Source organism: Cupriavidus sp. P-10, from assembly GCF_003402535.2.
Taxonomy (GTDB): Bacteria; Pseudomonadota; Gammaproteobacteria; order Burkholderiales; family Burkholderiaceae; genus Cupriavidus.
Genome location: NZ_AP025171.1, coordinates 2,791,786 through 2,848,846 on the forward strand (window position 1 = coordinate 2,791,786; position 57,061 = coordinate 2,848,846).

47 protein-coding genes and 2 pseudogenes (2 of these 49 running past the window's edge) are annotated in these 57,061 nt (G+C 67.2%); 20 read left to right on the forward strand and 29 right to left on the reverse strand.

Annotation, left to right across the window (positions count from 1 at the left end; translation table 11 throughout):
* The 4 genes from CTP10_RS29480 to czcI form a co-directional block, all read right to left on the reverse strand.
* Positions 1-2,999: the 5' portion of a CusA/CzcA family heavy metal efflux RND transporter gene (locus CTP10_RS29480; RefSeq protein WP_116319064.1), read on the reverse strand. Its footprint begins 184 nt before the window's first position; only the first 2,999 of its 3,183 coding nucleotides appear in the window; the start codon lies at positions 2,997-2,999; the stop codon falls past the left edge of the window.
* A gap of 12 nt (positions 3,000-3,011) precedes the next feature.
* On the reverse strand, positions 3,012-4,322 hold the full coding sequence (locus CTP10_RS29485; protein ID WP_116319065.1) for an efflux RND transporter periplasmic adaptor subunit: 1,311 nt from the start codon (positions 4,320-4,322) through the stop codon (positions 3,012-3,014).
* Positions 4,323-4,339: 17 nt separating this feature from the next.
* Positions 4,340-5,611 carry a TolC family protein gene (locus tag CTP10_RS29490; RefSeq protein ID WP_116319066.1) on the reverse strand — a complete coding sequence of 424 codons (1,272 nt, stop codon included), beginning with the start codon at positions 5,609-5,611 and terminating at the stop codon, positions 4,340-4,342.
* A 97-nt stretch (positions 5,612-5,708) separates the two neighbouring features.
* On the reverse strand, positions 5,709-6,140 hold the full coding sequence (gene czcI, locus CTP10_RS29495; protein WP_376790659.1) for a cation efflux protein, CzcI family: 432 nt from the start codon (positions 6,138-6,140) through the stop codon (positions 5,709-5,711).
* Between the two features lie 195 nt (positions 6,141-6,335).
* Between czcI and CTP10_RS29500 the strand changes: the two genes are divergently transcribed.
* Positions 6,336-6,641 (forward strand): hypothetical protein, encoded by a 306-nt coding sequence (locus CTP10_RS29500; protein WP_116319068.1) that lies wholly within the window; start codon positions 6,336-6,338, stop codon positions 6,639-6,641.
* A 134-nt stretch (positions 6,642-6,775) separates the two neighbouring features.
* On the opposite strand, the gene CTP10_RS29505 is transcribed toward CTP10_RS29500, so the two are convergent.
* From CTP10_RS29505 to CTP10_RS29520, 4 genes are all read right to left on the reverse strand, one after another.
* The gene (locus CTP10_RS29505; protein ID WP_116319069.1) at positions 6,776-6,979 is read right to left on the reverse strand and encodes a zf-HC2 domain-containing protein; all 204 of its coding nucleotides are present in this window, start codon (positions 6,977-6,979) and stop codon (positions 6,776-6,778) included.
* Positions 6,980-7,027: 48 nt separating this feature from the next.
* Positions 7,028-7,618: a sigma-70 family RNA polymerase sigma factor gene (locus CTP10_RS29510; protein ID WP_116319070.1), complete on the reverse strand. Its 591-nt coding sequence runs from the start codon at positions 7,616-7,618 to the stop codon at positions 7,028-7,030.
* A 65-nt stretch (positions 7,619-7,683) separates the two neighbouring features.
* On the reverse strand, positions 7,684-9,306 hold the full coding sequence (locus tag CTP10_RS29515) for an ATP-binding protein (protein WP_116319071.1): 1,623 nt from the start codon (positions 9,304-9,306) through the stop codon (positions 7,684-7,686).
* A 47-nt stretch (positions 9,307-9,353) separates the two neighbouring features.
* Complete coding sequence (locus tag CTP10_RS29520) at positions 9,354-10,058, reverse strand: alpha/beta hydrolase (protein WP_116319072.1); 705 nt, start codon at positions 10,056-10,058, stop codon at positions 9,354-9,356.
* A gap of 200 nt (positions 10,059-10,258) precedes the next feature.
* Here CTP10_RS29520 and CTP10_RS29525 point away from each other — a divergent pair, with 200 nt between their 5' ends.
* The 4 genes and pseudogenes from CTP10_RS29525 to CTP10_RS29540 form a co-directional block, all read left to right on the forward strand.
* Positions 10,259-11,485 (forward strand): acyl-CoA dehydrogenase family protein, encoded by a 1,227-nt coding sequence (locus CTP10_RS29525; RefSeq protein ID WP_116319073.1) that lies wholly within the window; start codon positions 10,259-10,261, stop codon positions 11,483-11,485.
* Between the two features lie 23 nt (positions 11,486-11,508).
* On the forward strand, positions 11,509-12,849 hold the full coding sequence (locus tag CTP10_RS29530; protein ID WP_116319074.1) for an LLM class flavin-dependent oxidoreductase: 1,341 nt from the start codon (positions 11,509-11,511) through the stop codon (positions 12,847-12,849).
* Between the two features lie 36 nt (positions 12,850-12,885).
* A pseudogene (locus tag CTP10_RS29535) lies at positions 12,886-13,231 on the forward strand (ATP-binding cassette domain-containing protein); the annotation flags it as partial.
* Positions 13,232-13,330: pseudogene (locus CTP10_RS29540) on the forward strand (ABC transporter permease); the annotation flags it as partial.
* Positions 13,331-13,494: 164 nt separating this feature from the next.
* On the opposite strand, the gene CTP10_RS29545 reads toward CTP10_RS29540, so the two are convergent.
* The 5 genes from CTP10_RS29545 to CTP10_RS29565 are packed head-to-tail and all read right to left on the reverse strand — an operon-like array spanning position 13,495 to position 19,419.
* Positions 13,495-15,198: an ABC transporter ATP-binding protein gene (locus tag CTP10_RS29545; RefSeq protein WP_116319322.1), complete on the reverse strand. Its 1,704-nt coding sequence runs from the start codon at positions 15,196-15,198 to the stop codon at positions 13,495-13,497.
* Positions 15,199-15,211: 13 nt separating this feature from the next.
* On the reverse strand, positions 15,212-15,763 hold the full coding sequence (locus CTP10_RS29550; RefSeq protein WP_116319075.1) for a carboxymuconolactone decarboxylase family protein: 552 nt from the start codon (positions 15,761-15,763) through the stop codon (positions 15,212-15,214).
* Positions 15,764-15,818: 55 nt separating this feature from the next.
* A complete protein-coding gene (locus CTP10_RS29555; protein ID WP_116319324.1) occupies positions 15,819-16,694 on the reverse strand; it encodes an ABC transporter permease in 876 nt (291 codons plus the stop codon).
* A gap of 43 nt (positions 16,695-16,737) precedes the next feature.
* The gene (locus tag CTP10_RS29560; protein WP_116319076.1) at positions 16,738-17,724 is read right to left on the reverse strand and encodes an ABC transporter permease; all 987 of its coding nucleotides are present in this window, start codon (positions 17,722-17,724) and stop codon (positions 16,738-16,740) included.
* Positions 17,725-17,727: 3 nt separating this feature from the next.
* Positions 17,728-19,419: an ABC transporter substrate-binding protein gene (locus CTP10_RS29565; protein ID WP_233528097.1), complete on the reverse strand. Its 1,692-nt coding sequence runs from the start codon at positions 19,417-19,419 to the stop codon at positions 17,728-17,730.
* Between the two features lie 279 nt (positions 19,420-19,698).
* Here CTP10_RS29565 and CTP10_RS29570 point away from each other — a divergent pair, with 279 nt between their 5' ends.
* The gene (locus CTP10_RS29570; protein ID WP_116319077.1) at positions 19,699-20,271 is read left to right on the forward strand and encodes a DUF2889 domain-containing protein; all 573 of its coding nucleotides are present in this window, start codon (positions 19,699-19,701) and stop codon (positions 20,269-20,271) included.
* A gap of 27 nt (positions 20,272-20,298) precedes the next feature.
* Here CTP10_RS29570 and CTP10_RS29575 read toward each other — a convergent pair whose 3' ends face one another.
* From CTP10_RS29575 to CTP10_RS29595, 5 genes are all read right to left on the reverse strand, one after another.
* Entirely contained in the window at positions 20,299-21,267 is a 969-nt protein-coding gene (locus CTP10_RS29575) for a Bug family tripartite tricarboxylate transporter substrate binding protein (RefSeq protein WP_116319078.1), read from the reverse strand.
* An 81-nt stretch (positions 21,268-21,348) separates the two neighbouring features.
* Positions 21,349-22,689, reverse strand: a complete 1,341-nt coding sequence (locus CTP10_RS29580; RefSeq protein ID WP_116319079.1) for an NAD(P)H-dependent oxidoreductase — start codon at positions 22,687-22,689, stop codon at positions 21,349-21,351.
* Positions 22,690-22,721: 32 nt separating this feature from the next.
* Complete coding sequence (locus tag CTP10_RS29585) at positions 22,722-24,416, reverse strand: IlvD/Edd family dehydratase (RefSeq protein WP_116319080.1); 1,695 nt, start codon at positions 24,414-24,416, stop codon at positions 22,722-22,724.
* Position 24,417: 1 nt separating this feature from the next.
* The gene (locus CTP10_RS29590; protein ID WP_116319081.1) at positions 24,418-25,344 is read right to left on the reverse strand and encodes an NAD(P)-dependent oxidoreductase; all 927 of its coding nucleotides are present in this window, start codon (positions 25,342-25,344) and stop codon (positions 24,418-24,420) included.
* Entirely contained in the window at positions 25,341-25,724 is a 384-nt protein-coding gene (locus tag CTP10_RS29595) for a VOC family protein (protein WP_116319082.1), read from the reverse strand. Before CTP10_RS29595 ends, CTP10_RS29590 begins: the two co-directional genes overlap by 4 nt.
* Positions 25,725-25,860: 136 nt before the next feature.
* Between CTP10_RS29595 and CTP10_RS29600 the strand changes: the two genes are divergently transcribed.
* Entirely contained in the window at positions 25,861-26,775 is a 915-nt protein-coding gene (locus CTP10_RS29600) for a LysR family transcriptional regulator (protein WP_116319083.1), read from the forward strand.
* A 10-nt stretch (positions 26,776-26,785) separates the two neighbouring features.
* On the opposite strand, the gene CTP10_RS29605 is transcribed toward CTP10_RS29600, so the two are convergent.
* Complete coding sequence (locus CTP10_RS29605) at positions 26,786-27,187, reverse strand: GNAT family N-acetyltransferase (RefSeq protein WP_233528099.1); 402 nt, start codon at positions 27,185-27,187, stop codon at positions 26,786-26,788.
* Positions 27,188-27,420: 233 nt separating this feature from the next.
* Entirely contained in the window at positions 27,421-31,965 is a 4,545-nt protein-coding gene (locus CTP10_RS29610; protein WP_116319085.1) for an AAA domain-containing protein, read from the reverse strand.
* 367 nt (positions 31,966-32,332) lie between these two features.
* Here CTP10_RS29610 and CTP10_RS29615 point away from each other — a divergent pair, with 367 nt between their 5' ends.
* Both CTP10_RS29615 and CTP10_RS29620 read left to right on the forward strand, forming a co-directional pair.
* Positions 32,333-33,022 (forward strand): ArsR/SmtB family transcription factor, encoded by a 690-nt coding sequence (locus CTP10_RS29615; protein WP_116319086.1) that lies wholly within the window; start codon positions 32,333-32,335, stop codon positions 33,020-33,022.
* A gap of 55 nt (positions 33,023-33,077) precedes the next feature.
* Positions 33,078-33,584, forward strand: coding sequence for a DUF6630 family protein (locus CTP10_RS29620; protein WP_116319087.1), 507 nt, complete (start codon positions 33,078-33,080; stop codon positions 33,582-33,584).
* 22 nt (positions 33,585-33,606) lie between these two features.
* On the opposite strand, the gene CTP10_RS29625 is transcribed toward CTP10_RS29620, so the two are convergent.
* Positions 33,607-34,545, reverse strand: coding sequence for a LysR family transcriptional regulator (locus tag CTP10_RS29625; RefSeq protein ID WP_116319088.1), 939 nt, complete (start codon positions 34,543-34,545; stop codon positions 33,607-33,609).
* A gap of 226 nt (positions 34,546-34,771) precedes the next feature.
* Here CTP10_RS29625 and CTP10_RS29630 point away from each other — a divergent pair, with 226 nt between their 5' ends.
* Entirely contained in the window at positions 34,772-36,175 is a 1,404-nt protein-coding gene (locus tag CTP10_RS29630) for a carotenoid oxygenase family protein (RefSeq protein ID WP_116319089.1), read from the forward strand.
* Between the two features lie 57 nt (positions 36,176-36,232).
* Here CTP10_RS29630 and CTP10_RS29635 read toward each other — a convergent pair whose 3' ends face one another.
* Together CTP10_RS29635 and CTP10_RS29640 are read right to left on the reverse strand one after the other, a co-directional pair.
* Positions 36,233-37,318: a Zn-dependent alcohol dehydrogenase gene (locus CTP10_RS29635; protein WP_116319090.1), complete on the reverse strand. Its 1,086-nt coding sequence runs from the start codon at positions 37,316-37,318 to the stop codon at positions 36,233-36,235.
* 108 nt (positions 37,319-37,426) lie between these two features.
* Positions 37,427-39,079: a phospholipase D family protein gene (locus CTP10_RS29640; RefSeq protein WP_116319091.1), complete on the reverse strand. Its 1,653-nt coding sequence runs from the start codon at positions 39,077-39,079 to the stop codon at positions 37,427-37,429.
* 484 nt (positions 39,080-39,563) lie between these two features.
* Between CTP10_RS29640 and CTP10_RS29645 the strand changes: the two genes are divergently transcribed.
* A complete protein-coding gene (locus CTP10_RS29645) occupies positions 39,564-41,090 on the forward strand; it encodes an amino acid permease (RefSeq protein ID WP_116319326.1) in 1,527 nt (508 codons plus the stop codon).
* A 241-nt stretch (positions 41,091-41,331) separates the two neighbouring features.
* Complete coding sequence (locus tag CTP10_RS29650) at positions 41,332-41,676, forward strand: lysozyme inhibitor LprI family protein (protein ID WP_116319092.1); 345 nt, start codon at positions 41,332-41,334, stop codon at positions 41,674-41,676.
* 20 nt (positions 41,677-41,696) lie between these two features.
* Here the strand turns inward: CTP10_RS29650 and CTP10_RS29655 are convergent, their stop codons facing one another.
* Together CTP10_RS29655 and CTP10_RS29660 are read right to left on the reverse strand one after the other, a co-directional pair.
* Complete coding sequence (locus CTP10_RS29655) at positions 41,697-41,987, reverse strand: type II toxin-antitoxin system YafQ family toxin (RefSeq protein WP_116319093.1); 291 nt, start codon at positions 41,985-41,987, stop codon at positions 41,697-41,699.
* Positions 41,974-42,240: a type II toxin-antitoxin system RelB/DinJ family antitoxin gene (locus CTP10_RS29660; RefSeq protein ID WP_116319094.1), complete on the reverse strand. Its 267-nt coding sequence runs from the start codon at positions 42,238-42,240 to the stop codon at positions 41,974-41,976. Before CTP10_RS29660 ends, CTP10_RS29655 begins: the two co-directional genes overlap by 14 nt.
* Positions 42,241-42,569: 329 nt before the next feature.
* On the opposite strand from CTP10_RS29660, the gene CTP10_RS29665 reads away from it, so the two are divergent.
* From CTP10_RS29665 to CTP10_RS29690, 6 genes are all read left to right on the forward strand, one after another.
* A complete protein-coding gene (locus CTP10_RS29665; protein WP_116319095.1) occupies positions 42,570-44,732 on the forward strand; it encodes a TonB-dependent siderophore receptor in 2,163 nt (720 codons plus the stop codon).
* A gap of 350 nt (positions 44,733-45,082) precedes the next feature.
* The gene (locus CTP10_RS29670; RefSeq protein WP_116319096.1) at positions 45,083-46,618 is read left to right on the forward strand and encodes an NCS1 family nucleobase:cation symporter-1; all 1,536 of its coding nucleotides are present in this window, start codon (positions 45,083-45,085) and stop codon (positions 46,616-46,618) included.
* Between the two features lie 43 nt (positions 46,619-46,661).
* Positions 46,662-47,396, forward strand: a complete 735-nt coding sequence (locus CTP10_RS29675; RefSeq protein WP_116319097.1) for an aspartate/glutamate racemase family protein — start codon at positions 46,662-46,664, stop codon at positions 47,394-47,396.
* 45 nt (positions 47,397-47,441) lie between these two features.
* Positions 47,442-48,440 (forward strand): allantoinase PuuE, encoded by a 999-nt coding sequence (gene puuE, locus CTP10_RS29680; protein ID WP_116319098.1) that lies wholly within the window; start codon positions 47,442-47,444, stop codon positions 48,438-48,440.
* An 89-nt stretch (positions 48,441-48,529) separates the two neighbouring features.
* Positions 48,530-49,336, forward strand: coding sequence for a GntR family transcriptional regulator (locus CTP10_RS29685; RefSeq protein ID WP_116319099.1), 807 nt, complete (start codon positions 48,530-48,532; stop codon positions 49,334-49,336).
* Between the two features lie 58 nt (positions 49,337-49,394).
* Positions 49,395-49,748, forward strand: coding sequence for a hypothetical protein (locus tag CTP10_RS29690; RefSeq protein ID WP_116319100.1), 354 nt, complete (start codon positions 49,395-49,397; stop codon positions 49,746-49,748).
* 14 nt (positions 49,749-49,762) lie between these two features.
* Here CTP10_RS29690 and CTP10_RS29695 read toward each other — a convergent pair whose 3' ends face one another.
* The gene (locus tag CTP10_RS29695) at positions 49,763-50,149 is read right to left on the reverse strand and encodes a DUF427 domain-containing protein (RefSeq protein ID WP_116319101.1); all 387 of its coding nucleotides are present in this window, start codon (positions 50,147-50,149) and stop codon (positions 49,763-49,765) included.
* Positions 50,150-50,401: 252 nt separating this feature from the next.
* Here CTP10_RS29695 and CTP10_RS29700 point away from each other — a divergent pair, with 252 nt between their 5' ends.
* Entirely contained in the window at positions 50,402-51,094 is a 693-nt protein-coding gene (locus tag CTP10_RS29700) for an SDR family NAD(P)-dependent oxidoreductase (protein ID WP_116319102.1), read from the forward strand.
* Between the two features lie 143 nt (positions 51,095-51,237).
* The gene (locus CTP10_RS29705; RefSeq protein ID WP_116319103.1) at positions 51,238-51,915 is read left to right on the forward strand and encodes a type 1 glutamine amidotransferase domain-containing protein; all 678 of its coding nucleotides are present in this window, start codon (positions 51,238-51,240) and stop codon (positions 51,913-51,915) included.
* Between the two features lie 124 nt (positions 51,916-52,039).
* Here the strand turns inward: CTP10_RS29705 and CTP10_RS29710 are convergent, their stop codons facing one another.
* The 3 genes from CTP10_RS29710 to CTP10_RS29720 form a co-directional block, all read right to left on the reverse strand.
* Entirely contained in the window at positions 52,040-54,478 is a 2,439-nt protein-coding gene (locus tag CTP10_RS29710) for a penicillin acylase family protein (RefSeq protein WP_116319104.1), read from the reverse strand.
* A gap of 126 nt (positions 54,479-54,604) precedes the next feature.
* Positions 54,605-56,203: a sulfite reductase subunit alpha gene (locus CTP10_RS29715; protein ID WP_199414567.1), complete on the reverse strand. Its 1,599-nt coding sequence runs from the start codon at positions 56,201-56,203 to the stop codon at positions 54,605-54,607.
* Positions 56,200-57,061, reverse strand: partial view of an FAD:protein FMN transferase gene (locus tag CTP10_RS29720; protein WP_116319105.1) — the 3' portion only. 158 nt of this gene lie beyond the right edge of the window; 862 of the gene's 1,020 nt are visible here — the last part of the coding sequence; its start codon lies beyond the right edge, outside the window; the stop codon is at positions 56,200-56,202. The genes CTP10_RS29715 and CTP10_RS29720 overlap by 4 nt, the downstream gene beginning before the upstream one ends.

The window sequence follows — 57,061 nt, forward strand, 5'->3', positions numbered from 1 at the left end:
AGCGCCATCGGAACGAAGCCAAGCGACGCCACCAGCGCGGTCATCAGCACGGGCCGCAGCCGCGTCAGCGCGCCGTCCCGGATCGCCTGGTCGAGCCCCACGCCCTCTTCGCGCAGCGAGCGGATGAACGACAGCATCACCAGCCCGTTCAGCACCGCCACGCCGCACAGCGCGATAAAGCCCACCGCGGCCGAGATCGACAGCGGGATGCCGCGCAGCCACAGCGCCAGGATGCCGCCAGTCAGCGCGAACGGGATGCCGGTGAAGACCAGCAGCCCGTCCTTGACGTTGCCGAACATCGCGAACAGCAGCACGAACACCAGCCCCAGTGCCAGCGGCACCACCACGCGCAGCCTTGCTGTTGCCGACTGCAGCTGCTCGAAGGTGCCGCCCCAGCTGGTCCAGTAGCCGGCGGGGATGCGCACGCGCTCGCGGATCGCAGCCTCCGCCTCGGGCACGAAGCTGCCGATATCGCGCCCGCGCACGTTGGCGCTGACCACGATGCGGCGCTTGCCGTTCTCGCGCGAGACCTGGTTGGGGCCGGGCGCGATCTCCACGGTGGCGACTTCGCTGAGCGGGATATAGCTGGTGCGCGCGCCGGCCGCGGTGTCCTTTGGCAGCGCCACCGGCAGGCGCCGCAGCGCGTCCACGTCTTCGCGCACGGCATCGGGCAGGCGCACGACGATGTCGAAGCGCCGGTCGCCGCTGAAGAACGTGCCCGACACCTTGCCGCCGATGCCGATCGCCACCGCCTCCTGGATATCGCTCAGGTTGAGCCCGTAGCGCGCGGCCTTGTCACGGTCGATATTGACGCTGAGCATGGGCAGCCCGGTGGTCTGCTCGACCTTGACCTCGGCCGCGCCCGGAATGCCCTGCAGCACCGCGGCAATACGGTTGGCGGTGTCTTCCAGCACGGTGTTGTCGTCACCGAACACCTTGACCGCTACGTCGGAGCGCACACCCGAGATCAGCTCGTTGAAGCGCAGCTGGATCGGCTGCGAGAACTCGTAGTTGTTGCCGGGCAGCTTGCCGACCTCTTCGCGGATCGCGGCGATCAGCTCGTCGCGGGTGCGGCGCGGCGCGGGCCATTCGGACTGCGGCCTGAGCATGATGTAGCCGTCCGAGATGTTCGGCGGCATCGGGTCGGAGGCAATCTCGGCGGTGCCGGTGCGCGCGAACACGCGTTCGATCTCCGGGAATTTCTTCTTCAGCGTGGTCTCGACCTGCTGCTGCATTGCCACCGATTGCGTCAGGCTGGTGCCGGGAATGCGCAGGGCCTGGATGGCGAGGTCGCCCTCATTGAGATTGGGCACGAACTCGCTGCCCAGGCGCGTGGCGATCGCCAGGGACAGCGCCACCGCCACGCCGGCCAGCGCCAGCACCACCGGCGTTGCCGACAGCGAGCGGTCCAGCAGCACCGCATAGCGGCGCCGCGCCCAGGCCATCAGCCGGTTCTCGCGCTCGGCCACGCGATTGCCGATGGCCAGCGCCACCGCCGCGGGCACGAAGGTCACCGACAGCACCATCGCGCCCAGCAGCGCCAGCACCACCGTGATCGCCATCGGGTGGAACATCTTGCCCTCGACGCCTGTCAGCGCAAAGATCGGCAGGTACACCACCATGATGATGAGCTGCCCGTACAGCAGCGGCCGGCGAGCCTCGCGCGCGGCGGCAAAGACTTCATGCAGGCGTTCGGTGCGCGTCAGCGCGCGGCCATGCCGTTGCTGCGCATGCGCCAGGCGCCGCACGCAGTTCTCGACGATCACCACCGCGCCGTCGACGATGATGCCGAAATCCAGCGCGCCCAGGCTCATCAGGTTGGCGCTGGTGCGGGTGTGGACCATGCCGGTGAAGGTGAACAGCATCGACAGCGGGATCACCAGCGCGGTGATCAGCGCCGCGCGCAGGTTGCCGAGGAACAGGAACAGGATGGCGATCACCAGCACCGCGCCTTCCAGCAGGTTCTTCTTCACCGTGGCGATGGCCTTGTCGACCAGCGTGGTGCGGTCGTACACCGTGATCGCCTTCACGCCGGCCGGCAGCGTGCGGTTGATCTCCGCCATCTTGCGGTCGACCGCCTGCGACACCGTGCGGCTGTTCTCGCCGATCAGCATGAACACCGTGCCCAGCACCACCTCGCGGCCGTCCTCGGTGGCGGCGCCGGTGCGCAGCTCGCCGCCGGTCTGCACGCTGGCCAGGTCGCGCACGCGGATCGGCTGGCCCTGCGCGGTACCGACGATGACGTCGCGGATGTCGTCGAGCGAGCGCACCTGGCCCGGCACGCGCACCAGGTATTGTTCGCCACGGCGCTCGATATAGCCGGCGCCGACGTTGTCGTTGTTCTTCTCCAGCGCGGTCACCACGTCGGCGAGCGACAAACCGTACGAAGCCATCCGCTCCAGGCTGGGCGCGACCACGTAGGCGCGCGCATGGCCGCCGATGGCATTGATCTCGGTCACGCCCGGCACGTTGCGCAGCTGCGGGCGGATCACCCAGTCCTGGATCTCGCGCAGGTCGGACAGCGTGTACGGCGTGCCGTCGGGCTTGCGCGCATTGGGCTCGGCTTCCACGGTCCACAGGTAGATCTCGCCGAGGCCGGTCGAGATCGGGCCCATCGCCGGCGTGATGCCGGAAGGCAGCCGGTCGCGCGCTTCCTGGATGCGCTGGTTGACCAGCTGGCGCGCGAAATGGATATCGGTGCCTTCGCGGAAGATCACCGTGACCTGCGACAGCCCGTAGCGCGACAGCGAGCGGGTCTGCTCCAGCCCCGGCAGCCCCGCCATCACCGTCTCGACCGGATAGGTGATGCGCTGCTCGGTTTCCAGCGGCGAATAGCCGGGCGCGCCGGTGTTGATCTGCACCTGCACGTTGGTAATGTCAGGCACGGCGTCGATCGGCAGCCGGCTGTAGTTGTACAGCCCCAGCGCGGCCATGCCGGCCACGGCCAGCAGCACCAGCCAGCGCTGCTCGATGGCAAAGCGGATCAGGCGTTCAAACATGGCGCCCCCCGCTCAGTGCTCATGCCCGGCGCTGGCCTTGCCCAGCTCGGACTTGAGGATGAAGCTGTTGGCCGCGGCGTAGCGCGCGCCGGCCTGCAGGCCTTCGGTGATCTCGACCAGCTTGCCGCCGCTGCGGCCGGTCTTGACCGGCTGCACCGCAAACCCGCCCGGCACCGCGACGAACACGGCGCTGTGGCCATCGACCTGCTGCACGGCATCGGCTTCCACCGTCACCGGCACCTGCGTCGCGGCGCCGAGCACGCTGACCGTGACGAACAGCCCGGGCCGCCACGCCATGCCTGGATTGGACAGCGTGACACGGGCCTTGGCGGTGCGGGTCTGCTCGCCGAGCAGCGCGCCGACGTAGGAGACCTTGCCCTCGGCCTGCGTCTGCGAGGCGGTGGAGCGGATCCTGACGGTCTCGCCCACGCGCACCTGGTCGAGGTCGCGCGCCGAGACCACGAATTCGGCCCAGACCGAACTCAGGTCCGAGATGGTGAAGACGCTGGCGTCTTCCTTGACGGCCTCGCCCAGCGACAGGTGCTTCTCGACGATGATGCCGTCGAATGGGGCACGCAGCGCGAACTGGTTCAGGCTGCCGCCCTTGCCGTCTTTGACGTCCTTGCCGGCGCTCTCCGATGCGCCGATCGCGACCAGCTTCTGCCTTGCGTTCTGCACGGCGATCTGCGCTTCTTCCAGCGCTGTGCGGGCCTGCTGGTAGTCCTGTTCGGCGGAAATCTTTTCCTGCCACAGCGTCTTTTCACGCGCGTAGGTGGCGCGCGCCAGCGCCTCGCGCCGCTGCGCCGCGAGCAGTTCGCTGCGCTGCTCTGCCAGTGCCGTGCTGGCAAGCACGGCCAGCACCTGGCCCTTGGCGACCTGCTCGCCCAGGTTGGCCGGCACCGCCTGCGCCACGCCGGCGACGCGGGGCACCACGTGCGCGGTGCGGTCGTCGTTGAAGCGGATCTCGCCGGGGAAATCGACGCTGCCGCGCAGCGGCGCGGGGCCTGCCGTGGCCATGCCGATACCGGCCTGCTGCACCTGCTCCGGCGTCAGCTTGATGACGTGGGGCTGGTCGGCGGCCTGCGCCGGCGCAGCGGCGGCAGCGGGAGCGCTGGCCGAGGTACTTGCCGGCTTGCCGTGCGCGTGGCCATCGTCATGGTCGGCATGGTCGGCATGCCCGCCTTTTTCGGCGTGTTCGCCATGCTCGTGCCCGGCCTCGCCTGAGCCGCCGCCCTTGCCCGTGAACAGGATCGCCGCGCCGCCCAGCAGCCCCGCGACCAGGATGGCCACCACCGCGGCCCGTTGTTGCTTGCTCATTGCCATGCTTGGAGCCTTCCGTATCAGTGTCCGAGGATGCGGTCGATGCTGGCCGCCGCGTCATAGGTGCGGGCCAGCACGTCCAGGTAGCGGATGCGCGCCTGGAACAGGGTGCGCTGGGCATCCAGCACATCGAGGAAATTGAACTTGCCGGCCTCGAACCCGCGCGAAGCGGCGGCATACGCCTGTTCCGCCGCCGGCAGCACCGAGCCCTGCAGCGTCTGTGCGGCTGCGCGCGACACCGACAGCTGCGTCGACGCCAGCTGCAGTTCATTGGCCAGGCGGATGCGGTTGGCGGCATGCACATCCTGCGCGCGGTCGGCCCGGCGCAGCGTCGCGTACAGGTTGCCCTGGTTGCGGTCGAACAGCGGCAGCGGGATCGCTACGCCCAGCACGGCCATGTTGCGGTTGGCCTCGTTGTCGCGCTTGGCGCCGAGGCTGACGGTGACGTCGGGGTACTGGCGGCTGCGCGCCACCGCCACTTCAGCGCGGCTGCGTTCGGCGGAGAGCCGGCTGGCGGCCAGCAGCGGCGAGTCTTCCAGCGCGGTCTCCAGCGCCGCGGGCGCGGGGCGCGACGGCAGCGCGTCGAGGTCGCCTTGCGCCTGCGCGAAGCGCGGCGCGGCGTTGCCCCACAGGGCGGCCAGCGATTGGCGCGCCGACTGCAGCGCGCCGGTGGCCTCGGCCAGTTCCAATTCGGCGTTGGCCTGCTCGACCTGCGCACGGGTCGCTTCCAGCGGCGCAACCTTGCCGGCGGCGACACGGCGCGAGGCGGCCTGCGCCGCGCGGCTGGCGATGCCGACCGAGCCCTCGGCCAGCTTGATGCGCTCCTGCGCGACCAGCACGCCGAAAAAGCGCGCGATCACCGCCGCGCGCAGCCCGGCGCGTACGCCGCCCAGCTCGGCCTGCGCCAGCTCGCGGCCGCGCTCGGCCACGCCGATGCGGGCAGCGCGCTTGCCGCCCAGTTCGATCGGCACGTTGAACTGGCCAGTGGTCGAGCGCGTGGCGCGGCGCGTGTCTTCCATCGACACCGCGAGCTCGGGATTGGGAATCACACGCGCCTGCGTCAGGTCGCCCTCGGTGGCGTCCAGCTCCTTGCCGGCGGCGGACAGCGCAAAGCTGCCGGCTTCGGCCAGCGCCAGTGCGGCGTCCAGCGTCAGGGAGCCGGGTGGCTCTGACACGCCCACACCGGCGGCGTAAGGCGAGGGTGTGATGGCGGATGGTGGCGTCTGGGCGACGCCGGCAAGCGGGCTGGTCAGGATGGCCGCCAGCCCCAGCGGCAGCAAAAGTCTTCGCATCGAATTGCACCAGGAAAGAAACCGGGGAATTCGGCGAGACGCCTGAGTTCAGGAAATCATCGAGAAGTCAGGAAAGCGGGTAGCGTCGTCTCGCCGGCTAGGCGAGACGGGGCCACTGCGGGCGGTCGGGGGCCCTGGCGCTGTGGGAGGAGAAGCCCGGTTGCGGTGGGGCCTGCGCCTGTTCGACGTGCTGGCCGGCCTGCATGTGCGGCGCGTCGGCGCGTGCGAACGGCAGCGAGGCGATATGGCAGACGCCGCAGTCGGGATCGGCGATGCCCAGCGTGTCGCCATCGGCGTCGGCCTTGGCCGCATGCTGGCCGGCATCGGCTTTCTGCTGGGGATGGTGCTGGTGCTCGTGATGCCCCAGATGCGCCTTGGCCGCCGCTGCCACCTCATGCCGGCAATACGCTGCCGCCCCCGCCCAGGCAAACTGGAGCGGCAGGATCAGCGCGAGGAGGATGAGGAGCAGGCGTTGCATGTCGGGAATGGCGGCGAGCCGCAAGTTTAACCGAGGCTGGCCGGTGATCACGCGACGAGCCGATTACATTTGCGTCATGACGTAACAGGGGCACGTCGGCCAAAGCAATGTCAATTTATTTGAATGACTTATCCATACAGATCCCTCTTTGCGCTCGATCAAGACTTCTATAGTTCGTTACATGAACGGCACGCACACGACGCAGAACGTTCTGCCAAATTCAACGAACAATACTGGAGAAATCTCATGACCAAGACCGCCCGCTTTGCTTCCGCCCTGTTCCTGTCGCTGGCCGCCCTCGGCGCCGCGCAAGCCGCCACCGCTTCCGAACGGCTCCCAGGCGACAAGTATGGTTATGAGTTCCGCTCGCACGATGCCTTCACCGATGGCGCCCGCACCGGAAAGCCCGATCCGTATGTGGACGGTGCCCGCACCGTGGCAGGACTAGACCGCAGCGGCGTGTCGGCGGCACCGGCGCGCAGCTTCGACCCGTACAGCGAAGGCAGCCGCGTGGGTGGTTTCGATCCTTACGGCGAAGGTGCGCGGGCGTAATTGCCGTCGGTTTGCTCCCCTCTCCCGCTTGCGACGCTTGCGGGAGAGGGGACGGGGGAGAGGGGAGCCTTTGCCAAGGGTGTCAGCTGGCGTTCGGCGCAATGATGTGCGAACACTGACTACTGACAAAGGTGTTAATCCTCCCGCCCCATTCGCCGCATCGCCTCCCTCATGGTCCGCATCTGCGCGCTGAATACGGTGCAGGCTTCGCAGATCGCCAAATGGCTGCGCACGCGCAGCCGCTCCATCCACGACAACGGCTGGTCCAGACCCTTCATGGTCAGGTGGTGAACCTCTTCGCAGTCCGGCAGCAGGCGGCGGGCGGGGCGGTCGGGCATGGTGGTGGTTGCCGAGGGTTAGGTGGAGGAAGTCGCTGACAAGGCCGTTCAGCCCTTGCCGGCAGCGCCACGCTGCCCGAACCAGTGCAGTTCCAGGCATGCGCGCAGCCGCATGCGGGCCCGGTACAGCATGGCCCATGCATTGGTCGCGCTGATCTGCAAGACCTGACAGATTTCTTCGGTATCCAGCTCCAGCCACTCGCGCATCATGAACAGCCGGCCCAGCCGCGGCGGCAGCCGGTCGACGCATAGCTGCAGGATTTCGAAGAATTCGCGGCGCTCGAAGGCGCGCTCGGGATCGCCCCAGTCGGAAGGCGGATCCTGGTAGTGGCCGTTGCGCGTGAACAGCGCATCCAGCGCCTCCTGCTCCGATGGCGCCTCGCCGTCCTCCGGCGCCACCAGCGCCAGCCGCACCTCGCGCCGCCCGCTGCGCAGGCTGTCGATCAGCTTGTGCTTGAGGATGCCGACCAGGTAGGTGCGCAGCGACGACTGGCCGGCAAAGCGTTCCGGGTGCTCCAGCACGGCCAGCAGCGTCTCCGACACCGCGTCTTCCGCCAGCACTTCATCGCGCAGCTGCAGGCGCGCAAAGCGCAGCAGGTAGGGCCGTAGGGCCTGCAGTTCGGCAGGATCGAGGCTCATGGGGGCGCGTCCGCGGCGTGAGGGATGCGCCATCATACCGCCGGGCCCGCTTCCGGGCACGCGCTTCAGTTCAGCCCGCGGAACTGCCCGCACAAGCGGAACACATCCTCGTTCAGCGGCACCTCCCGCGCGAGGGCATAGCGCGTGGCCAGCTTGAGCAGCTCCTTGATATCGCGCCCGCTGGCCTTGGGGTAGGCCCGCAGCAGCGCCTCGACCAGCCCGTCGCCCAGCTCGGCGCCGAATTGCGCCGCCTGCAGCCGCCACAGGCGCCGCGCATCGTCCTTGCCCGGCGTTTCGTAGTGGATGGTGGCGATGCAGCGCGACAGGATGGCATCGTCGACATCGCCGATGCGGTTGGTGGTCATGAACAGCAGGCCGTTGAAGTACTCCAGCGTGCGCAGGAACTCGGCGACGATGGCGTTGTGCTCGAGGTCGTTGTCGCGGCAGCGGATATAGACGTCGGCTTCATCGAGCAGCAGGATCGCGTTCCAGCGCATGGCGCGCTGCAGGATGCCGCTCAGGCTGGCGCCAACCGACGCCGCCGTGGTGCCGAGCTGTCCCGAATGAACCCGGTACAGCGGCTTGCCGACGACCTCGGCATAGATCTCCGCGGTCAGCGTCTTGCCCAGCCCCGGCGCGCCCTGGCACAGGATGGTGGTGCCGCCCGACTTGCCGGGTACGAAGTCAGGCACCAGCACGTCCATGTGCGAGGTCAGGATATCGATCAGGTCGCGGTGGTGGTCCGGCAGCACCAGCTTGTCGCGCAACCCGGGCTGGTAGCGGTATTCGGACAGGTGCTGTACATGCACCCAGAGATTGCGGTGCCACTCCAGGTGGAAGAGATGCACGTAGCCGTGCAGCGGCACCGCCTCGAAGCCCGCTTCCACCCCGGCCTCGCGCCAGAACGATGCATCGCAGCTCATCTCGAAACGGCGCGCGAGCCGCTCCTCGTCATTGACGCAGCGGGCCGCCACGCCGTCGGGAACGCGCGTCAGCTCGGCCGCGCCCTTGGCATCCAGCGACCACGCCGGCCCGCTGGCGACAAACTGCGCGCCGAAGCGCTGCTGGTAACGCACGAAGCGCCGCGCGTGGCGCTCGTACTCCTGCCGGAACTCGGCGCACTCCTTGTAGAAGCCGAACTCCGCCAGCAGATCGGGAATGGAGCGGTTGGCGATGTCGTCGCGCGTGATCACCATCGACGTGGTCATGCCGGCGCGGCGCTTGTGGTGGTCGGTCAGCTCGGAGTTGGCTGACTGCATGGTGTTGGCCAGCAGGTCCACCACCACATAGGGCATGCCCTGGTCGGGCGCCACGTAGCGCATGCGCCGTACCAGCCAGGGCAGCAGCACGCCGTCACGGTTGCGCTGGTAGAGCCAGCCGTCGATGGCATCGCGCGACAGGTAGGCCACCAGCCCGCCGATCAGCTGGTCCAGCGCCGGGATGACGCGCGCCTGTGGCGCATTGTGGATATTGTCGAGCGCCAGCATCTGGAACATCAGCGCGCGCTGGTTCTGGCTCTTGCTCAGCGTGTAGAGCGAGTTCAGCGCCTGCGCGTCGAACAGCTTGCTCGACACCAGCATGTCGCCGTGGCACACGCCGTGCTCCTGCAGCTGGCGGGCCAGCGGCGTGCCCGTGCCGATCATGGCGAGCAGAGGGTGGATCAGCGCTTCCGGAATCTCGAAATCCATCGAACACACTCCCGTTTGCCGTGCGCCCCGCTGGACGCCGCGGCGATTCACTGCAGGAAGAACGCGATGGCCTGCTCCACCACCGGCGGGTGGATGACATGCAGGCCATCGAATTCCACGTACTCGACCGCGTAGCCGGCGGCCCTGAGCCTGGCCGCATGGGCGCGGCCGCTGGTGGCGATGGGCAACTGCTCGTCGTCGCGTCCGTGCGCGACGAATACCTTCGGCGCGCCTTCCTGCATGAACACCGACATGAAGCCGCCGGAAAACGCCAGCACGTGGCTGGCAATGTCGCCATTGGTGATGCCGACCGACAGCGCGTAGCTGGCGCCATCGGAGAAACCGGCAAAGCCCACACGATCGCGGTCGATGCGGTAGCGCGACGCGACCGCGGCCAGCGCCCGGTGCAGGCGTTCCAGGTCCGGGCCGTTGCCGCCGATCACGATGTCCCAGGTCGGGTAGAGCGACTGCGGCGCAAGCACCAGGAAGCCGTGCCGCTGCGCATGGGGCTCCAGATGCGGCAGGACCTTTTCGGCATGGCCGCCGGCGCCATGGAACATCACCAGCAGCGGCACCGGCGCACCGGCATCCAGGCCCTCGGGCACGAACAGCACCGCATCGCGTTCGGCCGCCACGCCCAGCCCGTGGCGGCCCGCCGGCAGCGGTGCGGCAGCCGGGCCGGAGCGATCGGCGCGGTGCGCCGGATCATCGAAGGTGAAAGACAGGCGACCGAACAGGGAGGGATCGAGCATGGTGGCGGGGGATCCTGATGCGCTGGCGGGCTGAAAGTGCAGCGCCTGCGTCACTGATATTTTGTATATTACATACAAACGATATCTCGCGCCACCACCCGTCCGAGTGCCTGAATATCGATATGGGCTTTCCTTCGTTCCCCCGCCAGTCACCGTTCCCTATGCTGGGCCCCTGCGATTTTGATACGGAGGAATCACCCATGAACGCACCGCTGGCCATCGATGCCCCGCATGCCCGGCATGCGCTGCGCGCCGCGCTGGAAGGCGTACCGGCACTGGCCGGGCAGATAGGCACCGATGCCGCCGCGCGCGAGGCGCAGCGCCTGCTGCCGCATGAAGGCTTTGCCCTGTTCCGCCAGTCCGGCCTGGGCCTGCTGCGCATCCCCGTGGAAAGGGGCGGGCTGGGCGGCTCGCTGGTCGACCTGTTCGAAGTGATCGCCGCGATCGCGGCCGAGGAATCGAACGTGGCGCACGCGCTGCGCATCCACTTCGACCAGACCGAATCGCTGCGCCTGTCGCCGCGCTCGGCGTTCAACGATCTGCAGGTGCAGCGCATCGTGGGCGGGGCCATCTTCGGCGGCGCCTCGACCGAGCGCGGCACCGCGCGGCCGGGCGAGATCACCACGGCGCTGCGGCGCGACGGCGCGCACTACCGCGTCAGCGGCAAGAAGTACTACTCGACCGGCACGGCCTTTGCCGACTATGCCCGCATCAACGTGCAGGACCCCGACGGCGAACCGGTCTTCATCATCATCCCGACTGACCGTCCCGGCTTCAGCGTGATCGACGACTGGGACGGCATGGGCCAGCGCATGACCGCCAGCGGCAGCCTGGTGCTCGACGACGTGCCCGTGCTGGCCGACGAAGTCGCGCGGCGCGGCAACACCACGCTGGTCGGCCGCCATTGCGGCGCGCTGCGCCAGCTGCACCTGGTGGCGGTGGCCGCCGGCATCGTGCGCAACGCATGGGCCGACGCCACGCGCTATGTGCGCGAGCACGGCCGCCCGGTGCTGCACAGCCCGGCGCCCACCGCGCGCGAAGACCACTTCATCCAGCAGGTGATCGGCGACCTGGCCGCGCACAGTCACGCCATCGACGCGCTGGTGCGCGAAAACGCGCGCGCGCTTGACCGCTCCGCCGACGCCTTGCACGTCGGCGCCGACGATGCCGAGGCACTGGTGCTGCAAGCCGCGCTGGCCACCGCGCAGACCCAGCTGGTGGTCAGCAAGCTGGCGCTGCATGTGGGCGAGCGCATGTTCGAGGCCGGCGGCGCCTCGGCCACGTCGCGGCAGCACAACTTCGACCGCCACTGGCGCAACCTGCGCACGATCTTCAGCCACAACCCGCTGCTGCACAAAGGACGCGTGGTGGGCGCCTACCACCTCAACGGCGAGACCACGCACCTGACCGAAGGCCGCGTGTTCTGACGCGCCGCGTCCGGAGACCAACCATGACAGCAAGCACCCCGCAGCGCCAGCTGCACCTGAACATCAACGCGCTGCATTCCGGCTTCGTGCCATCGGCCTGGCGGCTGCCGGACAGCAACGTGCGCGCCTTTGTCGACGTGCAGCACTACGTGCGCCTGGCGCGTATCGCCGAAGCCGGAAAGTTTGACGCCATCTTCCTGGCCGACAATGCGTCGATCGCCGACCAGATCTACTTCCGCCCGATCACGGCGCTGGAACCGACGCTGCTGCTGGCCAGCGTGGCGGCGGCCACCACCCATATCGGCCTGGTGGCCACGGTCTCGACCAGCTACAACGAGCCCTACAACATCGCGCGGCGCTTCGCCACGCTGGACCATCTCAGCGGCGGCCGCGCCGGCTGGAACGTCGTCACCACCGCCGACGCGGGCTCGGCGCGCAACTTCGGCCGCAGCGCGCCGATCGAGCATGGCCAGCGCTATGCGCGCGCGGACGAGTTCACCCGCATCGTCAAGGCGCTGTGGGACAGCTGGGAAGACGACGCCTTCGTCGGCGACAAGGACGCCGGCCGCTTCGTCGATCCCGGCAAGCTGGCGCCGGTGGCACACCAGGGCACCTTCTTCGACGTGCATGGCCCGCTGAACCTGCCGCGTCCGCCGCAGGGGCACCCCGTGCTGTTCCAGGCGGGCGGCTCGGCCGATGGCCGCGAACTGGCCGCCCTGCATGCCGAGGCGGTGTTCTCCGCGTCGCAGTCGTTCGAGGAAGCGCTCGCCTACAAGCGCGAGATCAACGCGCGCGCCGAGGCGCACGGGCGCGGGCCGCATGCCGTGAAGATCCTGCCGGGCCTGACCACCATCATCGGCGCCACCGAAGCGCAGGCACGGCAACGCCGCGACGAACTGGTCGAGCTGATCCCGTGGGACTACAGCCTGAACCGCCTGGCCGGCACGCTCGGCATCGCGGTGGAGCGCCTGCGCCTGGATGCGCCGCTGCCAGCCGAGATCGCGCTGCCGGCCGACGGCAACCACACCTTCTTCCGCGCCACGCTGGCGCTGGCGCGGCGCGAGCGGCTGACGGTGCGCGAGTTGATCCGCGAGCTGGCCGGCGGCGGCGGTCATCGCGTGATCGTCGGCACGCCCGAGCAGATCGCCGACGATATCGAGCACTGGTTCCGCCACGGTGCCGCCGACGGCTTTAACCTGATGCCCGATGCGCTGCCCGACGGGCTGCAGGATTTTGTCGACGGCGTGGTGCCGATCCTGCAGCGCCGCGGCATCTTCCGCACCGGGTACGAAGGCGCGACGCTGCGCCAGCATCTCGGCCTGCAGCGGCCGGCCGGACGCACGGCGGCACGCGCGGCGGCTTGAGCGGGCTTGAGCGGGCTTGAGCGGACAAGCCGCGCCATCGGGCGCGGCGAGCGCTTCGGCATCATCGGCCGCAGCGGCGCCGGCAAGTCGACGCCGCTGCGCACCATCAACATGCTGGAGCGCCCCGACGCCGGCCAGGTCCGCATCGACGGCGCCGACATCGGCGCGCTCGATGAAAACGGGCTGGTGGCGCTGCGCAGGCGCATCGGCATGATCTTCCAGCACTTCAACCTGCTCTCGGCACAAGACCGTCTTCGACAACGTGGCGCTGCCGCTGCGCGTGGCCGGAGTGCCGCGCCAGGAGATCGGCGCGCGCGTCGGCGAACTGCTCGATCTGGTCGGGCTGTCGTCCAAGGCGGATGCCTACCCGGCGATGTTGTCGTCAGTGCTGGTCAATATGTTCCGCTCGATTCCGTTCATCATCCTGCTGGTGGCAATGCTGCCGGTGACGCGGATGATCGTCGGCACCACCATGGGGACATAGCGATGGCTTTCTCCCCTCTCCCGCTTGCGGGAGAGGGGCCGGGGGAGAGGGCTGGCGCGTGCCAAGCATGAAGACGCTTTACTTCGTGGAGACTCCTGCTTTCTCCCCCGCCCCTCTCCCATAAATGGGAGAGGGGAGACAACATTCGGCATGCGGGCGCATCAGGCCGCTGTCGCCGCCATCGCCGGGACCGCCGGGACCGCCGCCAGCAACTCCCGCGTGTACGAATGCCGCGGCGCCGCCCAGATCTGGTCACGATCCCCAGCTTCCACCAGCTGCCCGTCCCGCATCACCAGCACGCGATCCGCGATATAGCGGACCACCCCCAGATCGTGCGAGATAAACAGGCACGCCAGCCCGTACTCCGCCTGCAGATCGGCCAGCAGGTTCAGCACCTGCGCCTGCACCGATACATCCAGCGCCGACACCGGCTCATCGCAGACCAGCAACCGTGGCCGCACCACCAGCGCGCGCGCAATGCCGATGCGCTGCCGCTGCCCGCCCGAGAACTCATGCGGATAGCGCTCCAGCGCCGCGGCCGGCAGGCCGACGCGTTCGATCATGGCCAGCGCGCGTTCGCGACGGACGTGGCGGTCGCGCACGCCGTGGATCTGCAGCGCGTCGCCGAGCAGTTCGCCCACGGTCTTGCGCGGGTTCAGCGAACCGTAGGGATCCTGGAACACCAGTTGCATGGCGCCGCGCCATGGGCGCATGTGGCGCCGGTCAATTGCAGCAAGGTCAGTGCCGTCGAACTCGATGCGGCCGTGTTCGTGGTCGGCCAGCCGGAGCACGGCACGTGCCAGCGTGGACTTGCCGCAGCCGGACTCGCCCACCAGCGCCACGGTCTCGCCCGGGGCGATCTCGAACGATACGCCGCGTACCGCATGCGTCTGGTGCGCGCCGTTGCGATGCACTACGTGCAGGTCGTCGATGCGGATCAGCGGCGCCGTGGCGGTCGCCGCCGCTGGTGCGCGCAGTTCCGGTTGCGTCAGCCGGAACGCGGCGGGCGTACCGTCGGCGCGCCGCGCCACGCGCAGCTCGGGCAGGCGCCCGGTGCGGAAATGCGGCGCCTCGCCGTTGCCGTGCGCGGTGCTCAGCGAAGCGCCAAGCAGCGCCCGGGTATAGGGATGCGCCGGCTGCCTGAACAGCGCGTCCGTCGCCTGCTCTTCCACCTTGATGCCGTCATGCATCACCGCCACACGGTCGGCCCAGCGCGACACCACGCCCAGGTCGTGCGTGATCAGCAGCATCGCCATCGACAGCTCGCGCCGCAGCGTGTCGAGCAGTTCCAGGATCTGGGCCTGCACCGTAACATCGAGCGCGGTGGTAGGCTCGTCGGCCACCAGCAAGCGCGGCGAGCAGGCGATCGCGATGGCGATCATCACGCGCTGGCGCTGCCCGCCGGAAAGCTGGTGCGGATAGGCGTGGAAGCGCCGCGCCGGCTCCGGCATGCGCACTTGTTCGAGCAGTTCCAGCGCGCGTGCGGCTGCGGCGCGCGCCGACAGGGGCTTGTGCAGCCGCAACGCCTCCACGATCTGCGCGCCCGCGGTCAGCACCGGGTTCAGCGATGTCATCGGCTCCTGGAACACCATCGACACGGCATTGCCGCGCACCGCGGTCATGTCCCGCTCGGACAGCGGCAGCAGGTCGCGCCCTTCCAGCAGGATGCGGCCGCTGGCCTGTGCAGATGCCGGCAGCAGGCGCAGCAGCGCCAGTGCGGTGGTCGACTTGCCGCAGCCCGACTCGCCCACCAGCGCCACGGTTTCGCCCTGGCGGATGTCCAGGTCGAGGGCGGACACCGCGGGCCGTCCGGCGCCCGGGTAGCGGATGGTCAGGTCGCGCAGCGAAAGCAGGGATTGCGTCATCATCGGTCGGGATTCATGTGGCGGCATGCACCTCGGCGGCCAGCAGTTCCGGCTCGACCTGGATTTCCAGCGCCTCGTTGAAGCGCGCGAAGAACGCGCACAGCGCCGCGCGCAAGGTCAGCTCGACCACCTGCGCCTCGGAGAAATGTTCGCGCAGCTTCCCCACCAGCGTGTCGGTGACGCGCTGCGTGGTGACCTGCACGGTGTAGTCGCGCACCAGCCGCTCGACCGGATCCAGCCCGGGCACGTCGGGTTCGAGGATATTGGCCACGGTGTCCGCATCCACGCCCAGCGCTTCGAGCCGTGGCTCGTGATGCGTGATGCAGTAGTGGCAGGCATTGAGCCGCGATGCCGTGACCAGCACGATCTCTAGATGCCGGCGCGTGATCAGCGCATCGCGGGCGGAGTCGAGCAGCAGGCCGAACAGGTGCTCGACGGCGGGCGGCCGGTGGCCGAGCACCTTGAGCATGTTGCCGAAGGCGCCGTACTCGCGCTCCACGCGCCCGTACACGGCGCGGGCATCATCGGGAAGGCGGGAAGCATCGATAGGGTTGACGCGGGCCAAAAGGATTCTCCTGAAGGGAAGGCATAAGGGAAGGCATAAGGCCGCGCGGGCCACCTCAGCGGCTCTCGCGCGGATCGAAGACAGCGGCAAGCCCGTCGCCGATCAGGTTCAGTGCCAGCACCGTGATGCCGATGGCCACGCCTGGCAGCACGCAGACATACCAGTCGGTGCGCAGCACTTCGCGCCCGGCGCCGACCATGTTGCCCCAGCTCGCCACGTTGGGATCGCCCAGCCCGAGGAAGGCCAGGCTCGATTCGGTCAGGATCGCGGTGGCGACCATCAGCGAGGCCGACACCAGCACCGGCGTCAGCGTATTGGGCAGGATGTCGTGGACGATGATGCGGGCGTTGCTCGCACCCAGCGCTTCACTGGCGAGCACCATGTCGCCGTGGCGCAGGCGCAGCACTTCGGCGCGCACCAGCCGCGCCAGCGCCGGCCATGAGGTGATGCCGATCGCCAGCGCGATGCTGGTCACCGACGGCTGCGCGATGGCGACGATGGCGAGCGCGAACAGGAACGACGGGATCGTCTGGAAGAACGTCGTGAGCGCGCCGAACACGCGGTCGGCCCGGCCGCCGTAGAAGCCCGCGGCGATCCCGCCCGCCACGCCCAGGGCGACCGCCAGCGCGGTCGAGACCACGGCGATCAGCAGCGACGTGCGCGCGCCGTGGAACAGGCCCGCGGCGATATCCCGGCCGAGCATGTCGGAACCGAACGGGAAGGCACGGTCGTGCCCCGGCCACAGCAGTGGCTCGGTGGCCATGTCGAGCGGATCGCCGGGATACAGCCAGCCCGCGCTTACGGCAGCGGCCAGCACCACCAGCAACAGCACGCTGCCGGTAAGCGCGCTCGGCGACGACCACAACCGGCGCCACGCGCCGCGGCGTGGCCGCGGCAGGGCCGGGGCACCGGCATTGGATTCGCCGGCCACCCCGGCCGGCAACGCTTGATAGGACGAAGACACTTCAGTACTCCTAGCGCGGCAGCCGGATACGCGGGTCGATGCGCGCGTAGACCAGGTCGACGATCGCGTTGACCGCGATCACCACCACGGAGCTGCACAGCAGGATGCCGAGCAGCAGGTTGTAGTCGCGCTGGTAGAGCGCGTCGAAGGCGGTGCGGCCCAGTCCCGGCCAGGAGAACACGGTCTCGACCACCACCGCGCCGCCGATCACCGAACTGGCCTGCACGCCGACCATCGTCACCAGCGGCAGCAAGGCATTGCGCAGCACGTGATGGGTCAGCACGCGGCGGCCGGGCGCGCCCTTGGCGACCGCGGTGCGCACAAAGTCCTGGCGGCGCATCTCGATCATGCTGGCGCGCATCAGCCGCACGTAGACGGCCATGTAGAACAGCCCGAGCGTCACCGCCGGCAGCAGCAGGTGCCGCAACACGTCCAGCGCGTAGGCCCAGCCGGTCAGGCCCGATTCGACCGTGAACATGCCGCCCACCGGCAGCCAGTCCAGCCACACCGAAAACACCAGCACCAGCATCAGCCCGATCCAGAACAGCGGCGTGGCAAAACACAGCAGCGCCAGCGACGAGATCACCGTATCGAGCAGGCGCCCGGCGCGGGCGGCCGCCAGCACCCCCAGCGTGGCGCCGGCGACCACCGCGAAGGCGATGCTCGCGCCCATCAGCAGCAGCGTGGCGGGCAGCCGCTGCAGGATCAGGTCGAGCACCGGCATGCCCTGGCGGAACGAAAAGCCCAGGTCGAGCTGCGCCAGGTGCCAGAGATACTTGCCCAGCTGCACCCACAGCGGCTGGTCCAGCCCGAACTGCGCGCGCAGCGCGGCCAGGTATTCCGGCGTGGCGGCGCCGGCTTCGCCGGCCAGCACCTGCGCGGCGTCGCCGGGCGCGAGCCGCAGCAGGAAGAAGTTGACGACGGCCATCGCCACCACCCCGGCCGCCTGCAGCAGCCGCTGCCAGGCGGGCGTGCGCGAGCTCGTGTGCGCAGCCATCGGTCAGCGTGCCCCGTCGGCCTTGCCGGCGGTGGCAACCGTTGCATTACCGCCCGGCGGCACGGCAAACCACGCGTGCTTGAGCGACGCGTAGACCTGGTCGACACCGCTGACGGTATCGCGCAGCTGTGCCGACTGCACCGTGAAGAAGCGCAGCTCCAGCAGCGGCACCGAAGGCAGGTCGGTCTGCACCACGCTCTGGAACTTCCTGAACAGCTCCACGCGCTCGGCCTGGCTGGGCGAGCCCTGGGCCTGGTCGATCAGCCTGTTGGCCTCGTCGCCGCGATAGCCCGAACCGTTCGACCACGGGATGTTCTTGCCCACGGTATCGGCGCGGTAGGCGCGGGTGACGCCCACCAGCGGGTCGGCAAAGCCGGCGAACCAGACCACGGCCAGGTCGAAGTCGCGGTCGCCATAGACGCGCCGGGTATAGGTCGGCGTGTCCTGCGTGCGCACGGTGACGTCGATGCCCACGCGCTTGAGCGCCTGCTTGATGTACTCGGCGCTGCGCTTGTAGTCGTCGCCGTACGGCAGGTAGTCGATCTGGACCTTGAGCCGGTTGCCGTCGGCGCCGCGCTTGAGGCCGGCCGCGTCGAGCAGCGCCTCGGCCCTGGCCGGGTCGTAAGGGTACCTGGGCACATTGCCGTTGAAGAACTGGCCGAGCGTCGACACTACCGGGCTCACCGCCGGCTTGCCGAAGCCGAACCACACCACCTTGTTCAGTGCATTCAGGTCGATGGCATGCGCCAGCGCCTGGCGCACGCGCACATCCTTGAAGTACGGCCGGTCGACGTTGACGTCCATGAACAGCCACGGCGACAGCCAGTCATAGCCGCGCGTCTCCAGCTTGAGCGACGGCAGCTGTGCCAGGCGCTGCGCATCCTTCAGCGGCACCGGGTTGAACGGCGCGTACTGCGCCTCGCCCTTCTCCAGCGCGGCGGCGCGTGCGCTCGCGTCGGGGATGACCTTGAAGATGATCTTGTCCAGGTAAGGCTTGCCCTTGTCCCAGTAGTTGGGATTGCGCTCCAGCACGATGTAGTTGCCCTTGCTCCATTCCTTGAAGACAAAGGGACCGGTGCCGACCGGCTTGTTGTTGTACGGGTTGTTGAGGATGTCGGTGCCTTCATACAGGTGCCTGGGCAGCACCTGCGCGCCGTTGCTGTTGAGCGAGCTGAGCACGGCCAGCGATGGCTCCGAGAAGCGCAGCACCACGGTCAGCGCATCCGGCGTGTCGACCTGCGTGACCTTGCCGAACAGGATCTGGTTGCGCGGATGGAGCTTCTTCCACACGTTCTCCAGCGTCCATTTGACGTCCGCGGAGGTGAACGGCTTGCCGTCGTGCCATTTGACATTCGGGCGCAGGTGGAAGGTGAGCGTCTTCGAGTCCTTCGAGATCTCCCAGCGCTCGGCCAGCGCCGGCTTGAGCTTGAAGTCGTTGTCGTATTCGATCAGGCCGTCAAATACGTTGGCGCTGAAGAAGCCGGTCGGCGCGGCGGAATTCAGCGCCGAGGTCAGGATCACGGGCTCGGGCTGGATGATGGTGGTCAGCGTGCCGCCGGCGCGGGGCTTGTCTGCCGAGGCAGCGGGCGCGGCGCTGGCTTGCGCGGCGGCGCCAAGCAGGCCGAGGGAAAGCACTGCAGGCAGCAGCCACGCAAGCGGCGTGGCCGGCCGGAGGGTCCGGAGGAAGTTCGTCATGGTGGCTCGAAGCAGGACCGCGGCGCCTTGCGGGCGCCAGGGCAATGGAAGTCGCGGAACGACAGGGACCCCCAATATATGAAACGCGTTGCGCGCAGCGAACGAAGGTTTGCGCATGGCGATATGCGCGGCATGCGCCTATGCACATGCCAAAACGGCACTTCCGTCGTGCCACGGCCTGTGCCTGCGGGAGGCAGCCACCCTATATTGGGGGGCGACTTGCCGGGCAACGGCGTTCATCATGCATGGGACACAGCGCACGCCCCACAGGACCCACGCATGGAACCCATCGCCCCCCAGCCGGCGCAGCGCACGCTGCGCCACACCCGCCAGATCCAGTGCCGCGGCTACCACCGCACCGATGGCCTGTTCGACATCGAGGCGGAAATGCAGGACATCACGCCGCTACCCACGTCACTGCCGTTCGCCAGCGTGCCGGCCGGCGGGCAGATCCACCACATGCGCTTCACCATGACCATTGACGCGGAACTGGTCATCCGCGGCATCGAGGCCCGTACCGAGACCGCGCCAACGCCGTGGTGCGCCGCCATCAATGCCGCATACGCCGCGCTTGCCGGCCTGCGCATCGGCAAGGGCTTCCACCGCGAGGCCAAGGCGCGCCTGGCCGGCGCCAAGGGCTGCACGCACCTGACCGAGCTGCTGGGCCCGCTGGCGACCACCGCCATGCAGACCGTCATGTCGATCCAGCGCGACGCCACGCCGTGGCACACCAGGCTGGAAGGGCACGGCCCCATGCCGAAGCCGTGGGTCCTGGACAGCTGCCATGCCTACCGGGAATCCGGCGAAGCGGCAGCGGTGGTGTGGCCGCTGCACCGGCGCGCGGCCGCCTAGCGGCGGAAGAGCCGCCGCGCTTGCACGCTATTCGGCGGTGATGTTTCCGTCCTTGATCACCTTTGCCCATGAGGCGAGTTCCTGAGACACGAACCTGTCCAGGGACGGAGGGTCCATGTACGCGGCGAATCCCCCCTGCTCTTCAATCTTTCGTCGATAGTCCGGGCTTTCCACGGTCTTCCTGATCGACGCCGAGAGTTTCCTGACGACGTCAGGCGGTGTTCCTGCCGGTGCGAAAACGGCGAACCACGATTCGACGTTGTAGCTTGGCAATCCCGCCTCGGCAGAAGTCGGGACGTCGGGCATCGAAGGATGGCGCCTGGGACCGGTGTAGGCCAGCGCCTTGATCTTTCCGGCCCTGACCTGGCCGATGACCGATGGCGGCGTGGTCACGAACATGTCCACCTGGCCGCCAATCAGGTCGCTCACCACAGGGCCGGCGCCCTTGTACGGTACGTGCGTCACCGGCACCTGGGCTTGCTTGCCGAACATGACCCCGGCGATATGTTGAATGGACCCATTGCCAGACGACGCATAGAACACGCCCCGACCATCCTTCTTGCCAAACGCAATCAGGTCGCGAAGGTTTTGTGCGGGAATCTTTCCGCTGACGGCAACCACATGCGGGGCACGCATCACCAGCGCAACGGAAGTAAAGTCAGCTGGCTTCCAGCGCGCCTGGGGAAACAGCGCCGGATTCCCAACGTGGTAGCCCGAGTACTGCATGAGGAGCGTATAGCCATCGGGCCTGGCTCGTGCGACGGCTTCAGTACCGATGTTGCCACTTGCGCCAGGCCTGTTCTCGATCACGACGGGCTGGCCCAGGTCCTTTGACAATTGCTCGCCAATCAGCCGCGCAACAATGTCGGTCGACCCTGCAGGTGCGCTCGGGACGATCATTGTGATGGGCTTGCCCGGATAGGCATCGGCAGCAAACGCCGGCGAGGCCGCCGCGAGCACGAGCGTCATCACGGAGGCTTTCATGCTCCAGTTCATGTTCTGTCTCCTATCGAAGTATTTATCGACATATTTGCCGGAACGGATTTCATCCATCCCGGCTCTTTTGCTGGTTGCCTGTTACTTCCTGAACAGCGCTTCCATTTCCTTGCGTACGCGGTACGCCGGCTGTTCCGCGTCGATGACAACGTCATCCCAGGTCAGGGACTGGTCCTTGGGCACATCCCGACGCAGCTTCAGGTGGTGGGCCAGGCCGAGAGGCAGGCTGCCAACGCGCAGGGATTCCCTGGCGGGGAACAACTTGCCAAAGACCGTGTAGCCGCCTTCGCCATCCAGCATTTCTCCTGCCTTCAGGTCGCGCTTTGCCGTGGCGACCACATCAGCATTGAAGTGCTGGCCTACGCCGGTGGGCTCGCGGCGCAACCCCACGCTTGCCACGGAGATGCCGAGCTCCAGGCCGATGAGGTGCCATTTCTTGTACTGCACCATGCATCGGCCATCGGGGTCGGTAAAGACCTGGTACTCCTTGAAGCAGCGGCGGATGTACTCGGTCGGTGCCTCGACGCAGACCCAGACCCCCTTGCGGATGTCGTAGCCCACCGACGTGCCGTCGGGGTTCAGCGACGACACCACATCGACCACACCTTTCGCCGACAGGACTCCGCCTTCTGACTTGAGCCGCATGACGGTTGGAATCTTCTCGACAGAAGCCGGCGCAAAGGTAATGCCTTCGGCCTGTACCTGGAGCCCGGTGGCATTCGCAATCGCCGTGCTTTCAATAGCCGGCTTCGAGCCGTCGAGGAAGGCATTGAACATCTTCGGGTTCATGCCGCCGATGCGCGCCTGTTCGGCCGTCACGCCCCAGTGGTCCCAGACCGTATCGGGCGTCGATTCACGGAAGTGGGGCAACCATTTGTGGCCGCGGCCCGCAGCGATGACAGGAAAGCCGCAGGTACGCGCCCAGTCGACAAGCTCGCAGGCCAGGCCAGGCTGGTCACCATAGGCAAGCGAGTACACCACCCCAGCCTCGCGGGCGCGATGAGCGAGAAGCGGCCCGCAGAATGCGTCGGCTTCCACGGTTACGTTGATGACGTGCTTACCGTGCCTGAAGGCGGCCAGGCAGTGGTCGACCGCGGCAATGGGGTTGCCCGTGCACTCGATGATGATATCGACGCCAGGGTGTGCGACCAGTGCCTGCCAGTCATCGCCAACGTGCGTCGAGCCCGTGCGCATGGCATCGTCCAGCGAAGCTGCCTGCGCGCGACCAGCTTCCCAACCCACTCGGTCGAGGCTGGCATGGGCGTTGGCGGGCACCAGGTCGGCAATGCCCACCATATGCACGCCAGGCGTGCGCGGCACCTGCGCCAGGTACATCGAGCCAAATTTCCCTGCGCCGATAAGACCGACGCGCACGGGGTTTCCCTGCTCGGCGCGAGCGAGCAGCTGAGGATAAAAGTTCATGGTCAATCCGGTGTGGTTGAAGCGAACAGGTGTCAGCTACGAGGCTGGGCGAGGAAGTCAAGGTCGCAGCCTTCAGGCGCCTGCATGACGGTGCGCTGATAGAGCTCCTGATAGCCACCGCGCTTTCGCGGCAGCGGCTTGCGTTCGGCCAGGCGGCGGGCAATCTCCTCCGGCTCGACCAGCAAGTCGATCGTCTTCTGCGATACCGACAAGCGAATCCGGTCGCCGTTTCTCACCGCTTCCAGGGGACCCCGGGCTGCCGCTTCGGGAGAGACGTGCAGCACGATGGTTCCGTAGGCGGTGCCGCTCATGCGTGCATCCGAGATGCGCACCATATCCTTCACGCCCGCCCTGGCGAGCTTCGACGGAATGGGCAAGTAGCCGGCCTCGGGCATCCCCGCGGCGAGCGGGCCGGCGTTCTTCAGCACCAGGATGTCGTCAGCGGTGACGTCGAGGTCGGGTGAATCGATGCGGTTTGCCAGGTCTTCCAGACCCTCGAACACCACGGCGCGGCCTTCCTTCTCGAACAGGGCGGGCGTTGCCGCGGCGCGCTTGAAGATGGCGCCATCGGGTGCGAGGCTGCCGTGCAGTGCGATCAGGCCACCCACGTGGCTTATCGGTTCAGAGAAAGCGCGGATGACCTTGCGGTCAACCCAGCCGGCAGGCTCGTCAAGGCGTTCACGCAATGTGCGGCCATCAACGGCCAGGCAGTCCAGGTTCAGCAAGGGACGCAGTTCGCGCAGCACGGCTCCCATGCCGCCCGCGGCATGGAAGTCCTCCATGTAGCCCTCGCCCACCGGCTTGAGGTCGACCAACACCGGCGTTTCATCCGAGATTTCGTTGAGGCGTTGCGGGCTGATGCGGATGCCAAGGCGACCCGCCACGGCAGTCAGGTGAATGATGGCGTTGGTCGAACCGCCCAGCGCCATCAGGACACGGAAGGCGTTCTCGACTGACTCCTGCGTCATGATCTGCGAGGGCAGGAGAGGCGAATGCGCAAGCCGTACGGCCGCCCTGCCGCTCTCTTCGGCGGCCACCAGGCGCTGGGAATCCACCGCGGGAATTGCAGCCGTACCCGGCAGCGACATGCCCAGGGTCTCGGCGATGCATGCCATCGTGCTGGCGGTGCCCATGACGGCACAGGTGCCTGCGGTCGTCGCCAGACGTGTCTCCACGGTCTGGATCTCGCACTGGTCGATTTCCCCCGCGCGAAACTTGCCCCAGAAGCGGCGGCAATCCGTACATGCGCCCAGTCGCTCACCCTTGTGCCGCCCCGTGGACATTGGGCCGGTGACCAGCTGGATGGCGGGGCGATTGGCGGAAGCGGCGCCCATCAGCTGCGCCGGCACTGTCTTGTCGCAGCCACCAATGAGCACGACCGCGTCCATGGGTTGCGCGCGAACCATCTCCTCGACGTCCATGGACATCAGGTTGCGGTACACCATGCTGGTCGGGTTGAGGAACACTTCGCCCAGCGAGACCGTGGGGAACATGCGCGGCAGGCCGCCGGCAGCCAGCACACCGCGGGAAACGGCTTCCACGAGTTGCGGCATGTAGCGATGGCAGTTGTTGAAATCGCTGGGTGACGCGGCAATGCCGATTACCGGTCGGGACAGCAGTTCATTGGAGATGCCCATCGAATGCGCCATCGAGCGGCGCAGGTAACGCGCAAAGTCGCGGTCACCGTAGTTGGTCAATCCGTTGTCGAGGCCAAGCGGTTCAGCCATGTTACGTCTCCGTGTGGGGTGCTGCGGCGCTGAACTGCACGGCCAGCATGTCTTCAAAAAACCGAGTCATCGAGCCCTTGTCACTAGCTCCGTGGCCGGTCAACAGGCTCATCTGGTAGGTCGCGGTGGCCGCGGCAAGCACCGGCATCGGGATGCAATGGCGGGCGCCCAGCTCGGCTGCGCTGACCAGGTCCTTGTAGGCGGCCTGAAGCGGATAGCCATCGCTGAAGTGGCGCGCCAGGATGCGAGAAAGGAAGAACTCCGACGCATAGCTGCGTCCCGTGCCGCTATTGATGACCGCTGCAATCTTCTCGGCATCAAGCCCCATTCGCCGTGCCATCGGCAGGATCTCCGCCAGCGCCGCGCAGTTGATGTCGAAGAGCAGCTGGTTCACGAGCTTGGTGAGCTGGCCACTGCCGGCGTCCCCCATGTAGAGGATGTTGTTGCCCATGCGCTCAAGCCATGGCTTCACCGTCTCGAACGCCTCCTTCGCACCGCCACACATGACGGTCAGCGTGCCGGCTTCCGCGCGCGATTGCATTCCCGACACCGGGGCATCGAGGAACGCGATACTGGCCGCCGCCAGACGCGAATGAATATCCAGCGTGGCGCCATGCTCCATCGTGCTGGTATCGACCACGACGGCGCCCGGACGCAGCAGGCTTGTCAGCCCGCCCTCGCCGAACAGCACGTCCATCACCGCCGCGGTGCCGGGCAGGCTCATGAACACAATTCGCGCGTCGGCGATGCCAGCCAGGGACTCGGCCGTCGTGGCGCCAGCGGCCTGCAATGCCGGATAGGCGTCCCGCACTTTCGACGTGACGCGCAGGTCCGTATCGGCATGCAGGAGATTCAGGGCCATCGGCTTTCCCATCTGGCCGAGGCCAACGAAGCCAACGATGGTGCGGTCGGGATTTGCGGCGCTCATGCGTCGGCCCTCTCGGAGATTTCGATCAGGTTGAGGTCGGGGTCGCGCAGGTAGATCGAGCGAATGCGGTAGCTGGCCCCGGTACGGGCCACTGGCCCTTCGATGATTTGCGCGCCCCGGGCATGCAGTCGCGCAATGACTTCATCCAGCGGAACCGCCGCGATAAAGCAAAGGTCCAGGGCGCCTGGTACGGGAAGATGGGCTTTCGGCTCAAACTCCTTGCCCTTCACATGCAGGTTGATTTTCTGCTCGCCGAACTTGAAGGCTTTGCGGCCTTCGCCGAAGGTCTCGAGGGCCATTCCCAACAGGCCGACGTAGAAGTCGACACACGCTTCCTCGTTGCTTGTGGTCAAGACCAGATGGTCCAGGTGATGAATCACCAGCGTCTCCTTTCTTGCAGTTTCGCGAATGGCTCGAATGTATGCGGCCAAAAGGAGGCGGAGGAATGCCTGATTTCGCATGGATCCTTCGCGTTTTGCGAAGGGAGACGGCAGTACTGACTGCTAAGATGCCTGCATGTCACAGGACCTCATCAATCCTGCCCGTGTTGATTTCGTCACTTTGCGGCTGTTCTGTGCAGTGGCGCAGACGGGCAGCATCACCAAGGGCGCGGAGCGGTGCAACCTGGCGCTGTCGGCCGCAAGCAGACGGATTTCGGACTTCGAGGCCGCGTCCAAGGCAATCCTCATGGAGAGGACGGTTCATGGCATCCGGCTGACACCCGCCGGTCACGTCGCGCTTCAACACGCGATGCGCCTCTTCCAGGGATTCGAGCTGTTCAGCAATGAGCTGAGCGAGTATTCGAATGGGTCGCGGGGGCATGTCCGGCTCTGGGCGAACATGTCCGCCCTGGTCGAATTCCTGCCTTCTGCGCTAGAGAGCTTCCTGCACCTTTACCCAGACACCCGTGTCGAGGTCGAGGAGCAACTCAGCGGTGACATCGTCCGTGCAATCGTGGAAGGAATGGCCGACGTAGGCATATTCGTCGAGGGGCCGCCAACGCACGGCCTGAACGTGCTTCCCTACCGGACCGACCGCCTCGTCGTGCTCTGCTCGAAGACGCACCCGTTGGGCGGCGTCGACGAAATCGACTTTCGCAGCTGTCTTTCCTATGATTTTGTGGGCCTGAATCGCGGAAGCTCTTTGCTCAATACCATCTCCACCGCGGCGCACGACATTGGCTTCCCATTGCGGCTGCGCGTCCAGGTCCGGAGCTTTGATGCCATGTCCGAGATGATTGCTTCGAATCTGGGGATTGGCGTACTCCCCTTCGGCGCATGCTTCAGAAAGCTCGAGCCGCTGGGCCTGAAGGCGATACGCCTCGTGGATGACTGGGCAGAGCGAAGGCTGCTCATCGCCACGAGCGCCTCCCGCGCCCTGTCTGGCTCGGCTGCACTGCTCGTCGAACATTTGGGCAGGGCGCCCGATTGAATGATCAGCCTCAGTTGAGATGGCGCGCCATGTAGTGGGTGCGGGCGCCAAAGCTGCGCAGCAAGTTCAGGGACAATTGCGTCTCGCGAACCAGGCTGTCGACCGGGGTCAGGCTGAACCCATGCCGGGCGAAAAAGCCGGGGTGTTCGTTGGTCAATACCGTGGCGTTCGAGCAGCCGCAGGCGCGCGCTCTCATCAGCAGTGCGCTGACGATGTAGGTAGCCAGCCGGTGTCCGCGAAATTCCGGCAGCACCGCCGCCGTATGGATGGCGAAGGTACGGCCGTACTGCTCCCCATACGCGCAGCCAATAATCCGTCCGCCAAGCTCTGCCACATGGTAGAGCCTGCTGACGCCGCCCGCGTCAGCGAGCGTCAAGCCGCAAGTCTCCAGCACCCCTGCAATGGCTTCCATATCATTTCCCGAAGCCGCACGGAGTCGAACGTCTCTGATCATTTTGAACGCAGCGCTATGGCACCTCGCCTCTTCAGAGAGTAGTCGTTCGACCAGCTTCTGGGGGCAGGCACACCGAAAATCGCAGACTATGCCGTGGTGCAGACATGGCTGTCATCACCCAAACAAGTGGGTAGTGCGGGCTTGCGCACATGATGTGCAGCAGTCTGCACGCTTAGGCCGAGCTTCGGCTGTCATCTGTAAACAGCAGGCGCCTGCACTGTGGAAGGCGTCCAAGTCCTCGATTCGACCAGGCGGGGCAGCTCGGCAACCGTGCCAATGGGTTCTATGCCCAACGCTGCCAGCCGCTCCACCAGTTCCTCGAAGACCTCTTCCTTGCGCAAGCACCAGGTCGAGGCGAAGCAGCGCCAGAACGTCCAGCCCGCGCGCTCCAGAATGCGCTGCCGGTTCATGTCGCCGGCCCAATGTTCCGGGCCATGGTAGGCATCTCCGTCGCACTCGATGGCCAGGCGCGCGTCGTTGGCGCCCTCGACCACCATATCCAGTCGGTACGCCCCGCTCTTCACTTGCGGGATGACCCGGTAACCGCGCTGTACGAGCTTTGTGAAGACCTCGCGTTCGAAGCCGGATTCACACAGTTTGACCAGGCCGTCCTGGTCGCCCACATCTTGCGCGACCTTTGGCTTGCTGAAGTGCTCGAGCAGCGTCATCCGGATGTCCTTGTCGGAAACCTGCTCCGCCGTCACGGAGCGGACCAGGTACATCCGGTCGCGCGCGCGGCTGGCGGCCACGTTGAAGCGCTGGTCGTAGGCGTTCCCCGAGAGCGGGTGGCAGCGTTCGGGGTCAGCCACCATCGACAGGAACATGATGTCGCGCTCGCTCCCCTGGAAGGTACGCGCATCACCGCAGTCGAACTCGCGGCGCAGGAGTTCGGTGGCGGGGCAACGCTCCCGAACCATCGCATCGATGAACTTGGCCTGTTCCATGCCCAGCAGGGAAACCACGCCGATAGTGCGCCCGGCATAGCGCTCGTCTTCCAGGATGGCGCAGATTTCCGCGGCAATCGCTTCCGCTTCCAGCCGGTTGCAGTCGTGCCGGTCCCGCATGCCGCCCGGCACGTGGATGTCGATGAGCGGCGGGTCAAGGCGTTGCGACGCCAGCGGGATGCGCAACGGCTGGATTGCGCCTTTGTAGAACTGGTTGGAGTACGCAATGATGGGCGGCACGCAACGGAAATGCTCGCGCAGCATGACCTGGTCAGCGGCAAAGACCCGCGCAGCCAGGTCGTAGAGCGACTTCTCCGGCGTCATGTCCTGGCCGTAGGGCTGGTCGCTCAGGAACCGGGTGCGCAACTCGTCAATCGCGGCGCTGGACACGAAACCGCCATCCGGAGAGACCTGCTTGTCGTCGCCCACCACCAGGACTTTCTTGGCACGCACGATTGCCGGTAGCGCCCACAGGTCGGACTGGGAGGCCTCGTCGACGATGACCAGATCGAAGGCGCCGATGTCAGCGGGCATCGACTCTGAAATCTTGGCGTGGCTCATGATCCAGCATGGAACCGCGCCCGCGGCGTCCAGCATCGACTGCTGCGCGTCGCGCCGGTAGCGCACGGCATTGGGCCCGGTCCCCTTCCCGATGCGCCGGATGGCCGTCGCATAGCCGGCCAGCGCCTGCAGCACCTTCGGGCTGGCATTGCGCTTGGTCGCCAGCCAGGCTGCCTTGCCCACGACATCCTTGTACATCTGGGCCAGCGCGGCCTCGAGATCCGTGCGCCGGGCGTTCAGCGCCACCAGTTCCTTGCGTGCCTCGATCTTTTCCAGGTGCGTGCGTATGCGAGCCCAGTTCCAGGCCTCGCGCCAGGTGGCGGGGAACGCCGGATCCTCCGCCCCATTGGCCACTGGCACGCATGACACCCTTTCGGCAATGCGCGCACCGCCTGCTGCATGCAAGCGAGCGGCGCACGCCTTCACCCGGCCGATGACGGGGGCGAGCCCGCGCACCCGACGCAGTTCCACCATCAGTTCGGTGTACTCTGCCGCGACCCGCGCGCTTTCCTTCTGCGGACTCCCCAGTGATTCGTCGATGAAGTCCTGCAGCTTCTGCGTGACCGGCCCGCCCTTGCCGGCCAGCCGTTCCTGCAACTGGCTAAGCGCGATTGCTGCCTGCGCCAGTTCCGCGCGTGTCAGGTGCTGCATGATATGGCCGCGAACGACCTCATAGTCCTCATGGCTGCCGAAAGCCAGGCCCGCGGGCGGGCGTGCAAAGACGGCTTCGCCTGCCCGGTGCAACAGCGCGTCGAACCGGGTCGCCATGCTGTGCGCCTTCCTGGCTGCCGCGGTGACCAGCTCCACCATGCGCAGTTGAGCGACGCCGCCCAGCAAGCCGGGCAGTTCAAGGACCTCGGCCACGGGATTCCAGCGGCTGGAGAAGGAGAGGACCTGCTCGTGCAGTTTCAGGTAGGACTGGACATGTTGCCAGTCGTCATGGGATGACGGCGTCAGGCCATTCACCTTCACCCTGGCAATATGTTCCTTCGCTTCCCCCGCGCCAAACGCCATGAAGCCGAATGGCTTGCCAGTCGTGGCCGCGCGCCCCACGGCCTCGACCGTCCTGGCATGGGCCAGCGCTTCCGAAGGGAAATCCACCGGCCGCTTCATAAAGGCCGAACGCGCCTCCACCAGACGCGCCGCATCGTCGAAGAGCGCCTCCAATGCACCGATTTCCGTGGCATATGACGGCTGCGCGCACTTGCGGCGCAGTGCCCCGGGCCATTCGGCTTCGGCCTCGGCCATGGCTTTCAGCGCGGCCTGGGCTTCGCCAAGCTGGGCCAGCAGCGCACGGGCGGACTGCAGCACATCGGGCGTCAGCGCCCGCAGCGCAGGGAGTTCGCCAGTTTGCGTCGCGGCATCGAGCGACTTCAGCTTGCACAGGTGCGTGTGCAGTTGCGCAATATCGGCTGGTTGCGGCAATTCGTCCGGGCTGGGAAGGTCCGCTGCCAGGTAGGCCAGGTCCGCTCCAAGCTGGCGCCGGTCTTCGCGCAACCGCGCCGATTCCTCGGTGGAAAGCGGTGGCGCGTGCTGCGGATCCAGCGACAGTTCATCATCAAACCATGCATATTGCGGTACGCCCTTGACGACGAGCTCGGCCAGTTCCTCAGCCCGGTAGCTCGCGCCGTCGACCGGGGTCTCGGCCAGCTGCTGCATGGCGATTTCGTCCACGCGCCGGTCAATGCTGACCAGCTCATGGTGCGTGTGGTCGATGGCCCGATGCATCCGGTCGATTTCGTCCCGCGTCGCCTGCGGATCGAGCTGCGAAACCTGATGCTGGATCGCCTCGATGGAAGCCTGGAACTGGCGGATGCCATCGCGATCGCCGGCCAGGAGCGCAACCGTCAGCGGCTGGACTTCCTTGGGAATCTTGCCTTGCAGTACCTCCAGGGCCGGTTCGCCCTTGGACGTCACCAGCACCCGCTTGCCGGTCGCCAGGTAGTGGCAAATGATGTTCGCGATGGTGTGCGTCTTGCCCGTGCCCGGCGGGCCTTGCACCGTCACGCCGGCGGCGCGCTCCAGGCGCTGCACGATGGTGACCTGCTCCTGGTTGTAAGGCAACGGGAAGTACAGCTCCCTGGTCTCGCCCTCGCCTGCCCCACCTGCCCCACCTGCGCCACCGATGCCGCGTCCCGAGAGCCCACGGAAATTGACCGCATGGTGGTCGAGCGGCGTATCCGAAGGCGGCGTCACCAGGGCCAGCGGACCATCGGGAATCTCGCAGCCGGCTTCCAGCTTGCCGCGGATATTCTTCAAATCGGCAACCAGGTAGTTGTTCGATTTCGGGCGAGTGAACAGCACCCAGGAATCGCTGACCACCAGATGCTCCCCGGCACCTGGTGCGTCTTCACCCCTGGCAAGGACCTCCACGTAGCTGCCTCGGCTGTCGAGGTTGCGCGCGACCAGTTTGAGCACGTCGGCGTAGCTTGACGCCGAGAACGGGGAAACCGGTGTGTCCTGGTGCCGGGAAAGATGCGCCTGCATCGCTTTCTCGCACTCCGAAGCGCCGTGGATGCCACATGCGACGAAGCCATCCATTTCACAACCAGGCTCGGCAGCGCGCGGCCGCACCTCCAGGGACATCGATTCCGTGTCCAGCGAGATTTCAAGCGGCTGGGTCAGCAGCGGATACTGGAAGTCAAATGGCTTTCCCTCGAAGCCCAGCTTCCAGCTCGCCATGCCCAGGCCCCAGACAAATTCGACCGGGTTCGCGGTCTGCTCGGCATGCAGCTGGTGTCGCAGCGCAAACAAGTCGCTGTAGAGCGAAATGGTTTTGCGCCGGGGCTTCTCGCGCGCGGCCCACTCCTGCCATTTGCTGACATAGGCGACAAGCGCGGCCTCTGCTTCCACACGCAGGTTGTCCGCCAACGCCAGATGCTCTGCCTCCGGGGCATCCTTCTGTGCGTTGCGAATCAGTGCGTCGAGCGCGGCCTCGATGAGTTGAGGCAGCTTGCCGCCGGGATCCGCATCTATGCGGAAAGCTTTACTGAATCGCCCGGAATCTGGCGTGGGTGGCGCAACTTCTTCCAGGCGTTCGACCTTCAGCCAGATGTGGTCGCCTTCTTCCTGAACGTCAAAGCAGACGCCAGGCAGGTTCGCCAGGTCTTTGGGGAAAAGCCGCGGCAGGGCCGATTTCCCAATCTGGAAGGCCCGCGGGTCGATGTCTTTGAGTTGCTCTTCGATATAGACGAACAGGCGATGGAGCAGCTCGCGCGGCGAAATGGACATGTATTACCTCGAATTTATGATGCGGCCAGCCTGACCGGTGCAGCCTGTCGTCGTAGGGCAGCTATTTGAGCAATATTTCGGCGGCTTCTCAAGGCGCAAGCAGCGTGGCCGGTAAAGCGGAGACTGAATTCCAGCGAATATTCATTGCGCTGTTGGTACTTGCAGACTGCGTGGAACGCAGGCCTATTTTCGATGCATCGGCGATGCCGATCGGCGTTACGCCAATTCAAGGTAAAGCTTCTCTGACTCCCGTTGGACAAGGGAGGTTCGCAACCCGCCTGCCCGTCGCCTGGCAGCAGTCCGAACTGACTTCTTCCCCATGTCCGGCTCTATACTGTGCATTGCACCCTTCACCCGGAGCCGAATCATGGATTACACCCCCGGTATCAGCCAGCTGGCCGGCCTGCTCGCCGACCCCGGCCGCGCCGCGATGCTATGGGCCCTGATGGATGGCAGCGCGCGCCCCGCGGGCGAACTGGCGCTGATCGCCGGCCTGTCGGCGTCGTCCACCAGCGGGCATCTGGCGCGGTTGACCGAGGGCGGGCTGCTGGCCGTGGAGACGCGCGGGCGCAACCGGTACTACCGGCTGGCCGCGCCGGAGATCGGCGTGGCGATCGAGGCGCTGGCGTCGGCGTCGCTGGCCAGCCGGCCGCCGCGGCTGCGCGACGTGCCGGTGTCGCGCACCGCGCCGCCGGCGCTGCGGCAGGCACGTACCTGCTACGACCACCTGGCCGGCGAGCTGGCGGTGGGGCTGTTCGAACGGATGACGCTTAGCGGCTGGCTAGTGCTGGACGCGCAGCGCGTGGAGCTGAGCAGCGACGGCACGCAGGCGCTCGCCGGGCTGGGCATCGACATTGCTGCGGCGCGGCGCAAGCGGCGCCAGTTTGCCTGCACCTGCCCGGACTGGAGCGAGCGCAAACCCCACCTCGGCGGCGCGCTGGGTGCGGCGCTGCTGGGCAGCCTGCTGGAGCGCGGCTGGGTCGAGACCACGCGCACATCGCGCGCGTTGCGCGTGACAGCGGCGGGCCAACGCGAGATCATGCGCATCGCGGCATGAATCGCGGCATGAATCGCGGCATGATCAAGCCGCACAGCACCACAGGAGATCTCGCATGGCCACACCTCTGGACGATGACACGCAGGACGCGCTCGCGCGTTTCTTCGCCCTGATCAACCTCGATGACAGCGCGCAGACCGCGGCGCAACTGTCGATGTTCGAAGACGCGCTGCTTGACGCCGAGGACGACGACACCGACGGCGGGGAGCTGCTGTGGGTGGTGCGCGAAGTCATCGACTGGCAATCTGGCTTCTTTGTCGACTGGAAGGACTGCCAGTCCTTGATCGGCTGCCTGAACCAGCTGTGCGAGCGCATCGACCTGGAAATCGACTGGGGCACGGACGAACCCGAGGAAGAGTCGTTCCTGGAAGGCACCAGCGTGCCCGAGCTGATGGAGCTGGCGCATAACCAGCTGCGCGTGGCCGGCTATACGCTGTGGAACTGGGATACCGGCGGCGACGCCTACGCCGGCTGGATCACGCGCAGCGAGGACGATGAAGAGATGCTGGAGCTGGCCGAGCAGCTGCGCTTCGAGGTCCGGCCCGCGGACCAGCCTTACTGAGCCACGCGCCGGGCTATGGCGGCTACGGCGCCAGCGTTTCCCGCTTGCGCGCCGGCGGGCGCCGCGTCTCGGGCACGCCGACGGTCTGCTCCAGCACGTCCAGGAACACGCGCACGCTGGCCGGCATCAGCTTGCGCGCCGGCATCAGCACGTAGACCTTGAGCGGCGACGAGGCATAGGCCGGCAGCACCCGCACCAGCTGGCCCTGCTCCAGCTGATCCTGCACAAAGCGCGGCGACAGCCGCGTCACCCCCAGCCCGTCGATGGCCGCCTTCAGCCGCAGCTCGGCGTTGTGGGTACTCATGCGTGGCTCCACGTCCACGCGCGCGATCTCGACGCCGTCGCGCAAGAATTCCCAGTGCTTGTCATCCGCGTTGCCCAGCGTGGGCCAGCCGTGCAGGTCCTGCGGCGTGCGTGGCAGCCCGCGCGCGCGGATCAGCCCCGGCGCGGCGTAGAAGCCGCGCTCGATCAGCACCACGCGCTTGCTGGCGAACGAGGTGTCGTGCAGCCCAGTGTTGGTCATGACGAAGGCCAGGTCGTAGCCATGACGGACCAGGTCGGGCTGGTCCCAGCTGACATCGACCTGCACGCGCAGGCCGGGGTGCGCACGCAACACCCGCGTCAGCGTTTCCGACAGGTGCTGCGAGCCGACTTCATACGGGGTGGAGATGCGCAGCACGCCGCTGACCTCGGCGCTGCCCGAGGCGGCTTCGGCACTGATCTCATGCAGCTCGGCAAACAGCGGCGCGACCCGGTCATACAGTTGCTGGCCGCGCTCGGTGACGCGCACCCGGCGCGTGGTGCGCTCGAACAGCCGCGTGCCGAGCTGGCCTTCCAGCCGCGCCACGGCTGCGCTGGCGGATGACTTGGGCACCTGCGCCAGTTCGGCGCCCTGGGTAAAGCCGCCGCCTTCCACCACGCGGCAGAAGACTTCCCAGTCTTTCCAGTCGATTGTCTTCATGCGGGAGTGGGAGCGGTGGGCGCGGTGGGGGTTGGAGGCGGCAGCCATGGAGGGACGGCATTGTCCCACAGTGTGGACAATAGCGCCGATCAATGCAAATGCCCCGCTGCGGCGGCCCCGTCGACGCAAATACACCTTGAGAACTTGGATGTAAACGCTCTAAAACAATCGATACGGTGCAGTGCCTGCAATCCGACGCCCGCCAAGAATCCAGGAGACCCGCGCCATGACCCAGACCTTCCCGCCCCTGGCCTGCCTGGCCGGCAATTTCGCCCCGATCCTGATGGAGTGCGATGCGCACGACCTGCCGGTCAGCGGCGAGCTGCCGCGCGCGCTGCACGGCACGCTCTACCGCAACGGCCCGAATCCGCAGCACGCGCCGCGCGACGACCACTACCACTGGTTTATCGGCGACGGCATGGTGCATGCCTTCCATATCGAGGACGGCCGCGTGCGTTACAACAACCGCTGGGTGCGCACCAACAAGTTCGAGCGCGAACGCGCCGCGGGACGCGCGCTGTTCGGCAGCTGGGGCAACCCCGCCACCACCGATGCCTCGGTGCAGGGGCAGGAAGACGGTGTCGCCAACACGCATATCGTCTGGCACGCCAACCGGCTGCTGGCACTGGAAGAAGCCGACCTGCCGGTCGAAATGGATCCGCACACCCTTGCCACGCGCGGCAACTGCACCTTCGGCGGCGAACTGGCGGGTGCGTTCACCGCGCATCCAAAGATCGATCCGGTCACCGGCGAGATGGTGTTCTTCGCCTATGCCGCCGCCGGCCCCTTCACGGCGACGATGCGCTATGGCGTGGTCGATGGCGATGGCCGCCTGGCGCGGCTGGAACACTTTGAGGCGCCCTATGCCAGCATGGCCCACGACTTCATGGTGACGCAGCGGCATGTGCTGTTTCCGGTGATGCCGCTGACCGGCAGCATGGCGCGCGCCAGGCGCGGCGAGCCTGCCTATGCGTGGGAACCGCAGATGGGCACGCATATCGGCATCCTGCCGCGCGGCGGCAGCGTGGCTCAGATGCGCTGGTTCCGCGGCGAGGCATGCTACGTGTTCCACGTGATGAACGCGTGGGACGACGGCGAGCGCATTGTCGCCGACGTGATGGAATACCCGCGTGCACCGTTGTTCGGCGCCGCGGAGGGCGCGGACAATCGCGCACGGCTGTGCCGCTGGACCTTCGACCTCGGCGGCAATACCGACACCTTCACGCGCGCCTGGGTCGACGACATGCCGGGTGAATTCCCGCGCATCGACGAGCGCTTTGCCACGCTGCCCTGCCGCCATGGCTACTTCGCCTCGCGCCAGCATGACGCCAGCGTTCCCGGCACCTACGACACGCTGGTGCACCTGGACCTGCGTACCGGCGCGCGGCGCAAACATGCATTGCCGGCCGGCGACCTGGTGTCCGAACCGGTCTTCGTGCCGCGCGCGCCGGACAGCGCCGAAGGCGACGGCTGGCTGCTGGCTACCGTCTATCGCGGTGGCGAGCATCGCAGCGACCTGGCGGTCTATGACGCCGCTGCCATCGAGGCCGGCCCGGTTGCGCTGGCACACCTGTCGCATCGCGTGCCGTTCGGCTTCCACGGCAGCTGGCGGTGCGCCGCGCAGCCCTGAGACAAGCGCTTACCCGACGCTTAGCCGAACGCTTACCCGAACACTTACCCCAAACACCTACTCGAACAGGATTACCGAACGCGCCAGCTCGCCACGGCGCAGTTCGTCGAAGGCATCGTTGATGCGCTCCAGCGGCAGGCGCTGCGCGATCAGCTCGTCCAGGTGCAGCCTGCCGGCCATGTAGAAATCGACCATGCGCGGCATGTCCACCGGGAAGCGGTTCGAGCCCATCAGCGAGCCCTGGATGCGCTTCTCGGCGAGGAAGTCGCTGCCCTTCAGTTCGATCTTGACGCCCGGCGCGATCATGCCGATCACGGTGGCCGTGCCGCCGCGGTGCAGCATGGCAAAGGCCTGCTCGGTGGTCTGCTTCAGGCCGATGGCCTCGAAGGCGTGATGCACGCCGCCGCCGGTCAGCGCGCGCACGGCATCGGGCACGTCGGCATTGCCGGCATCGATCACGTCGGTGGCGCCGAACTTGCGCGCCAGTTCCAGCTTGGCCGGCACGCGGTCGATGGCGATGATGCGGCCGGCGCCGGCTATCGCGGCACTGTTGACCGTGGCAAGGCCAATGCCGCCGCAGCCGATCACGGCCACGGTCTCGCCCGGCTGCACCCTGGCGGTGTGGATCACTGCGCCCATGCCGGTGGTGACGGCGCAGCCGATCAGCGCGGCGCGGTCCAGCGGCATGTCGCGGCGGATCGCCACCAGCGCGTGTTCGTGGATCAGCATCTGCTCGGCAAAGGCCGACAGGTTCAGGAACTGGTTCATGGGTCCGCCCTGCCGTGCCGTCAGGCGCGGCTCCTCGCCTTCCCGGCGGCGGGTATCGGGCTCGACGCACAGTGACAGGTGCCCCGTCAGGCAATGCTCGCAATGGCCGCAGTACGCCGACAGGCAGGTGATGACGTGGTCGCCGGGCCTGACCGTGCGCACCTCGGCGCCAACCTGCTCGACCACGCCGGCGGCCTCGTGTCCCAGGATGGCCGGCATCGGGTACGGATAGGCACCGTCCAGGAAATGCAGGTCAGAGTGGCAGACGCCCACGGCAGCGGTGCGCACCAGCACTTCGCGCGGGCCGGGCTTGCCGATGGCAACGTCTTCGATCACAAGCGGGGTCTTGGGTTGATGCAGGACGGCGGCTTTCATAACGCTCCTTTGCGGCGGGCGTGCCGGGGCGGCACAGTGCAATGAAGCCAAAAACCATATCCGCAATCCATGGTTCAGGGAAGGCGCATGGCAGCAGCGCCACGATGTTTACAACTCTTCCTTGATCGGGAGCACACGCAGCACGCCGATGCCCAGATGTTGCAGCGCACCCATGCCCGGCTCGCTGTCATAGGTGGTGAGCTGCCCGCTCTCGCGCGTGGTCCACGTCAGGCGTGCGTTGTTACCGTCTGCATCGGTGCGCACGCCGATGCGGTAGGCCATGTCGAGCAGGCCGTCCTCGGTGGACTTGATCATGCGCTCGGCCAGTGCCGGGCTGTCTAGCACGATCCCCATCTCGGTGTTCAGCTTGGCCGAGCGCGGATCCATGTTGAGCGAGCCGATGAACACCAGGCGCCGGTCGACGATGTAGTTCTTGGCGTGCAGGCTGGCGCGGCTCGACGACATCCAGGAGCGCGAGCGCGAACCCTTGGCGGCCTTGCCGCGCTGCGCCAGCTCGGCATTGGCGCTGGGCTTGAGTTCATACAGCTCGATGCCGGCGGCCACCAGTGCCTGACGGTGCGGGGCATAGCCCGCATGTACGGCGCTGACATCGGTGGCGGCGAAGGAATTGGTCAGGATGCGCACGCGGATGCCGCGCTTTGCCAGCGCGATCAGCCAGGCCTCGCCGTCGTCGTCGGGGACGAAGTATGGCGAGATCAGCAGGACTTCCTTCTGCGCGCCGCTGATCATCTTCTCCAGGCGGGCGGTGGCATGGCCGGGTTCGTCATGGGTCTGGTGGGTGATCTTGGCGGCCTTGTCCGAGACCACCGTGGCCTTGCCGGTGTAGGCCGGCATATGACCGCTTTCGATGCCCTTGGCCAGGCCCGAATCGAGCAGTTCCTGCACATACTGGCTGGCCTTGGCCTGGTCGCCACGCGCTTCGAGCCGCTTGCGCAGGTTGCGCATTTCCACCGGCGCCTCCTTGCCCTCGGGGATCAGCGCCACCACCGGGTAAGAAGATTCGTCATTCCAGTATTCATCGAAGACCGCCGAAACCTGCGGCACCGCAGGACCGGCGATCAGCACGTCGAGGTCGCTGAAATCCATGTCGGTGCGGGCGGAGAAGTAGGCGTCGCCGATATTGCGCCCGCCCACCACCGACATCTGGTTGTCCACGGTCATCGACTTGTTGTGCATGCGCCGGTCCAGCCGGCTGAAGTCCCCCAGCAATTCCAGCCAGCGCAGGCTGCGGTTGGCGAACGGGTTGAACAGGCGCACTTCGATATTGGGATGCGAATCGACCGCCGACAGGATCTTGTCCAGATCGCCGCCGGTGCGCAGGTCGTCGAGCAGGATGCGCACGCGCACGCCGCGGTCGGCGGCGTCGATGATGTCGCCCAGCACCGCGGCGCCGGTGCCTGTGGGCTCGAGGATGTAGGTCTGCAGGTCAAGGCTGCGCTGGGCGGCGCGGGCCATCGCCAGGCGCGCGGCCAGCGCATCGGGGCCGGACGAGAGCGGGTAGAACAGCGACTCGCCAGGGCGCTGCGCGAGACGCGGAGCCAGTGCCTTGCCCAGTGGCGTGTCGGCGGTGGCGGCCGGCGCGTTGGACGGCGTGCGTTGCGCCGCTGCCGGCAGGCTGGCGCATCCGGTCAGGAGCATGGCCAGCACCACGGCCAGCGTGATCGCCAGCGGCAGCCCGCCCAGCGGCAAGCGCTTGCGGCAGGTCTCGAACGGATAGTGGCAGAAGAAAGTCTGGAACATCCATGGATCTCCCTGCGCCGGGAAGGCGCTGGCCCGGGACGCGCCGTGCAGACGACTGCACACGGACTGCATGTGGCGTGCCAGACCCGCTATCACGACAATACACCGCGCAAACAGGTGACGGCAGCGGTGCCATTCCTTTCCGCGCGGGGTCGTTGTCCTACATGGCTTGTGCAACGCGACATGGATTGCGTTGCGCGCATGTACTGCGGTTGCATCAAGGTTGCGGCTTTTCCTGCGCTGCATTTTCTCTTATGATCCGGCCGCGTAGCCGGGCTGTATATACCGCCCGGTATGCTGCCCGGTATGCTGCCCGGTATGCTGCCCGGTATGCTGCCCGGTAGGCCGCCCGACAGCGGCGCCGGTTGCGGTACCGACGTGGGTACCGACGGCGGCACCGTCTGTGGCCCCCTCGGCCCGCGTTGCCTCCGCAGGCGATCCCCGGCATAGTTGCGCGCTTTTGCGCGTCCCGACCCAAGTCCAGATGTCCAGCCAACCTTCCAATTCCGGCGCGCCAGCGCCCACGCTGCGCCGCACGCTGCGCGCCCGCCATCTCACCATGATCGCCATTGGCGGCTCGATCGGCACGGGGCTGTTCGTGGCGTCGGGCGCCACCATCGCGCAGGCCGGGCCCGGCGGCGCGCTGGCCGCCTACATCCTGATCGGCGCGATGGTGTATTTCCTGATGACCAGCCTGGGCGAGCTGGCTGCGTACATGCCGGTATCGGGATCGTTCGCCACCTACGGCGCGCGCTATGTCGATGAAGGCTTCGGCTTCGCGCTGGGCTGGAACTACTGGTACAACTGGGCGGTGACCATCGCGGTGGAGCTGGCCGCGGCGCAACTGGTGATGCTGTACTGGTTCCCGGACACGCCCGGCGTGCTGTGGAGCGCCCTGTTCCTCGGGCTGATGTTCGCGCTCAATGCCATCTCGGTGCGCGGCTTCGGCGAGGCCGAGTACTGGTGCGCGCTGGTCAAGGTGGTGACGGTGATCGCCTTTATCGGCATCGGCACGCTGATGATCTTCGGCATCATGCGCGGCGACATGCCGGCCACGCACGGCCTGGCCAACCTGACCCTCGGCGATGCGCCCTTCGTCGGCGGGCTGCCGGCGCTGATCGGCGTGGCCATGATCGCCGGCTTCTCGTTCCAGGGCACCGAGCTGATCGGCGTGGCCGCCGGCGAATCGGCCGACCCGGCGAAGAACATCCCGCGCGCGGTGCGGCAGGTGTTCTGGCGCATCCTGCTGTTCTATGTGCTGGCGATCCTGATCATCGGCATCCTGATCCCCTACACCGATCCCAGCCTGCTCAAGAATGACGTGCAGACCCTTGGCGTGAGCCCGTTCACGCTGGTGTTCCGCCATGCCGGCCTGGCCTTTGCCGCCGGCGTGATGAACGCTGTGATCCTGACCGCGGTGCTGTCGGCCGGCAACTCCGGCATGTACGCATCGACCCGCATGCTCTACAACCTGGCCACCGAAGGACGCGCGCCGCGCATTTTCGCGCGGCTGACGCGCAACGGCGTGCCGCTGATGGCGCTGCTGGCGACCACCGCGGTAGGCGCACTGTGCTTCCTCACCTCGCTGTTCGAAAGCAAGTCGGTGTACCTGTGGCTGCTGAACCTGTCGGGCATGACCGGCTTTATTGCGTGGCTGGGCATCGCGGTCAGCCACTACCGCTTTCGCAAGGGCTTTGTCGCGCAGGGCCATGACCTGTCGCGCCTGCCCTACCGCTCGCCGTTCTTCCCCTACGGGCCGATCTTCGCCTTCGCGCTGTGCCTGATCGTCACGCTGGGCCAGAACTACCAGGCCTTCACCAGCGGCAAGATCGACTGGGTCGGCGTGACCGCCACCTACATCGGCATCCCGATCTTCCTGGCGATCTGGGCGGGCTACCGCATCGTGCGCAAGACCCGCTTCGTGAGCTATGCCGAGATGGAATTCCCCGCGCTGCCGGCCGGCGGCAATGGCGCCATCATGCGCGACGCCGCCCCGGTGCCGGGAGAATAAGCGCGGTTCCCGAACGCTTCATGACAAGCAGTCAATAAAGCAAACCAGCACAACAACGCCGGAGACCTCGGTCGCCGGCGAGCGGGTGTACGCCACGGACGGCAAGCCCCGAGCGATGGCGCCGCGCTGCCCCTCTGCGGGCAGCGCGCTATCCGCACGCTATGCTTGAGGCAGGCGCGCGGCGCGAAAGCGCCGCGCGCTTTTTTTGTTTCGACGCCATCCATAGCCTGAGGACAGCCCGATGCGTAGCCGCCACCGCCTTTTCTCCCTGGCCCTGCTGGGCGCCCTCGCCGTGCCGGCCGCCAGCGCCGCCAGCTTCGACTGCGGCAAGGCACGCCTGTCCGATGAAATCGCCATCTGCGCGGACCGCTCGCTCAACGACAAGGATGTGGAACTGGCCACCAAGTACAAGCTGCTCAGCGGCCTGTCCGCCATGGGCGCGCGCGGCACCATGCAGGACCAGCAACGCGCCTGGCTCAAGCTGCGGCGCCAGTGCGGGCGCAATGTCGAATGCCTGAAGCAACGGTATAACGAGCGGCTGGGGGAGCTGGACAAGGTCTATGAGGGGATTCAGAAGCCGTTGTAGACAGGCTGGGCCATCGACCATCAGAAGCCCAGTTCGCTGTGCGAGCCCAGCCGGATCAACTGAAGCGTTCCAGCATCGGGCTTCCGATAGATCAGCAGGAGGTCCGGCCTGACATGGCAGTCCCGGCAGTCCCGCAACGCGCCGCCCAGGCCGTGGTCGCGGCATCGCGCAGGCAAGGCCTCGTCGCACGCCAGCAATTCGATAATGGCGGAAAGTTCATTTTCCTGGCCCTGCAGCGCCAATCGGTATGGACCTTTCAGTTCGCGTTTGTAGTCTCGTCTGAACTGGCTCGTCGGTTCAATCATCCTCATCGTTGAGATCCGCCATCAACGCCGCCACGGACCCGAATTTGCGCAGGCCGCCGGCCCGCGCTTCTTTCAGCGCTGCAATGGTTGCAGGGTTCGGAGTCATCAGCCCCGAAGGCAAAGCCTGCTCCAGCGCGATACGGGTCAACAACATGCGAACGGCGTCGGAAACGGTCAGGCCCATCGCTTCCAGCACGGCCGCGGCCTCGTCCTTGATTTGCTGGTCGATCCGGGTGCGAACGAAGGTCGAGGCGGGCATGGCAGGCTCCTGCGGATAATAACGAAGTGGATTATCGATTACTTGCCGGGCGGTGGATTTCAGAAAAATCTAACTCCCGGAAGTACCACAGTGTAGCTCAAACGAGCAACACCCACAGTAGGACTTAATCTCAGCCATGCAAGCACAAGCCACGTTTCGATCACCTGATTGAAAGAAGTCTTCCCGCTTCGTTGCTTTCTCCACGACACCCTTCCGCCTCGCCTTGACGCCGCCTTTCCGCATGTCCATCATTCCGACTTTTACTAAATGCGAATTATTCGCATTTGTATCAACATTTACATACAGGCCTGCCTGTCTTACCGCCACCCATGAATCACGCCGACTTCCGCGCCACCCGCCTGCGCGCACCCAAGCCTCGCCATCTCGCCGTATTGGCGCACCTGGCAGTCCTCATCGGCTTCCCGGCGGCGGCGGCGCTGGCACAGGAGCCCGCGGCGGGAGCCGAGCCGCAATCGCTGCCCGCCGTGACGGTCAGCGCCGCCGCCGTCGATGACGCGGGCCTGCAGCTTCAGAAAAAGGCCAGTACCGGTGCGCTGGGCTCGCGCACGCAACTCGACACGCCGTATTCCACGACCATCGTCACCGGCGAGGACCTGGCCGACCGCCAGGTCGCCAAGCTCGGCGACGTGTTCGCCATGGATGCCTCGGTCACCGACAACAGCAATGCCTACAACAGCTGGTCCAGCTACCTGACCGTGCGCGGCCTGCAGGTCGACTGGCAGAACGGCTTCAAGATCAACGGGCTGCCGTTCGTCGCCTACGGCATCACGCTGCCGTACGAGCATCTGGAGCAGGTGGAACTGCTCAAGGGCCTGCCGGGCTTCATGTACGGCTTTGGCACCCCGGGCGGCATCGTCAACTACGTCACCAAGAAGCCGACCGACACCTTTACCGCTTCGTTCGAGCTGGGCTACCGCGCCGCCAACGTGTGGAGCGAGCACATCGACCTCGGCGGCCGCGCGGGCCCGGACAACATGTTCGGCTACCGGCTTAACTACACGCACGAGGAAGGCACGCCGTACAACGCGCGCAACGTCAACCGCGACACGGTCTCGCTGGGCCTGGACGCACGCCTGACCAGGGACCTGACCTGGACCTTCGACTCGATCTACCAGGACCGCCGCACCGCCGGGCAGATGCCGTCCTTCAGCTTCTGGACCTACACCGACCAGGCGCTGCCGGCCGCGGTGTCCGGCCGCATCCGCAACTTCGCCGGCAGCGACCAGCACCTGAACACCAACCTGCAGCTGTACACCACGGGCCTGCGCTACCAGGTCAACCCGGAATGGGCGGTCAGCACCAACTACAGCTTCAGCAAGGTCAACCGCAGCCGCAACGAGAGCCTGTATGGCGTGCTGAACCAGGCCGGCGACTACACCGACACGCGCTACGACACCGCGCAGAACCAGCAGGTCGGCTACTGGCAGGCAATGCTGGAGGGCAAGTTCCGCACCGGCCCGTTCGGCCACCAGCTGGTGGCCGGCCTGTCGTGGCAGAAGCAGATCGACCGCTATGACAACAACGGCTTCGCCGGCACGATCGGCACCGGCAATATCTTCGAGCCGAACACCAACACGTACTTCAGCTCGACCGCGTTCAACAAGGTGCGCAACAGCGACATCACGCAGAAGTCGATCTTTGCCAGCGATACCGTGCAGCTGAGCGAGCGCTGGTCGGTGCTGGCCGGGCTGCGCGTGACCAATTTCGAGCAGAACGGCTACGTCCCGGTGGCCAGCAACTACACCAAGAACGGCGTGGTCACGCCGACGCTGGCGCTGATGTTCAAGCCGGTGCCGGCGGCCACGGTCTATGCCAGCTATGTAGAAGCGCTGGAGCCCGGCTCGATCGTGCCGGATGGCTACACCAACGCGCGCCAGCTGCTCAGCCCGCTCCGCAGCAAGCAGTATGAAATCGGCGTCAAGGCCGACCAGCAGAAGTGGAGCGCCACCGCCGCGCTGTTCCGCATCGAGCGCGATGCAGAGTACGACAGTGTCAGCAACGGCCTGCCGACGCGGGTGCAGGACGGCTCCTCGATCTACCAGGGCGTGGAACTGGCCGGTGTGTACCGCCTGGGTTCCCAGTGGGAGTTCGGCGGCAGCGCGATGTACCTCGACACCTACTACGGCAAGGGCAATACCAACATCGACAACCGCGTGGCCGGCGCGCCCGAGCTGGTGCTGGCGGGCCGCATCAGCTACCGCGTACCGTTCGTGCCGGGCCTGCGGGTTGGCGTCGACGGCAAGTACACCAGCAACATCAAGCTCAACGCGACCAACACGCTGGAGGCTGGCGGCTATACCGTGTTCAACCTCGGCGCCACCTACAACACGCGCGTGTACGGCAAGGACCTGACGCTGCGCGCGGCGCTGAACAACCTGACCAACAAGCGCTACTGGGGCTTCCAGTATGAAAACTACCTGCAGCCTGGCGATCCGCGCAGCGTGAGCCTGACGGCGAAGATCGCCTATTGAGTTCAGTCCTCCATACCGCCTGATTTTCTCCGCTCTCCCGCGTGCGGCAGAGGGAGAACACAACCGCAGGTTTGACGACCCCGCCCTTGAGCGGGGTCTTTTCATTTGTGCGCCGCCAGGCACGGCAGGTGGCGTCCCCTCCTCCCGCGGTCACCCCGCACCCCTTCCCTTCTTTCGGGAAAACGAATGTTGACAATCATGAATCCTTGATCTACAACATCGTCTACATCTTCCAATTATTTTGTAGACAATTTAGTAGACAGCGCAGCAAGGATTCCCACGGCGCACAAAAGAGCCAGACGGCCATACGTTCGCCTATCGTCAAGACAACCATCTGCCAGGAGACTCAGATGATGCAAACGACCGTAACGCCAGACGCGACCGCCAGCGCCCCGCAGGCAGGGCATGCCGCACACGGCAATGCCCTGATCAAGCCCACCTACGACGAGCGGCTGACCAACGAGGACCTGGCGCCGCTGCGCAAGCAGACCTGGGGCACCTACAACATCTTTGCCTTCTGGATGTCAGACGTGCACAGCGTGGGCGGCTACATCACCGCCGGCAGCCTGTTCGCGCTGGGGCTGACCAGCTGGCAGGTGCTGGTGTCGCTGCTGGTCGGGATCGTGATCGTGCAATTCTTCTGCAACCTGGTGGCCAAGCCCAGCCAGATGACCGGCACGCCTTACCCGGTGATCTGCCGGGCTTCGTTCGGCGTGCTCGGCGCCAATATCCCGGCCATCATCCGCGGGCTGATCGCGGTGGCCTGGTACGGGATCCAGACCTACCTGGCGTCCAGCGCCTTCCTGGTGCTGGCGCTGCACTTCTTCCCCTCGCTGGCGCCGTATGCCGACCTCAGGCTGCACGGCTTTGCCGGGCTGTCCACGCTGGGCTGGGCCGCGTTCATGGTGCTGTGGGTGCTGCAGGCGCTGGTGTTCTGGACCGGCATGGAGACCATCCGCAAGTTCATCGACTGGGCCGGCCCGGCGGTGTACGTGGTGATGATCGCGCTGGCGATCTGGCTGGTGAACAAGGCCGGCTGGGAGAACGTCAACTTCACGCTGAGCTTCGTCAAGTACACCGGCTGGGAAGCGGTGCCGGTGATGCTGAGCGCGATCGCGCTGGTGGTGTCGTACTTCTCCGGCCCGATGCTGAACTTCGGCGACTTCTCGCGCTATGCCAAGGACTTCAAGTCGGTCAAGCGCGGCAACTTCTGGGGCCTGCCGGTCAACTTCCTGGGCTTCTCGCTGCTGACCGTGATCACCACCTCGGCCACGCTGCCGGTGTTCGGCAAGCTGATCACCGACCCGGTGGAAACCGTCAGCCATATCGACAGCACCTTCGCCATGCTGCTGGGCGCGTTCACCTTCATGACCGCGACCATCGGCATCAACATCGTCGCCAACTTCGTGTCGCCGGCGTTCGACTTCTCCAACGTGTCGCCCAAGCACATCAGCTGGCGCACCGGCGGCATGATCGCCGCGGTGGCCTCGATCTTCATCACGCCCTGGAACCTGTACAACAACCCAGAGGTGATCCACTACACGCTGGACGTGCTGGGCGCCTTCATCGGCCCGCTGTTCGGCATCCTGATCGCCGACTACTACCTGGTGCGCCGCCAGCACGTGGAAGTCGATGACCTGTACACGCTGAACCCGCGCGGCCGCTACTGGTACCGCAACGGCTTCAACCCGGCAGCAGTGGCCACCATGATTCCCGCGGCTGTCATCCCGATCCTGTGCGTGGTGGTGCCGGCCTGGCAGGCGGCGGCCAACTACAGCTGGTTCATCGGCATGGGCATCGCGCTGGTGCTGTACCGCCAGCTGGCGCCGCGCATGATGCCGGGCCACCTGGCCTCGCCTGCCGATCCGGCCGCCAGCAAGGCCTGAACGACCACTCTCCAACGACCGCATCCATCTCAGAGCCGCGTCCATGAAGCTGAAGATCATCAACCCCAATACCACCGAAAGCATGACCGAGAAGATCGGCCAGTGCGCCCGCGCCGTGGCCGAGCAGGGTACGCGCATCAGCGCGGTCAGCCCGCGCATGGGCCCGGCCTCGATCGAGAGCCACTATGACGAGGCGCTGTCGGTGCCCGGCATCCTCGACGAGATCCTGGCGGGCGAGCAGGAAGGCGTCGACGGCTACGTCATCGCCTGCTTCGGCGACCCCGGCCTGTATGCGGCGCGCGAGGTGGCCCGCGGCCCCGTGATCGGCATCGCCGAAGCGGCAATGCACATGGCCAGCATGGTCGGCAGCAGCTTCAGCGTGGTCACCACGCTGGCACGCACCTGCAATATCGCCTGGCATCTGGCCGAGCGCTACGGCATGAAGCGCTTCTGCAGCAACGTGCGCGCCTGCGACCTGCCGGTGCTCGACCTGGAGCGCCCCGGCTCGGACGCGCGCCGCATCATCACCGAGGCCTGCCGCCGCGCGCTGGTGGAAGACCGCAGCGAATGCATCGTGCTCGGCTGCGCCGGCATGACCGATTTGTGCGACGAGATCGCCGACGCCATCGGCGCGCCGGTGATCGACGGCGTGACGTGCGCGGTCAAGCTGGCCGAGTCGCTGGTGTCGGTGCGGCTGGCCACCAGCAAGCGTGGCGACTGGGCGCGGCCGCTGCCGAAGGCGTATGCCGGCATGCTGGCGCCGTATGCACTGAACTGAGGCACTGAACTGATGTTTCGAGAACCTCTTACCCTATCGCGCAACATGCTCCAGACACGTTATCCCCGCGACCTGACCGGCTACGGTGCCCAGCCTCCTCACGCCCGCTGGCCGGGCGGCGCGCGCATCGCCGTGCAGTTCGTCCTCAACTATGAAGAAGGCGGCGAGAACTGCGTGCTGCACGGCGACGCCGCCTCCGAGCAGTTCCTCTCCGAGATCGTCGGCGCGGCGGCCTATCCCGACCGCCACATGAGCATGGAGGGCATCTATGAATACGGCTCGCGCGCGGGTGCCTGGCGCATCCTGCGCGAGTTCGAAAAGCGCGGCCTGCCGCTGACCATCTTCGGCGTGTCGATGGCGCTGCAGCGCCATCCGGATCTGACGCGCGCCTTCGTCGAACTGGGCCACGAGATCGCCTGCCACGGCTGGCGCTGGATCCACTACCAGAACATGGACGAAGCCACCGAGCGCGAGCACATGCGCATCGGCATGCAGATCATCAAGGAGCTGACCGGCGAGCTGCCACTGGGCTGGTACACCGGCCGCGACAGCCCCAACACGCGCCGCCTCGTCGTCGAGCACGGCGGCTTGCTGTACGACTCGGACTACTACGGCGACGACCTGCCCTTCTGGACTGAAGTCGAAGTCACCGGCGGCGAAAAGAAGCCGCACCTGGTGGTGCCGTACACGCTGGACTCGAACGACATGCGCTTTGCCACGCCGCAAGGCTTCAACACCGGCGAGCAATTCTTCCAGTACCTGAAGGATGCGTTCGACGTGCTGTATGAAGAAGGCGACCCGAGCGGACAGGACAGCCCCAAGATGCTGTCGATCGGCATGCACTGCCGGCTGCTCGGCCGTCCCGGCCGCTTCCGCGCGCTGCAGCGCTTCCTTGACTACGTGCAGGGCCATGACAAGGTGTGGATCTGCCGCCGTGTCGACCTCGCGCGGCACTGGGCGCAGGTCCATCCGTTCCGCCCCGCAACGACTGCCTCTGCAATTGCCAGCGCTGCCAGCGCTGCCAGGGAAGCCGCCACGGCCTGACCCGCGCCGTCCCCGTCGCCATATTTGTGTACGATATAGCCGTGTTTCGTCGCCACTTCCGGCGACACCCCGACTGTCCGTACCCAGATATGGCAACCACATCGAAGAAGGCGGCGCCCGTCGCGGCGGCGAAAGCGCCGCGACGGCCCGCATCCAGAACCGCGGCCAAGGCCGCCCCGCCAGCCCCGCCGGATGAACCGGCCGGCAACGAGTCCGCCGCCGGCGAGGCTTCCGCCACCGAAGCCATCTATCTTGGCCTGCTGACCGCGATCATGGAGCATCGCCTGCTGGCCGGCACCAAGCTGGTGGAAGAACGCCTGTGCGAAGTCACCGGCGCCAGCCGCGCGCGCATCCGGCAGGTGTTCGCCCGCCTTGCGCATGAAAAGCTGGTCACGCTGGTGCCCAACCGCGGCGCCTTCGTGTCGAGCCCCACGGTCGACGAGGCGCGCGAAGTTTTCCAGGCCCGCCGTGTGGTCGAACCCGCGCTGGCCGCTGAACTGGCGCTGGGCGCCACGCCGGCCAAGGTCCGCAGCCTGCGCCGCCATGCCATGGAAGAGGACAACGCGCGCGCCCGCGGCGACCGCGCCGCGATGATCCGACTGTCGGGCGAGTTCCATATCCTGCTGGCCGAGATGGCCGGCAATGCGATCCTGGAAAAGCTGATCCGCGAGATGGTCTCGCTCACCTGCCTGATCATCACGCTGTACGACCGCCCCGGCGCCCCCGCGTGCGCCGAGCACGAACACCGCCAGCTGATCGACGCCATCGAGCAGCGCGATGCCGCGCGCGCGAGCGCACTGATGGCCGAGCACCTCGAGCATATCGAAGGCTCGCTCGACCTGAGCATGCCCGACAGCGGCGCGCCTGATTTCTACAGCATTTTCAGCAAGGGTTGATCCGCGACTAGACTGCATCCAGGCCTTCCTCCAGGCCTTCGTCAACCGGAGACGCGCCATGGATGCTGTTCCCCCGCCAGCCACACCGCCAGAGCCAGCACCCCAGCTGGTGCCCAGCGGCTACCGCCAGGGCATCATCACCGCCATCACGGTGCTGCTGGGCTTCTCGCTGGCGTTCTGGCGCTTCTGGGGCTTCGAAAGCCCGGGCCACTGGAACGTGCGCGCGGTGTTCGCCGCGATCTCGCTGCTGGCGGCGGTATCGCTGCAGATCGTCGCGCTGTTCCGCGCGCTGCGCATCGAGGACGATGCGGTGGAGGAATACCGCAAGACAGTGCGGTGGTTTATCGCTTCCGCACTGGCGTTGCTGACAGGACTGGCCGTGGCAATGATCGACGCGGCGCTGTCACCCTGAATCCACCCGCACGTTCAGCGCCCCGCATCGCCGATGTCGATGCCGTCGACGCGATCCGGGTAGAAGGCCACGTGCGAGGCAATCGCCGCGACCGCATCGTAAGGCGTCTCGTAGCTCCACACCGCATCGCGCCCACGCTCGCCGGCAGCCGGGATGGAGAAGTAGCTGCAATCGCCCTTGTAGGGGCAGTAGGTGGCGTGATCGCTGCGCGCGAGCTGCGCCATGTCGACATCGGCGCGCGGGATGTACTGCACCGGCGCATAGCTGGCTTCCTGCAGCGTCAGCGCCGCGGTACTGTCGGCGACAACGCGGCCCGCCACCCTGACCACCACGCGCCCTTGCGTCGGCGTGACGGTGATGGGGTGGTCGGGGCCCGGGATCCTGACGGGCTTGCCTGGCATCGTCCTGCTCCTGCGTGGCGGGATGCAGGACATTCTAGGCGCTTGCCGGGCAACCTGCCGGCGCGGCGCAAACTGCGAGTGTCGCGCGCAACTTCCTGTGCGTTTCGAGGGTTACCCCGAGGCGTTTTCGCAAGCTTATGTTGCGTGCCGTTGCGTAGACTGGCTTGCGTTTTTCGCTGCCGGCCACGAATGTAAAAGCCGGGCGAAGCCTGATCACGACAATGCGCGCCGCCACGGCGCAGGAGCACGCAAATGAACTTCAACGGCAAGAACGTACTGGTCACCGGCGCACGCGGCAACCTGGGCCGCGCGGTCGCGCACGCCTTCGCACAGGCAGGCGCGCGCGTGGTGCTGCTGGACCGCCATGCCGCACCGCTGCCCGAAGCCGGCAGCGGCCACCTGGCGCTGCAGGCCGACCTGCTCGATGCGGACAGCCTGGGCAATGCCATCGGCGAAGCCGTGCAGGCGTGCGGGCGCATCGACGTGGTGTGCAACCTGGCCGGCGGCTTCGCCATGGGCACGGGCATCCACGAGACCAGCGCAGCCGACTGGAACCGCCTGTTCGACATGAACGTGGGCACGGTACTGAACATGGCGCGCGCCGTGGTGCCGCACATGCTGTCCGCCGGCGGCGGCGCCATCGTCAACGTGGGCGCCAATTCGGCGGCACGCGGGCTGGCGCAGATGGGCGCCTACTGCGCGTCCAAGGACGCGCTCGCGCGGGTGACCGAATCGATGTCGGCCGAACTGCGCGACCAGGGTATCCGCATCAACGCGGTGCTGCCCAGCATCCTCGACACGCCCGAGAACCGCCAGGCCATGCCGGATGCCGACACCTCGCGCTGGGTCGGCCTGGACGCACTGGCCGACGTGATCCTGTTCCTCGCCTCCGACGCCGCGCGCGCGGTGCAGGGCGCGCTGGTGCCGGTGGTCAACCGCGCGTAATGCGCATTACGGTCGCGCGCGCCGTGCCGGACCCACGGCACGGCACTTGTCGCTTCCGTCAAGACCATAGGATGTTCGCGGCCGGGGCACTATGCTGAATGGCGTTGCGCCACCGTGCCCACGTTTCGCCAAGGAGCAGCCACATGAACATCCTGATGGTGTTGACCTCACATGACCAGCTCGGCAATACCGGCAAGAAGACCGGCTTCTGGCTGGAAGAATTCGCCGCGCCCTACTACGTCTTCAAGGACGCCGGCGCTGGCATCACGCTGGCCTCGCCCAAGGGCGGCCAGCCGCCGATCGATCCCAAGAGCGACGACCCCGACGCGCAGACCGACGCTACCCGCCGCTTCCGCTCGGATGCTGACGCGCAGGCCGTGCTGGCCAGCACGCTGACGCTGGACCAGGTGAAGGCGGAGGACTTCGACGCCGTGTTCTATCCCGGCGGCCATGGGCCGCTGTGGGACCTGGCGGAAGACAAGCGTTCGATCGCGCTGATCGAGCAGTTCGTCCGGCTGGGCAAGCCGGTGGGCGCCGTGTGCCATGCGCCGGGGGTGCTGCGACACGTCAAGGGCGCGGACGGGCAGCCGTTGGTGAAGGGCAAGGAAGTCACGGGCTTTACCAACAGCGAGGAAGAGGCGGTGCAGCTGACCAAGGTAGTGCCGTTCCTGGTGGAGGATGTGCTGACGGCCAGCGGCGGGCGGTTTACCCGCGGGGAGGACTGGGCCAGCCACGTTGCGGTGGCGGGAAGGCTGGTGACGGGGCAGAACCCGGCTTCGTCGGAGGCGGGGGCCGAGGCGGTGCTGGGGCTGTTGAAGTAAAGCCCGGCGCTTTCACGTCGCCGGCGGTCTGCTCCCCTCGCCCGCTTGCGGGAGAGGGGTGCGTTTGCCTGGGGTGGTAGCTTGCGGCGGACGGCCCAGCTTGCGATACCCCGGTTGAAGGTTCTTACTGCGGCACCAGCTCCAGCCTCTCCTTGCTCGCCTTCTCCACCGCCTTGCGCGTATAGACCAGCGGGAAATACTCCCCCTTGGCCCATAGCGGCGCCAGGTCGCGGTAGTGCGAGCTGGCCGGATTCCCCGACTGCCCCGGCGTGTTGATCACGCGCGAGCCATCCCAGTTGCCGACATCCAGCACCATGCGGAACGACGCCCCGGCGGTCAGCCGGAAATCGCTGTTGCGGTAGCTGGTGTTCATCGGCGTGAAGGCCGAGCCGCCGATCGGCCCGGCGTTGACGTTGAACTGCTGCCGCTCGGCATCGCTCAGGATCGGGTCCATCGGGTGCGCGAACACCGCGGTGTGCAGCTTGCCCCATTGCCAGCCGCGCGGGTCCGGGCCGAGCTTGCCTTCCACCTCCGCCATCGCGGCCTTCAGCGATTCAAGCATCACCGCGTTGCGCCGCGCCACCGGCATCCACGGATCGGGCTGCTCCAGCACCGCGACCACGCGCGCCGCATCGCCGGCGCCGACCAGCCGGGCAGCATCGGCGGGCAATGCCGCGCGCACCACTGCCTGGCGCAGGTGCTTGCTGAACCAGACCTCGAACAGCGCCGCCGCGGCGCTGTCGGCGCGTTCATTGCCGTCCCAGCCGCGCAGCAGGTCGAGCCCGCGCGCCAGTTGCGCGTCGTCGCTGCGCACGTCCTTCAGCAGCGCCACCACGCGCTGTGCCGGCAGCGACACCGTATCGTTCTGCCACGCCATCGAGTCCTGCACCGAGCTGCGCGGATTGGCGCCCACTACAGCCTTCAGGCGCCGCGCGCGCGAGCTGTCGCTCCATTCGTAGCCGACGCCCAGCTTTGCCGCCGGATGCTCGGGCGGGATGTTGTTCTCGTTGGCGGTGACGATATAGCCCGGCGTCGGGTTGTAGGCCCACGGCAGCTCGTCCATGTTGCGGTAGCCGGCCCATTCATAGCGGCCGTCGCCCGGCACCGGCGTCAGCCCGTCCCAGTTGGGGCGCTTGACGGTCAGGCCGCCGGGAATCCAGCCGATATTGCCGCCGGTATCGGCATAGACCTGGTTTTCGCCGGGCGCGCCCCAGCGGTTCATGGCGGCGCGGAACTGGTCCCAGTTGCGCGCGCGCATGTAGTCCATCGAGCCGAAGTACGGCGCCATGCCGTAGTCGAGCCACGCTGCGCGCAGCACCCAGGCGCGCGCGGCGTCGGCGTGCAGCACCGGGCCGTGGCGGGTGAAGTCGACGGTGACCTTGCGCGGCGCGGGCTCGCCCTTGACGACGATCTCCTCGGTGACGGTCTCCATCGGCTCCCAGCGGCCCTTGTACTTGTATTCGCGCGGGTTCGCCGGGTTCAGCTCGTAGCCGTAGAGGTCTTCCTGGTCCATGTAGAAGCGCGTCAGGCCGAACGCGATGGTGCCGTTATGCCCGATCGAGATGCCCGGCAGGAACGGTTCGCCCGCGCCGATCACCGACATGCCGGGCGCGTTCAGGTGGCTGATGTAGCGCAGGCTGGGCGCGCCGTGCGAGCGGTGCGGGTCGTTGGCCAGGATCGGCCGGCCGGTGGTGGTGCGCTTGCCGCCGATGACCCAGTTGTTGGAGCCGAGGCTGCGGCCGGTGTCGCTGCTGGGGTCGACCAGTGCATAGAGCTGGTCGAGCGGGATGCTGGCGGATTGCGCGCCGCTCCACGCGTCCTTGGGGAAGCGCGCGGCGGCGGTGGCCAGTTCATAGGCGCGGCGCAGTTCGGCGGCCGGCACCGTGCAGGGATCGAGGCCGGCGCTGAGCCTGGGTTCGACCGGCGGATCGAGTTCGCGCCGGATCCAGTCGGCGCGGACGGCATCGGCCCTGGCCTGGCAGAAGAGCTGGGCCCGCTCGATCTCGCCGGTGAAGTTCAGCGTCAGGCCGTGGTGGCGGATGCGCACGATGTCCTCGGCCTGCCAGCGCGCGGGCTTGTAGCCGAGCTTGCGGAACTCGGGCGGCAGCAGTTCCGGCTTCTGCTCGGTCAGCGCCACGTAGGCATTCACGCCGGCGACGAAGGCCTCGGCCACGCGCTTGGCGTCGGAGCCGTAGGCCAGCCATTCGCGGTACATGTCGCCGCGGAACAGCACCGCGCGCGCCATGCGGTCGCCGTCGGCGTAGGCGGGGCCGAAGTCCTTCGCCATCTCGCCGAGGCCGCGCTTGCGCCAGAGGTCGATCTGCCACAGGCGGTCGCGCGCCGCCATGAAACCCTGCACGTGGAAGGCGTCGTAGAGCGTGCCGGCGTAGATATGCGGCACGCCCCAGCGGTCGACCAGCACGGTCGCGGGCTTCTCCAGGCCGGGAACGGCCAGGCGGTCGGCGCGCGCGGGTGCCTCGGCCATGGCGGCGGGGATGGTGGTGGCAACGGTGGTGGCAACCAAAGCCAGCGCAGCGGCAAGGCGGCGGGGGGTGCGTCGCATCAGGTCTCCTCGGTTTTGTATTGGCTGCAAATGCTTTGCAGTCCACACCGAAGATAGTGCATGCGCGGCCTGGGCGCGAGTGGGTAAAGGAAGGCGCGGCCGATCTCCGCACGGCGATTGGAGTAATCAGTAGACGTCGCGCCGGTAGCGGCCGTCGTCGGCAAGCTGGCGCAGCGCGGATTCGCCGAGGATTTCCGTGAGCGCTTCGTTGACCCCGCCGGCCATGCCTTGCAGGCTGCCGCAGACATAGATCGCCGCGCCATCCTCTACCCACTCGCGCACCAGCGGCGCCTGCGCGCGCAGCGCGTCCTGCACGTAGCGCGGCGTGCCGCCGTCGCGCGACCAGGCATGGTCGACGTGCTGCAGCGTGCCGTCGGCCTGCCAGGCGGCCAGTTCGTCGGCAAAGAAAGCGTCATGCCGGGCCGAGCGCTCGCCGAACAGCAGCCAGTTGCGGCGCCGTCCCGCCACGGCGCGTGCCTTCAGGTGCGCGCGCAGGCCGGCCAGTCCGGTGCCGTTGCCGACCAGGATCAGCGGCCGGTCGTCGGCGGGCGGGTGGAAGCTGCGGTTGGTGCGGATGCGCAATGCAATATGCGCGCCCACGGCCGCATGCCCGGTCAGCCAGCCGGAGGCCAGCCCGAGCCGGCCGTCATCGCGGCGCGCCTGCCGCACCAGCAGGTCGAGGCGGCCGTCCTGCGGCAGCGAAGCGATCGAATACTCGCGGTGCGGCAGCGGCGACAGCGCATCGACCAGTTGCTGGGCCGGCACGCCCTGCATCGCGGCAAAGTGGGCATCGGGCAGCGGCATGCGCGTGGCCAGCGCTTCGGCCAGGGTCAGGTCGCGGGCGTCGCAGCGCACCGCAGTGGCGCCATCCAGCGCGAGCCGGGCCAGCAGCTGCGCGACCTCGGCCGGTGCATGGCACGGGCCGACCTCGGCGATGTCGCCCGGCTGCCAGTCGAGCGCATCGCGGTCGCGCGGCTCCAGTACCAGATGGAACGCCGGCGCGCCCTGGCTGCCGGGATTCAGGTGCCGGCGCTGCGCCAGCACCCAGTCGCCGTAGCGCGGGCGCTCCCAGTCGGCGATCTCCGCGCCGCCGCTCAGCGCCGACAGATGGTTCTGCCAGTGGCGCAGTGCGCCGGCATCGCCGTTGTCGACCTCGATCAGGTCGAACAGCGGCTGCGCGCGATGGCGCTGCAGCCAGTGATCGAGCGCATGGCCAAAGGCGCAGAAGCGCGCATAGCTGCTGTCGCCGAGCGCCAGGATGCCGTAGCGCAGCTCGCGCAGGCCATCCGCGCCGCCGGCCAGCAGCCGCCGCGCGAAGCCCGACGCGCTGTCGGGCGCGTCGCCCTCGCCGGTGGTGCTGACCACGAACAGCGCCTGCCGGCACGCGGCCAGCCGGCCGGCGTCGACCTCGGCCAGCGACAGCAATTGCACCGGCATGCCGGCGCCCTGCAGCGCGGTCGCGGTCTGCAGCGCCAGCTGCTCGGCAAACCCGGTCTGGCTGGCATAGGCGACCAGCGTGGCGCCGTCCGTGGTACTTGCCAATGCCGCCGCGCGCGCGCGCCGCTGGCGGTGGTGCGCCAGCACCGTGCCGCAGAAACCGGCATAGGCGGCCACCACGCCGGCGGCGATGGCGCTGCGCGAGGGCCCCAGCGCCGACAGCGCCACGCCGCCGGCCAGGGCCAGCCAGCTGGCGCCGGCAAAGGGTGAAAGGATGGAGCGGCTCATGCCAGCATCGCGGCAAAAGCCGGGGAAAGATGTTCGTCGAAGCCGCCCGGCGTGCGCACCAGGAAGCGCGCGGCAATGCCGTGGCGGCGCGCGTGCGCCATGCCGGCTTGCGGGCCGAGCACGGTCAGCGCGGTGGACAGCGCATCGGCCAGCATGCACTGCGGGTGGATCACCGTGACCGAAGCCAGTGCGTGGCTGGCCGGGTAGCCGGTGCGCGGGTCGATGGTATGGGCATAGCGCCGCCCGTCGCTGTCGAAGTAGCGGCGGTAGTCGCCCGAGGTGGCCACGGACAGGCCGTGCAGCGCCACCAGGGTCTGCCCGGCCTGTTTTTCCTGTCCGTCGCTGCCGAGGCCTGGCGGCGCTTCCAGTGCGACCCACCACGGCATGCCGTCAGGCTTGACGCCATGGCCGCGCAGTTCGCCGCCGACCTCGGTCAGGTGGTGTGCCAGGCCCTGTGCATCGAGGTAGCGCGCCACCGCGTCAACGGCAAAGCCCTTGGCGATGGCGCAAAAGTCCAGCGACACGCCGCCGGGCTGGCGTGCGCGCCTTGCATCGGCATCGAGTTCGATGCGCGACCAGCCGCAGCGGCCGCGTGCCGCCTGCACGGCATCGGGCGATGGCGGCGCGCTGCGCCGCGGTGCCGGGCCGAAGCCCCACAGGTCGACCAGCGGCCCCGCGCTCGGGTCATAAGCACCGCCGCTCTCGCGCGCCACCTGCAGCGCGCATTGCAGGACAGCAAAGCAATCTGGCGGCAGGTCTTGCCAGCTGCCCGGCGCGGCGCGGTTAAAGCGGCTGATATCGGAGTCCGCTTCCCAGTTGCTCATCTGCGCTATCACGCCGTCGAGCACGGCGACGATG

What these genes read in the sequence shown, in the direction of transcription:
- CTP10_RS29510 (WP_116319070.1), bottom strand. Translation starts at nt 7,618, where the DNA reads ATGAGCCTCGATCCTGCCGAACTGCAGGCCCTACGGCCCTACCTGCTG.
- CTP10_RS29710 (WP_116319104.1), bottom strand. Translation starts at nt 54,478, where the DNA reads ATGCGACGCACCCCCCGCCGCCTTGCCGCTGCGCTGGCTTTGGTTGCC.
- CTP10_RS29500 (WP_116319068.1), top strand. Translation starts at nt 6,336, where the DNA reads ATGACCAAGACCGCCCGCTTTGCTTCCGCCCTGTTCCTGTCGCTGGCC.
- CTP10_RS29485 (WP_116319065.1), bottom strand. Translation starts at nt 4,322, where the DNA reads ATGGCAATGAGCAAGCAACAACGGGCCGCGGTGGTGGCCATCCTGGTC.
- CTP10_RS29635 (WP_116319090.1), bottom strand. Translation starts at nt 37,318, where the DNA reads ATGAAAGCCGCCGTCCTGCATCAACCCAAGACCCCGCTTGTGATCGAA.
- CTP10_RS29580 (WP_116319079.1), bottom strand. Translation starts at nt 22,689, where the DNA reads ATGAACTTTTATCCTCAGCTGCTCGCTCGCGCCGAGCAGGGAAACCCC.
- CTP10_RS29505 (WP_116319069.1), bottom strand. Translation starts at nt 6,979, where the DNA reads ATGCCCGACCGCCCCGCCCGCCGCCTGCTGCCGGACTGCGAAGAGGTT.
- CTP10_RS29665 (WP_116319095.1), top strand. Translation starts at nt 42,570, where the DNA reads ATGAATCACGCCGACTTCCGCGCCACCCGCCTGCGCGCACCCAAGCCT.
- CTP10_RS29685 (WP_116319099.1), top strand. Translation starts at nt 48,530, where the DNA reads ATGGCAACCACATCGAAGAAGGCGGCGCCCGTCGCGGCGGCGAAAGCG.
- CTP10_RS29675 (WP_116319097.1), top strand. Translation starts at nt 46,662, where the DNA reads ATGAAGCTGAAGATCATCAACCCCAATACCACCGAAAGCATGACCGAG.
- CTP10_RS29575 (WP_116319078.1), bottom strand. Translation starts at nt 21,267, where the DNA reads ATGAACTGGAGCATGAAAGCCTCCGTGATGACGCTCGTGCTCGCGGCG.
- puuE (WP_116319098.1), top strand. Translation starts at nt 47,442, where the DNA reads ATGCTCCAGACACGTTATCCCCGCGACCTGACCGGCTACGGTGCCCAG.
- CTP10_RS29715 (WP_199414567.1), bottom strand. Translation starts at nt 56,203, where the DNA reads ATGAGCCGCTCCATCCTTTCACCCTTTGCCGGCGCCAGCTGGCTGGCC.
- CTP10_RS29705 (WP_116319103.1), top strand. Translation starts at nt 51,238, where the DNA reads ATGAACATCCTGATGGTGTTGACCTCACATGACCAGCTCGGCAATACC.
- CTP10_RS29565 (WP_233528097.1), bottom strand. Translation starts at nt 19,419, where the DNA reads ATGACGAACTTCCTCCGGACCCTCCGGCCGGCCACGCCGCTTGCGTGG.
- CTP10_RS29695 (WP_116319101.1), bottom strand. Translation starts at nt 50,149, where the DNA reads ATGCCAGGCAAGCCCGTCAGGATCCCGGGCCCCGACCACCCCATCACC.
- CTP10_RS29610 (WP_116319085.1), bottom strand. Translation starts at nt 31,965, where the DNA reads ATGTCCATTTCGCCGCGCGAGCTGCTCCATCGCCTGTTCGTCTATATC.
- CTP10_RS29700 (WP_116319102.1), top strand. Translation starts at nt 50,402, where the DNA reads ATGAACTTCAACGGCAAGAACGTACTGGTCACCGGCGCACGCGGCAAC.
- CTP10_RS29525 (WP_116319073.1), top strand. Translation starts at nt 10,259, where the DNA reads ATGAACGCACCGCTGGCCATCGATGCCCCGCATGCCCGGCATGCGCTG.
- CTP10_RS29650 (WP_116319092.1), top strand. Translation starts at nt 41,332, where the DNA reads ATGCGTAGCCGCCACCGCCTTTTCTCCCTGGCCCTGCTGGGCGCCCTC.
- CTP10_RS29515 (WP_116319071.1), bottom strand. Translation starts at nt 9,306, where the DNA reads ATGGATTTCGAGATTCCGGAAGCGCTGATCCACCCTCTGCTCGCCATG.
- CTP10_RS29600 (WP_116319083.1), top strand. Translation starts at nt 25,861, where the DNA reads ATGTCACAGGACCTCATCAATCCTGCCCGTGTTGATTTCGTCACTTTG.
- CTP10_RS29690 (WP_116319100.1), top strand. Translation starts at nt 49,395, where the DNA reads ATGGATGCTGTTCCCCCGCCAGCCACACCGCCAGAGCCAGCACCCCAG.
- CTP10_RS29660 (WP_116319094.1), bottom strand. Translation starts at nt 42,240, where the DNA reads ATGCCCGCCTCGACCTTCGTTCGCACCCGGATCGACCAGCAAATCAAG.
- CTP10_RS29670 (WP_116319096.1), top strand. Translation starts at nt 45,083, where the DNA reads ATGATGCAAACGACCGTAACGCCAGACGCGACCGCCAGCGCCCCGCAG.
- CTP10_RS29520 (WP_116319072.1), bottom strand. Translation starts at nt 10,058, where the DNA reads ATGCTCGATCCCTCCCTGTTCGGTCGCCTGTCTTTCACCTTCGATGAT.
- CTP10_RS29545 (WP_116319322.1), bottom strand. Translation starts at nt 15,198, where the DNA reads ATGACGCAATCCCTGCTTTCGCTGCGCGACCTGACCATCCGCTACCCG.
- CTP10_RS29490 (WP_116319066.1), bottom strand. Translation starts at nt 5,611, where the DNA reads ATGCGAAGACTTTTGCTGCCGCTGGGGCTGGCGGCCATCCTGACCAGC.
- CTP10_RS29605 (WP_233528099.1), bottom strand. Translation starts at nt 27,187, where the DNA reads ATGGAAGCCATTGCAGGGGTGCTGGAGACTTGCGGCTTGACGCTCGCT.
- CTP10_RS29645 (WP_116319326.1), top strand. Translation starts at nt 39,564, where the DNA reads ATGTCCAGCCAACCTTCCAATTCCGGCGCGCCAGCGCCCACGCTGCGC.
- CTP10_RS29530 (WP_116319074.1), top strand. Translation starts at nt 11,509, where the DNA reads ATGACAGCAAGCACCCCGCAGCGCCAGCTGCACCTGAACATCAACGCG.
- CTP10_RS29625 (WP_116319088.1), bottom strand. Translation starts at nt 34,545, where the DNA reads ATGAAGACAATCGACTGGAAAGACTGGGAAGTCTTCTGCCGCGTGGTG.
- CTP10_RS29560 (WP_116319076.1), bottom strand. Translation starts at nt 17,724, where the DNA reads ATGGCTGCGCACACGAGCTCGCGCACGCCCGCCTGGCAGCGGCTGCTG.
- CTP10_RS29590 (WP_116319081.1), bottom strand. Translation starts at nt 25,344, where the DNA reads ATGAGCGCCGCAAATCCCGACCGCACCATCGTTGGCTTCGTTGGCCTC.
- CTP10_RS29615 (WP_116319086.1), top strand. Translation starts at nt 32,333, where the DNA reads ATGGATTACACCCCCGGTATCAGCCAGCTGGCCGGCCTGCTCGCCGAC.
- CTP10_RS29630 (WP_116319089.1), top strand. Translation starts at nt 34,772, where the DNA reads ATGACCCAGACCTTCCCGCCCCTGGCCTGCCTGGCCGGCAATTTCGCC.
- CTP10_RS29655 (WP_116319093.1), bottom strand. Translation starts at nt 41,987, where the DNA reads ATGAGGATGATTGAACCGACGAGCCAGTTCAGACGAGACTACAAACGC.
- CTP10_RS29640 (WP_116319091.1), bottom strand. Translation starts at nt 39,079, where the DNA reads ATGTTCCAGACTTTCTTCTGCCACTATCCGTTCGAGACCTGCCGCAAG.
- CTP10_RS29570 (WP_116319077.1), top strand. Translation starts at nt 19,699, where the DNA reads ATGGAACCCATCGCCCCCCAGCCGGCGCAGCGCACGCTGCGCCACACC.
- CTP10_RS29620 (WP_116319087.1), top strand. Translation starts at nt 33,078, where the DNA reads ATGGCCACACCTCTGGACGATGACACGCAGGACGCGCTCGCGCGTTTC.
- CTP10_RS29585 (WP_116319080.1), bottom strand. Translation starts at nt 24,416, where the DNA reads ATGGCTGAACCGCTTGGCCTCGACAACGGATTGACCAACTACGGTGAC.